We start from the raw sequence: 54,203 nt of genomic DNA, 5'->3' as shown, positions 1-54,203 counted from the left end.
GCGACTGGCGCGACCACCGCAGCTTCGCGGTCACCGTGGACGAGGTGCCGCAGGGCCTCCTCGCGCGCTGGCTCGACGCGCGGCGTGCCCCTGCCGGCCGGTAGGCTGGCCCGCATGGACGAGTGGAACACCCTGGTGGCGGAGCTCGACTCCGCCCTCGGCGTGTTCGCGGGCCTCAAGGTCAGCGCCTCCGTGGTCATGCTGGTCCTCGTGGCGGTCGGGGTGGGGCGGCTCGTGCACCGCCGCCGAGCCCGCGCCGCCGCCGCCCGCCCGAACCGCTGGAGGACCTTCATGACGACCCGTGTGCAGAGCTCTCCGGCGGCCCGTGCCCTGGCCCGGCGTCTCTCCGCCGCCCGCCTCGCCGAGGTCTCGCCCGAGCTCTCGCGCCTCCACGTGCGCCGGGACCGTGCCGCCGTCGCCCTGGTGGGAGCCCTCGCCCTCGTGGTCTTCCTCGTCACCGGCATGGGCGCGCTCTTCGGGGCCTCCAGCGCGGCCGCCGCCGGGTGGTCCCTGCTGATCGCCGCGGCCTCGCTGGGCGGCCTCCGGGCCCTCGCCCTGCGCGATCGCGCCGCGGATCGTCCCGCCGCCCCCGCCGACGACGCCCTCACCGGCGCCGCACCGGCCGAGGACGCGGACGCCACGGCTCCGCACGCCGATCCCGCGCGCGACCGCCGCACGCTCGAGACCGTCCTCGCCTTCGGCGCCCCCGCCGCCGCACCGGCCGCGGAGGAGACCGGGACGGCCGGCGTCGTCGACGGCCGGGAAGCTGAGGCCCGCGCGGTGCCGGAGGCGCCGCGGAGCGCCGCGCCCGCCGTCCCGTCCGGCCACGGCTCGGTGGTCATCCCCGCCGTGCCGCGCCCCACCTACCTGGACGCACCGGAGATGGAGCGCCCCGCGCCGGCGCCGCTCGAGGCCGCGCCGGTGCCCGCGACCTCCGGGCGCATCAAGGACTCCCTGAGCCCCGAGACCGCCCGCGCGGAGGACATCAGCCCCACCGCCGAGCGGGACATCGCCGCACTGGACCTGGACAACGTCCTGGCCCGCCGCCGCGCCTCCTGAGCCCTCTCCGGCCCCACGCATGACGGCGGTCCCCCTCGCAGTCCTGGCCGCCCTCGAGGCGTCGGGGCTGCGCCTGCTGCGCGCCGCTCCGCCCCGCCTGCACCTGAGGCTCGGCCGGCGGGTCGCCCATGAGATCGACCTCGTGGTGGTGGCCGGGGCGGTGGGTGCCGGCGAGGCGTTCGCCCGCACCCTCGTGCTCGACGGCCCGCCCGCCGCCGCGGCTGAACACCCCGCCGTCATCTCCGTGGCCGACGACGATCCCGCGAACGACGATCCCGTGGCCGACGATGATCCCGCCGACGGCCCACTCTCCGGGCACCTCCCCGACGGGACCACGTGGTGGTGGCTGCCCCACGACGCCGCCCTGCCGGGCCTGCCCCTCGCCGTCGACCGCGAGCACGTGGGCGGATGGCTCGGCGGACTGGGCGTGCTGCGCTCCCTCGAGCAGGTGGCCTACCGGCCCGGAGAGCGGGCCGTCCTCGCCACCGCATGGGAGCCCCGGGAGGACGAGGCCCGCCCGGACCGCACCGTGTTCCTCAAGGTGCTCCCACCGGAGGCCGTCCACCCGCTGCACCGCCGCCTGCGCGCGGCCCTGGAGGCCGGCGTCCCGGTCCCACCGCTCGTGGCCCCGCCCCACCTCGGCGTCCTCGCGCTCGGCCGGGTCCCCGGCGTCCCGTGGCGCGGACTCCTCACCGGCCCGCGGGCGGACGCGCTGGATCCCCGCGCGGTCGAGGACGTGCTGGACCGCCTCCCCGCCGCCCTGGCCGCCGAGGACCCCGACGACGTCGGCGCCTCCGGCACGGCCGGCCGGGTCCCCGCGCCCGACGCCGCGGCCGCGGGCACCGGGGCATGGCGCGAGCTGCTCGACCACGCGACGTGGGCCGCCGCCGTGCTGGACCCGGCGACGGGCGCGCAGACGGGGCGCGCCGCGGACGCCGCCCGGACGCTGCTGGACTCCGCCGATCCGGGGCCCGTGGTCCCCGTGCACGGAGACCTGCACCCCGGCAACCTCCACGTGGGCCCCGCCGGCACGCGCGTGACGGGACTCCTGGACGCCGACACCCTCGGACCCGGCCACCGCGTGGACGACTGGGCCGCCCTGATCGGCCACCTGCGTGCCGCGCGCGCCGACCTCGGCGCGGGCGGGACCGCCCTCGACGGCGTGATCGCACGCTTCAGCCGCCGGGCGGGGACGAGCGCGGACCCGGAGGCCCTCGCGGCGCGGACGGCCGCCACCCTGCTCGCGCTCGCGGCCCAGCCCGAGGCACCCCCGGCGGCACGCGAGGCACGTCGGGCGGCGGCGGCGGAGGTGCTGCACGGCCGGTGAGGGCCCTGGTCGGCCCGCGGTGCCCCCGGACAGCCCCCGTTGACCCCGGTCAGTCTCCGCTGACCCCGAGCCGCGCGCGGACGCTCTCGAGGTCGTCGCGCACGCGGGCCGCGCCCGCGTGGTCGCCCAGCGCGTCGAGGCACTGGTGCAGCCCCGTCAGCGCGCCGAGTCGCACGAGGTCCGATCCGGTGGAGTCCCCGACCAGCCGGAACAGGGTGGCGGCCTGCTCGGGGCGCCCGTCCTCGGCCACCACGTACGCGGCGAAGAGCTCGGCCTGCGCGGCGCCGTTCGGGTCTCCCGCGGCCGTGAATCGGTCGGCGGAGGTCAGCGCGGTGGACACGGCCTCCGGCCCGTTCTCCAGGGCCCACAGGGCGCGGGCCCGCGTGTCCAGGAAGTCGGCGGCCTGCCACGGCGCCGGGGCCTGCTCCGCGAGCGAGATCGCCTCGTCCAGCAGGGCCAGCCCCTCCGGGCGGCCGGACTCGCACAGCAGGTACCCCAGCGCGTGGAGCGCGGCGGGCAGCACGTCGCCGTCGTCCTCCTCGCCGGCCTCGTCCGCGGCGCGGCGGGCTGCCGTCGCCGCGCGCTCGAAGAGGTCGAGGGCGAGCGGGCGGGAGGCCGCGTCGCGCTCGCGGTTCACGAGGGCTCCGGCGGCCAGCAGCACGCGCGCGGCGTCCTCGGCCTGCCCGTGGGCCTCGAACAGGTCCGCGGCCTCGCGCCACAGCGGCAGGGCCTCGACGGAGCGGTCCTGGTCGTGGAGGGCGTGGCCGAGGTCCACGAGCGCGCGGGCCTGCTCCACGGCCTGCCCGCCCGCGGCGGCGCGGCGCACGAGCCCCTCGAGCACGGGCTCGGCCTCCTGCGGCCTGCCGGCCAGCACCAGCTGGTGGGCCCACCAGTAGGTCAGGACGGCCGCCTCCGGGGCTTCCGCCTTCTCGGCGTGGACGGCGGCCACCCGCCACGCGAGGACGGCGGCCTCCTGCCGGTCGCCGTCGTCGGCCGCCCGGGCCACGAGCGCAGCGGCCGAGGCGGCCCCGCGCCGGAGCCCGGCCTCGCCCATGCCCGCGGTCGCGTCGAGCGCGAACCGCAGGGCGTCGTCGGGCCGTCCCTGCTCGTGGGCGGCGATGGCGCGCACCAGCAGCGCGGAGGCCCGGACGGCGCGGGCCGCTGGAAGGGAGAGGACGGTCAGGGCCTCCACCTCCGCCTCCGCGTGCTCGCCCCGCCACAGGTGGAGGCGGGCGAGCACGAGGTGGGCGCTGGCCCACGTGCCGGAGGGGAGCACCGCGCCGGCGGCCCGCAGCTCGCGCAGCAGCGCGATCGCCTCGCGCAGGTGCACCAGCGCCCCGTCCAGGTCGGACTCGTGGATGCGCTGGACGGCCAGGCCGAGGAGTGCCTCCGGGAGCACGGTGTCCGCCGGGTCGCCGCCGGATCCCTGCGCGCGGCGCCGCCGCTCGTCCTCCACGACGCCGGCCAGCACCGCGGCCTCGAACCCGTCCGGCTCGCGCACGAGGGCCGCGCCGAGCTGCGTCTCCAGGGCCGCCTGATGTGGCCGCCCGAGGGCCCGCAGCACGTCGGCCCGCTCCTCCACGCGCCGGGCGAGGGCGTCCTCGTCATCGGCCTGATCGGCGGCGAGCGCGAGCTGGCGCAGCAGGGTCAGGCGCGTGCCGGGCTGATCCCCGCCGGGGGCGAGGAGACCGGACTCCGCGCACCGGACGACGTCGGCCGGCTCCTCCCGGAGGGCGGCCTCGAGGGCGAGGTCGGACCACCCGTGCGCGTCGAGCGTGGCGCCCTGCGGGCCGGTGACGCCGGCCGGGTCGTCGGTGCCGGTCAGGTCGAGGCCGCCGGGTGCGGCCTGGGCCCGGGCGAGCAGCGTGGTGAGGCGGCCGAGGGCGTCGTCGCCGGCGGCGGCCGGGTCCTCGGGGGCGGGAGCCGCGGGGGTCATGGGCGGACTCCTTCCTCGGGCGGCGGGTGGTCCACCCACCCTAGCCAGGGTGAGTGCGGGCCGAGCCCCTGTTCGCGGCGGGCGGTGCTCGTAGACTGGGCCCGCCGGTCCGCCCCACCCCCATCCCCGTCCGGCAGGAGCCCGCCCGTGACCACCCGCCCCGCCGCCCCCGCCGCCGCGCCCGAGCCCGGGCCGTTCCAGATGCGCGCGGGCGCCTACGCCCTGATCGTGTCCGAGGGCCGGATCCTGCTCTCCTCGTGGGAGGGCCCCGGCGAGGTGGTCTGGACGCTGCCCGGCGGCGGGCTGGAGCCGGGGGAGAGCCCCGAGGAGGCCTGCCGCCGCGAGGTGTGGGAGGAGACCGGCCACACGAGCGAGCTCACGGGCCTGCTGGGGGTCACCACGGGCCTCATCCCCGCCGAACGACGCCTGCGGGGCGAGGGCGTCCCTCTCCTCACCGTGCAGATCCTCTACACCGCGCGCCTCACGGGCGGAGTCCTCCGGCCCGAGGTGGGGGGATCCTCCACCGACGCCCGCTGGTTCGACCTGACCGCGCTCGACGAGGTCCGCACCGCCACGTGGGTGGCCCGCGCCCTGGAGCTCGCCGCGCAGCGCTCCGTCGGGGACGCCGCGTGAACGGCCGCCGCGTGAAGGACCGCCGCTCGCTCGTCCCCGCCGTCGCCCTCGGCCTGGCCGTGGCCCTCGGTGCGTGCTCGCCCGCCGGCCCTCCGGAGCCGTCGTCCGGCCCCACGGGGGCGCCCGTCACGGTGACCCACTCGAACGCCCCGCTCCAGACGGCCGTGGCCGCCGTCGTGGAGCGCAACCTGCGCCGCCGCGGCCACGCCGTCGCCCCCCAGCCCGAGGGTGCGCCCGTCCCGGCCCAGCCCTGGGACGCCGCGGGCGGCCGCACCGTGGCCGTCGTGGACACGCTCACCCTCGTCCTGACGGAGGACCCCGCCTCCCTGCTGCCCTCGGTGCCCGAGCCGAGTCCGCGCCCGACGACGGCCCCCACGGCGGCGGGCGCGGCGTCCACGAGCCTGCCCCCGCTCGACCCGGCGGCCCCGCCCCGCGTGCCCGCCGACCCCACGGCCGCGGCCTCGCCCACGCCCCTGCCGCGCGGGGAGTCGGCCCCGGACGCGGCCGCCACGCGGGGCATCGTGGAGGAGCTGCTGGCCGCCGGCGGCGCCGTGTCCTCCGGCGTCACGCCGGCCAGCGGCTCCTCCACCGCGGCAGCGGCCTCGGCCTTCCCGGGGGTGGCGCGCCCCCACGTGCTCTCCGCCTCCCGCGAGCCGCTGCGCCTGGCCGCCGTGGTCACGGCCACCACCGCGACGCGGCTCGAGCTCGACTCCCTGGACGACCTCAACGGCCGCTGCGAAGAGCTGCGCGCCGCCACCCCTGCGGTGCTGGGCGGCGCCGAGCCCGGCGTCGCCGCGGTCCTGCTGCGCGAGCGGCTCGACCGCCTCGCCGGCTGCCGGATCGGGGAGTGGCTGCCGCCCGCGCAGGAGGCGATCCCCGCCGTCGTGCAGGACGAGGCCCAGGTCGGCCTGGCCTACCGCTTCGACCCGGAGATCGAGGCGAGCGCGCTCGTGCCCCTGGGGGACGGGGAACGGGTCCTCCCGGAGGGCAGCATCGCGGTGCTGGGAGATCCGGACGCGCTCGACGACGACGCCGAGGCCGCGATCCGCGAGGTCATGGACGGCCTCGACGAGGAGGGGCTGCGCCAGCTGGCCCGCCTCACCACCGGGGACGACGCGCTGAGCCCGGAGGACGCCGCGCAGTACTGGCTCGTGACACGAGGGCTCGAGGAGGCGCCCGAGGACTGGTTCGTCCCGCGGGGCTCCTGGTTCTGACACGGTGTTCCGGCCTGGTCGGCCGAGTGCCATCATGGAGCGCATGGCTTCCTCCGGCGACCCGCGACAGATCCGTCAGTCCTCCAAGCTGCTCAACGTCCGCTACGACGTGCGCGGCCCCATCCTGGAGGAGGCGCAGCGCATGGAGGCCGCCGGGCACCGGATCATGAAGCTGAACATCGGCAATCCGGCGCCGTTCGGCTTCGAGGCCCCGGACACGATCCTGCAGGGCATGTACCAGCACCTGCCGCACGCGCAGGGCTACTCCGACTCCAAGGGCGTCTACTCGGCGCGCACCGCGGTGTCCCAGTACTACGAGTCCCGCGGCATCCGGGACATCGGCGTCGAGGACGTCTACATCGGCAACGGCGTGTCCGAGATGATCTCCATGGTCCTCCAGGCCCTCGTGGACGACGGCGACGAGATCCTCATCCCCTCGCCCGACTACCCGCTGTGGACGGGGGCGACGACCCTGGCCGGCGGCCGCGCGGTGCACTACCGCTGCATCGAGGAGCAGGGCTGGGAGCCGGACCTGGAGCACATCGAGTCGCTCATCACGGAGCGCACCAAGGGCATCGTGGTCATCAACCCCAACAACCCGACGGGCGCGGTCTACTCCCGCGCCGTGCTGAACGGGCTGATCGACGTGGCCCGCCGCCACCACCTCGTGCTCATGGCGGACGAGATCTACGAGAAGATCACCTATGACGGCGCCCGCCACATCAACGCGGCCGGCCTCTCCGACGACGTCCTCACCCTCACCTTCTCCGGCCTGTCCAAGGCGTACCGCGTGGCCGGGTTCCGCTCCGGCTGGGTGGCCGTCTCCGGGCCCAAGCACCGCGCCCGCGACTTCCTCGAGGGCCTGACGCTCCTGGCGAACATGCGCATGTGCGCCAACGTGCCGGCGCAGCACGCCATCCAGGTGGCGCTCGGCGGCTACCAGTCCATCAACGACCTCGTGCTGCCCGGCGGCCGCCTGCTGGAGCAGCGCAACCTCGCGCAGAAGCGGCTCAACGAGATCCCCGGCGTCTCGGTGCAGCCCGCGCACGGCGCGCTCTACCTGTTCCCGCGCCTGGACCCGGAGGTCTACCGGATCGACGACGACGAGAGGTTCGTCATCGAGCTGCTGCGGGCGAAGAAGATCCTCGTCTCCCACGGCGGCGCCTTCAACTACCCGCACACCGACCACTTCCGGCTCGTCACGCTCCCGAGCGTGGAGGACCTGGAGGTGGCCCTGGACCGCCTGGAGGACTTCCTCGAGGAGTGGAGGGAGAGCCATGCCTGATCACACCATCCTGAGCCCCTTCGCCGAGCCGCTGCGGCGTGCCCTGCGCGCCCGCGCCGCGGACGGGGCGGTGCCGCCCCCGGCCGACGTCGACCCCCACGCCACGCCCGGATTCGACGGGGACAAGGCGGACGGCAAGGCGGCGCTGGCCACCCGCTCCGAGGAGCTGACCCGGCTCCAGGAGCTCCTCTTCGCGCAGTCCACGCGCGCGGACGCGGCGGGGCCGGCGCCGTCCGTGCTGCTCGTGGTGCAGGCCATGGACACCGCGGGCAAGGGCGGCATCATGCGGCACGTCGTGGGCGCGATGGACCCGCAGGGCGTGGACGTCGCGGCCTTCAAGGCGCCCACGCAGGAGGAGCGCGCGCACGACTTCCTGTGGCGCATCCGCCCGCACCTGCCCGAGCCGGGCTTCCTCGCGGTCTTCGACCGCTCCCACTACGAGGACGTGCTGGTCCACCGCGTCCGCGGACTCTCACCCCTGGCGACGGTGGAGGAGCGCTACGGGCTCATCCGCGCGTTCGAGGAGGAGATCACGGCCGGCGGCACGCGGATCGTCAAGGTGATGCTGCACATCTCGAAGGAGGAGCAGCGCGAGCGGCTCGAGGCGCGCCTGGACGAGCCCGAGAAGCACTGGAAGTTCAACCCCGGGGACGTCGACGAGCGCGCGCACTGGGACGCCTACATGGACGCCTACCGCATCGCGATGGAGCGGACGGACACCGAGACGGCCCCGTGGTTCGTGGTGCCGGCGGACCGCAAGTGGTACGCCCGCCTCGCGGTGCAGGAGCTGCTCATCGAGACGCTCCAGGGCCTCGAGCTGACCTGGCCCGAGGCTGACTTCGACGTCGAGGAGCAGCGCCGCCGCCTCGCCGCAGGCTGACACCGCCCGCGGTCGGCTGATCCCCGCCCGCGGGGCGGCGCCCCTTGCCACCACCCCCGGGGAGCGTGCCTATGGTGGACCAGGCGCCATTCCGACGGCGCGCCACCGCAGAACGAAGGGATGCAGACCATGACGGACACCACCCAGCAGACCGAGACCACGGCGCCGCTCACCGGCAAGAAGGTCGCCTTCCTCGCCACCAAGGGCGTCGAGCAGGTCGAGCTCACCTCCCCGTGGGAGGCAGTGCTGGCCGCCGGCGGCACCCCCAGCCTCGTCTCGCTCGAGAAGGAGACGGTCACCGCGATGAAGCAGGACTGGGAGCACGGCGAGTCCTTCCCCGTGGACCTCCACGTCTCCGAGGCCAAGGCCGAGGACTTCGCCGGGCTCGTCATGCCCGGCGGCACCCTGAACGCCGACGCCCTGCGCGGCGACGAGGACGTGCTGGCGTTCGTGCGCGACTTCTTCGCCCAGCACAAGCCCGTGGCCGCCATCTGCCACGCGCCCTGGACGCTGATCGACGCCGGCGTCGTCGAGGGGCGCGAGCTGACCAGCTACGCCTCCCTCAAGACGGACCTGAAGAACGCCGGCGCCACGTGGGTGGACAAGGAGGTCGTGGTCGACTCCGGCCTGACCACCTCCCGCAACCCGGGCGACCTGGACGCCTTCAACGCCAAGCTCGTCGAGGAGCTCGCCGAGGGCAGGCACGAGGGCCAGTCCGTCTGAGCCCGCCCCGCTGAGCACACCGACGGCGCCCCGCACCCTCCCGGTGCGGGGCGCCGTCGTCCGTGGCCGGCTCAGTCCTGGGCGGCGTCCGCGGTGCCGCGCACCTGGTCGAGCCGCGCGCGGGCGCCGTCGAGCCAGGCCTGGCAGCGCGCGGCCAGGGCCTCGCCGCGCTCCCAGAGGGCGAGGGACTCCTCGAGCCCGGCGCCGCCGGCCTCGAGCCGGGACACGGTCTCCACGAGCTCGGCGCGGGCGCGCTCGTAGCTCATGGCGGCCACGTCCGAGGTGTCCGCTCCGGCGAAGCCCTCCACCGGGGCGGCGTGGGGGGTGCTGCTCTGCTCCGTCATGACTGCTCCTGGGGGGTGGGGGCGGGGCCTGCGGCAGGCGCCGCCGGTGTGGTGTGCGTGACCTCGGCGGCCATGCGGCCGGCGGCCACGAGGACGTCGAGGGTGTCTCCGGGGGCCACCTGTGCGGCGTCGCGCACCAGGTGGCCGGCGTGCTGGACCACGGCGTACCCGCGGTCCAGGGTCTGCTGCGGGGAGAGGGAGCGCACTCGGGCCACCAGGTGCGCCACGGCGTCCCGCTCCAGCGTGAGGCGGTGCCCGGTGGAGCGCCGGGCGCGCTCCCGCCACGTGTGCAGGTCCTCCTCGCGCCGGTCCACCATCACCCTGGGATCGGCGAGGACGGGACGGGAGCGCAGCTGCGCCAGGCCCTCGCCCTCCCGCACCACGCGGCGCTCGACGGCGGCGGCCAGCCGGTGCCGTGCGTCCGCCACGCCGGCCGACTCCACGGCCGCGTCCGGCACGATCCGCTTCGCGGCGTCCGTGGGCGTGGAGGCGCGCAGGTCTGCGACGTCGTCCAGCACCGGGCGGTCCGCCTCATGGCCGATCGCGGAGACCACCGGGGTGCGGGCCGCCGCGACGGCGCGCACGAGGGCCTCGTCCGAGAACGGCAGGATGACCTCCTCGAGGGCGCCGCCGCCGCGGGCGATCACGATGACGTCCACGTCCGGACGGGCGTCCAGCTCCGCCAGGGCCGCCGCCACCTGGCGGGGCGCCTCCGAGCCCTGGACCGCCACCTCGCGGACCTCGAACCGCGCGGCGGGCCAGCGCAGCTGGGTGTTGCGCAGCACGTCCTTCTTCGCGTCCGAGTCCCGGCCGGTGATGAGCCCGATGACGCCGGGCAGCAGGGGGAGGGCCCGCTTGCGGGAGGCGTCCAGCAGGCCCTCCTCGCCCAGGCGGCGGCGCAGCAGCTCCACGCGGGCCAGCAGGTCTCCCAGGCCGACCGGGCGCATCTCCTGCACCACCATGGAGAGCCGGCCGCCCTTCGTCCAGAAGCTCGGCTTCACCCGGGCGACGACGCGCGAGCCCTGCTGCACCGTGCCCTCGAACCCCATGGCCACCGTGCGCCACGCGGTGACCGGCAGGGAGTACTCCTCCTCGAGGTCCCGCATGGTCATGTACACGTTGCCGCGGTTGTTCTTGTACTCGATCAGCTGGCCCTCGATCCACGTGGCCGGGGCCCGCTCGATGTGGATCTTCAGGTTCTCCGAGAGACGGCGCAGCGGCCAGGGCCGCTCGGCGGAGGTCTCCGAGGCGAGCGCGGGCACGTCCACCGGGCCGGGCGCGCCGGACGCTGCGGTCAGGGCGGGGTCGGTCTCGGTGCGCTGGGGTTCCACGGGATCTCCTGTCTCGGGCCGCTGGGGTGCCGGCGCGGCGGGACGACGGCGGCGGACGCCTCGGGCGGGCGGGCCCGCCGGGGACACGTCCCGAGTGTGTCAGTACCCTCGGACACAGTAATGCCCGGCCCGTCCGTGCCGCCGCACGCCGCCGTCGGTCGTCCTCGCCCGCACCGGAAGGTCCCGCCCATGCGCTCGCTCCTCGCCCTCCTCCTGGCCCTCCTCGCCGGACTGTCCGCCGTGCTCGCCACCGCCGGTGCGCTCGTGGACGAGGCCGCCCACCGGCCCGAGCTGGTCCGGGGCGTCGCCGAGCAGGTGGCCTCGGACGAGCAGGTGCGCGCCGCGATCCCCGGCGCCGTCACCGGGGCGGTGGAGGACCTGGTGCCGGAGGAGGTCCCGGACCCGCTCACGCAGGCCGTGGAGGACCTGATCCGGCCCGTGGCGCAGAACGTGGCGCAGGATCCCAGCGTGGTGCAGGGCTGGTCCGACACCGCGGACGAGGCGCGGCGCGCATGGCTGCTGGACCTCAAGGACGCCCGGGGGACCGAGGGCTTCGTGCCCGGAGGGGACTTCACCGTCCCCTTCGGCCCGGTGGCGCAGTCCGGCGTCGCGGCGGCGCTCGGCGACATCGAGACGCGCCTGCGCCGCAACGAGCTCGACGTGCCCGGCCAGGGGATCCTCGAGGCCGTGACGGGCACGGACTTCGGGGACTGGGCCGCGGACACCGTGATCGCCCCCATGTACGACCGCGCCGCCGAGCTGAGGGACAGCACGGACCTCACCATGACCGTCACGGTGGACTCCCTGAAGGACGTGGACCGCTCCACCGTCGCGTGGTGGGCCGCCGCCTCCGCGCACTGGAGGTGGGCCGCGGTGGCGGCCGGGCTCCTCCTCCTCGCGGCCCTCGTGCTGGCCCGGCCGCGGTGGCGGGGCCCCTCGATCGCGCTCGCGGGCGCCGTGATGCTCGTCGGCGGGATGCTGCTGGGCAACGCGACCCGCTCCGACGCGTTCTCCGTGGTGGCGCCCGACGGCGTCGCCGACGGCGTCGCCCACCTCGCGGTGGAGGCCCAGCGTGCCCTGCGCCCGGCGATCGACACGGCCCTGACCCCCTACGCGGCGACCCTCACGACGGCGGCCTCGATCACGCTCGGGGTCGGCGTGGTGGTGTTCCTCCTCGAGCTGGCCCTCACGCGAGGTCGCCCCCGCCGGTGAGTCAGGACGGCCCTGAGCGGCCGCGGGGCGCGGTCCGGACGGCGTCGCCGCCTTCGCGCTGAGCGGACGCCCCGCCCACCCGGAGGGGCCGGGCCACGGGCCGATACCATGGGGGGCATGTCCGTCACCGCTGCCGCCACCCGCCCGTCCGCCGTCGGCCTCGGCATGCCTCAGGTGCCGCGCACGCGCCGCTCCCGCGCCGAGGTGGAGGCCGCCGCGCCCGTCACCGGCCCGAAGCGCGTGATGCTCGCCGCCCCGCGCGGCTACTGCGCCGGCGTGGACCGCGCCGTCGTCGCCGTGGAGAAGGCCCTGGAGCACCACGGCGCCCCCGTGTACGTGCGCAAGGAGATCGTGCACAACCGCCACGTGGTGGACACCCTGACCGAGCGCGGCGTGGTGTTCGTGGACGAGCTGGACCAGGTGCCGGACGGCGCCCTCACCGTGTTCTCCGCGCACGGCGTCTCCCCGGCCGTGGTGGCCGAGGCCGCCGAGCGGAACCTGGAGACCATCGACGCCACGTGCCCGCTGGTCACGAAGGTGCACCGCGAGGCGGTGCGCTTCGCCCGTCAGGACAAGCACATCCTGCTGATCGGCCACGAGGGCCACGAAGAGGTCGAGGGCACGTACGGCGAGGCACCCGAGCACACCACGGTGATCAACGACGTCGCGGAGGCCCGCACCGTCCAGGTGGACGACCCGGACAACCTCATCTGGCTCTCGCAGACCACGCTCTCCGTGGACGAGGCCCTCGAGATCGTCGCGGTGCTGCGCGAGCGCTTCCCGAACCTGCAGGACCCGCCCTCGGACGACATCTGCTACGCCACGTCCAACCGGCAGGCGGCGATCAAGCTGATCTCCCCGGAGTGCGACCTGGTGATCATCGTGGGATCGGCCAACTCCTCGAATTCGGTGCGCCTGAAGGAGGTCGCCTTCGAGTACGGGGCCACCCGCGCCGAGCGCGTGGACTTCGCCAGCCAGATCGACGAGGCGTGGTTCGAGGGAGTGGCGACGGTGGGGCTGTCCTCCGGCGCGTCCGTGCCCGAGGTGCTCGTGCAGGACGTGCTCGCGCTCCTCGCGGACTACGGCTACGCGCAGGTGGACGAGGTGGTCACGGCCGAGGAGGACATCATCTTCTCCCTGCCCAAGGAGCTGCGCGCGGAGCTGAAGAAGGCCGGGGACGAGTCCCGCTCCCTCGGTGGGCATCGCCGTGGGGATGCCTGAACCGCTCGCCGGGACGGCCGTGGTGGTCATGGGCGTCTCCGGCTCGGGGAAGACGGCCCTGGCGACGCGGCTCGCGCAGCGCCTGGGGGCCCCGTTCGGGGAGGCCGACGACCTGCATTCACCGGAGGCGAAGGCCCTCGTGGCCGCCGGGACGCCGCTGACGGACGCGGACCGGCACCCGTGGCCACGCGGATGCGCGGCCACTTCATGCCGGCCGCCCTGCTGGACGCGCAGATCGCCACCCTGGAGCCGCTCGGTCCGGACGAGGAGGGCGTGGTGCTGGCCAACGACGGCACGCTCGACCAGCTCACCGCCCGGGGCCTGACTGCCCTGCGAGCGCTGCTGGCGGCGGGGCCGGCGACGGGACGCTGACGGGGCACTGACGCGGCGCCGATTGCCCACGGGCCGAGGGGTCTGCCCGGCACGCTCCGACGCCTCACCCGGCGCGGCGGCCGCCGAATCCGTCGTCCTCGCTGAGCCCCTCCATGCCCAGCCCTTCCACCAGCTCCGGGGCGGAGAGCACCCGGGGCGCCGACTCGAGCGTGCGGATGCCTGCGGTGGGTGGCAGCCCCGGGTCGGCCTCCCGCAGCTTGCGCGCCGAGGGGAGGACCCGGGACTCGACCGTGCCGACGAGCTGGTTGTACCGGTCCACCGTGGTCTTCAGCGACCCGCCCATGCGGTCCAGGTGGGAGCCGAGGGTGCCGAGCCGGTCGTAGAGCTCGCGTGCGCTCGTGACGATGAACTGGGCGTTCTCCGCGAGCCGATCCTGCCGCCACGCGTACGCCACGGACTTCAGCGCGGTCAGCAGGGACACTGGCGCCACAAGCGCTACGTTCTTGGAGAAGGCGTGGTCCAGCAGGCCGCCGTCCGCGTCCAGGGCCGCGGCGAGCAAGGACTCGGCCGGCAGGAAGCACAGCACGAGCTCGGGTGAGTGGCTGAGACCGGACCAGTACGACTTCGCGGCCAGCTGGTCCACGTGCCGGCGCACGGCGGCGGCGTGCTGTGCGGCCAGTGCCCGGCGACGCTCGGCGGCCTCCTCTCCCGGCTCGTCCGCGAGGGCCTCGGCGGCGAGCGCGTCCCCGAGCGGGGCCTTGGCGTCCACGGCCAGGGACTTGCCTCCGGGCAGGGACACCACGAGGTCCGGCCGCAGCCGCTCGCCCTCGGTGCCGACGATGGTGGTCTGCTCGGAGAAGTCCACGTGGTGCAGCATGCCCGCCGCCTCCACCACGCGGCGCAGCTGCGCCTCTCCCCAGTGCCCGCGTGCCGAGGTGGACTTCAGCGTGGCCATGAGCGAGGTGGTCTGGTTGAGCAGGTCCCGGTCCGTGGCGGCGGCCACGCGCAGCTGCTCGCCGAGCTGGCCGAACTGCTCCACGCGGTCCCGCTCGAGCACGCTCACCTGCTTCTGCAGGGAGGCCAGCTGCTGGCCGAGCGGGGCGAGGGTGCTCAGCACGCGGGACTCGGCCTGGGCGCGTTCCGCGTCCTCACTGCGCTGGGCGGTGACGGCGCGGTTCTCCGCGCGCACGGCGGCCAGCTCCTCGCGTGCGCTCTGGTGCTCGGTGCGCAGCGCGTCCAGCTCTCGCCGCACGTGCGCCGCCTCGCCGGTGCCGCCGCTCAGACGGCGCCACACGAGCCATGCGCCCAGCAGGGCGCCCAGGACGAGGCCGAGCAGCAGGGCCAGCAGGAGACTCAGGTTTTCCATGCGGACCACTGTCCCAGCTGGAGCGGACACGGTAAGGCCGCCACGCGGCGCGGCGGCCCCAGATCCCTGCGGCAGGGCCCTCAGAACGCGCCGAACAGGGGGTTCGGGCCGTTGGCGGCCACTTCCGGATCGCCCTCGACCTGCGCGTCCAGACCCGCCGCGGGCACGCCGGGGAGGTAGCGGACGATCACGCGCACCGAGGTCAGCGACCCCGCCTCGAACGCCTCGACGGCGACGGCGGGCCGCGGCCCGTCCGGCGTCTCCACCTCGCCGTCGAACACGGCGACGGCGCGCTCGGGGCGCGGCACGAGCTCGGCCACGGCCTGCGCCGCCCCCTCAGGCGTGAGGTCCGGGTGGGTCCACATCCCCTGCATCCCCTCGGCCGTCACGGCCAGGATGGTGGGGTGGAAGACGGGCTGCGAGGAGAGCGTGTCGAAGACGTGCTCCACGCCCAGCGTGATGAGGGGCAGCATCGCCGCGGACGGCGGGGTGGGCGGGGCGGCGGCGGGGGACTGGTCGGCGGGGTTCTGATCGGCGGAGCTCACCGGCCCGAGGCTACCGGCCCTGTCCGGGGCTCGCCCAGGCCCCTACGGTGGCACGCATGAAGCTGGTCATCGCCCCCGGGGACATCACCGCCACCGCAGCCGACGCCGTCGTGAACGCGGCCAACTCCCGCCTCCTCGGCGGGGGCGGCGTGGACGGCGCCATCCACCGCCGGGGCGGCCCGGAGATCCTCGCCGAGTGCCGGGCGTTGCGGGAGACCACGCTGCCGGACGGCCTGCCCGCCGGGCAGGCCGTGGCGACGACGGCGGGGCGCCTGCCCGCACGCTGGGTCATCCACACGGTGGGTCCGGTGTGGGCCAAGACCAAGGACAAGTCTGACATCCTCGCCTCCTGCTACCGCGAGTCGCTGCGGGTGGCGAGGGAACTGGGGGCGGAGACCGTGGCGTTCCCCGCCATCTCCGCGGGCGTCTACGGCTGGCCGATGGACGACGCCGCGCGCATCGCCGTCGAGACCTCCGACGCCATGGCGGAGGAGGTGGGACACACCGTGCGCGAGGTGATCTTCGTGCCGTACGGCGAGAAGGCGGAGCAGGCCTTCCGCACGGCGCTCGCCGTGGTCCGCCCCTAGAGCCCGCCGCGGCCCCGCGCGACGACGGCCACCTGCCCGTGCGTCGTCGTCGCCGCCGCCAGGAGGTGGGCATGACGGATGTCATGGGTGCGCGGGAGCGGGGCGGCGCGGAGCGAGCCCGCGCCAGGAGACCGCCGCGAACGCCAGCCCGAGCGCACCGATCCCGACCAGCACCAGGCCCACCGCGGGCAGGCCGAGGGACGCGCCGAGGATCCCCGCGAGCGGATAGGTCAGCAGGAAGCACGCGTGGGAGAGGGAGAACTGCGCGGCGAAGACGGCGGGGCGGTCCTGCTCCGTGCTGCCTCGGCGCAGCAGTCGGGCGGACGGGGTGAGCACGGCCGAGGTGGCCGCGCCCAGCAGGGCCCAGACCGTGAGCAGCGCGGCCCACCGTGCCGTGCCCTCCATCCCCACGAGCGCACCGACGCCGGCCAGCAAGAGCAGGGGCAGGGCCGCGGCGCCGGCGAGCATGACACGGCGGTCGGGAACACGGTCGAGCCAGGACGGCAAGGTCAGGGCCACGAGCATGGAGCCGACGCCGTGCGCGGTCAGCAGCAGCGCGACGTCCTCCTGCGGCCGGCCCAGCTCGGCCTGCACGAGGACGACGGTGTTGACGATGACCATGGCCGTCGTCGTGGCGACCACGAGGTTGAGGCCGAGCAGCCCCCGCAGCTCTGGGGAGGCCAGGAAGAGGCGCGTGCCCCGGGTGAGCCGGTCCAGGAAGGGCGCGGGGGCGGGGGCCTGCACCGCGGGGAAGCGGGCTGAGGCCACGAGCGCCGCTGAGGCGAGGAAGCCGACCACGGTGCCCACGAAGAGGCTGTGGTAGCTCATCGCTGTCAGGAGGGCGGCGGCGAGCAGGGGGCTGACGAGGGACTCGACGTCGTAGGCGAGGCGGGAGAGGGAGAGCGCGCGGGTGTACTCCCGCTCCTCGGGGAGCACGGTGGGGATCACGGCCTGGAACGTGGGGGTGAACGTGGCCGAGGCGGACTGCAGCAGGAACACCAGCGCGTACGTCTGCCACGCCTCGGTGACGAACGGCAGGGAGAGCGCGACGGCGGCCCGCACCAAGTCCGCGCCGATCAGGACGGGGCGCGCAGGCAGGCGGGCGACGAGCGCCGTGGTGACAGGGGAGATGAGCACATACGCGATCATCTTGACGGCCATGACGGTGCCCATCACGACGCCGGCGGCCGCGCCCGCGATGTCGTAGGCGAGCAGGCCCAGCGCCACGGTGAGCAGGCCGGTTCCGAGCAGCGCGATGACCTGCGCGCCGAACAGCCGCGCGTAGGTGGGCTGGCGCAGGACGCTGAGCATGGGAGGGACCTCTCCGGCGGCGGGGCGGGTACGCCGTCAGGGTAGAGCGTGGGTGCGGCGTGAGGACCTGAGCGAAAGTGACTCAGGTTCGCGGAATACCCGCGGGGGGACGAGCGTTGCACCGGGCGGACGCCGCTCACCGGGAGCGGCCGCACCACACTGACGAGGAGTGAATGATGGCTCGTACTGTTGATCCCTTCCGTGAGATGGACCGCTTCATGAACGGCATCGCGCGCGTGGCCGGCCAGGGCTCGATGCCCATGAACCTCTACCGGGAGGGCGACCGGTTCGTCGCCGAGGTGGAGCTGCCGGGCGTGGACCCGAGCTCCATCGACGTGGACGTGGAGGAGCGCACGCTCACCATCCGCGCCGAGCGCAAGGAGAAGTCCGACGGCGAGGGTCGCCAGTGGCTGACCCGCGAGCGTTCCGCCGGCGCCTTCGCCCGCCAGCTGACCTTGGGCCGTGGCCTCGCCCTGGACAAGGTGGAGGCGGACTACGCCGACGGCGTGCTGACGCTGACCATTCCGGTGGCCGAGCAGGCCAAGCCGCGCAAGATCGACGTGAAGCACTCCGGTGCCGCCACCCAGATCTCCGGGGAGACCGTGGAGAACGAGCCCGGCGCGGGGGAGCAGGAGACCTCCGGCGAGTGACGCACCGGCGGCGGTGAACCGCCCGCGCGAGGCGACACGACGGCGTCGTGCCGCGCGACCACGTGGACGGGGCCGTTCCCTTCGGGGAGCGGCCCCGTTGCCATGCCGATGGGAGACGGAGCCGCCGGTAGACTCGATGCGTGGCTTTGACTATCGGATTCGTGGGACTGCCCAACGTGGGCAAGTCGACCCTGTTCAACGCGCTGACGCGCCAGACCGTGCTCGCGGCGAACTACCCGTTCGCGACGATCGAGCCGAACGTGGGCGTGGTGAACCTGCCGGACGAGCGCCTGCCGCAGCTGGCCGAGATCTTCGGCTCCGAGCGCATCCTGCCGGCCACGGTGTCCTTTGTTGACATCGCCGGCATCGTGAAGGGTGCCTCCGAGGGGGAGGGCCTGGGCAACCAGTTCCTGGCGAACATCCGTGAGGCCCACGCGATCGCCCAGGTGGTGCGCGCGTTCGACGACGGCGACGTCGTCCATGTGGACGGCAAGGTGGACCCGGCCTCGGACATGGAGACCATCAACACCGAGCTGATCATCGCGGACATGCAGACCGTGGAGAAGGCGATCCCGCGCGTCGAGAAGGAGGTCAAGGGCAAGAAGAAGGAGCCCGCCGACCTCGAGGCGCTGCAGACCGCGCTCGCGGTGCTGGAGCGGGGTGAGACGATCTTCGCGGCGAAGGACAAGGACAAGCTGGACATGGACCGGTTGCGCGAGCTGAGCCTGCTCACCGCCAAGCCGTTCATCTACGTGTTCAACTCGGACGAGGGTGTGCTGGGGGACGAGGCCAAGCAGCAGGAGCTGCGTGATCTGGTGGCCCCCGCCGATGCCGTGTTCCTGGACGCCAAGCTCGAGTCCGACCTCGTGGAGCTCTCCGACGAGGAGGCCGCCGAGATGCTGGAGATGGCCGGGCAGGACGAGTCCGGGCTGGACCAGCTGGCCCGCGTGGGCTTCTCCACCCTCGGCCTGCAGACCTACCTGACGGCGGGGCCGAAGGAGACGCGCGCCTGGACGATTCCGGTGGGGGCGACGGCGCCCGAGGCCGCCGGCGTGATCCACACCGACTTCCAGCGCGGCTTCATCAAGGCGGAGATCGTGAGTTTCGACGATCTGATCGCTGCCGGGTCCATGGCCGACGCCAAGGCCGCCGGCAAGGTGCGCATGGAGGGCAAGGACTACGTGATGAAGGATGGGGACGTAGTTGAATTCAGGTTCAATGTCTAAAGAGGGCGTCTGACCAGGGGTTTTGCCTTCGCAGCTTCTGATCTGGCCCGTCAGTCGAGTTCCGATCTACCATCAGTTGCTAAGCGCTTGCCCCGCTGACCTGGGATTTTGATCGACCTCCGCGGAACTTCCGCAGAGGCCGATGGGACTGACGCACGTGTAGGTGACATACGATCTGTGGTGCTCCCACACCGCAGGGATGGATGTGCACCATGCCCGCCCCATACCCCAAAGAGTTCCGTGATGACGTCGTCCGCGTCGCACTGAACCGCGAACCTGGCGCCCGGTTGAACCAGATCGCGAAGGCCTTCGGCATCAGCGAGTCCTGCCTGACGCCTCAGGCCCGTCAGAAGAGCGGCCAGGGCACGGCCGGCGTCAGCCCGCTCGGGGCAGGGAAGATCCCGTCGTCGACCAACTGGGCACAGCGTTCGGCAAGGGCTTCGCGTTCCTCGGCACTCAGCAGCTCCGCCAGCCGCTCACCCGGCTCCCCGTCAATTGCCTCCAGAACGCGCCCCACGTCGTCGCGCTCCTCCTCGCTCAGCTCCTCACCGATCCATCCCCACAGCACCGTGCGCAGCTTGTCCGCCACATGGAACGTGAGCCCATGGTCCACCCCGTAACGGTGCCCGCCGGGCATGGCGAGGATGTGGGCGCCCTTGCGGTCGGCGTTGTTGACCACCACGTCGAACACCACCATCCGGCGCAGGGCCGCTGAGTCCTCGTGGGCCAGGACCAGCCGATTCCCACCGTCGTCCTCACCCTCCAGGATCGTGAGCCACCCCGAGGCCGGCACCTCGTCCGCCGGAAACAGGTCCACCGCATCCTGGGCCGGATCCTGCTCCTGCCAGAGCTGCACCATGCCCTCGCCGAACGGCCCGTCCCGCAGCCACGTGCGCGGCACGATGTCCCACCCCAGCGCCTCTGACACCAGGTACGCCGCCACCTCCCGGCGGGCCAGGGTCCCGGCGGGGAAGTCCCAGAGCGGCGCTTCGCCCGCCACAGGCTTGTAGACCACCACCGTGTCACCGATGGCGCCCAGAAACGTGGCATTGGACGCCGTCGTGATGCGGCCGGTGAGCGTCAGCTCGCCGGTCATCAGCTCTTCGCCCACCCCATCCTCGGCGCTCATCAGGCCTCGGGGCCGCCGCAGACGTGACCGTCCGGGTCCATGGGGTGGCCGCAGTCCGAGCACATCGGGCGTCCGGCGTCCACGGCCTCCCGGGTGCGCCGCGTGAACGCGCGGGCGGCGCCGACCGGCATCCGCACCAACACCGCCTCGGACTCCGCCCCGAGGAGCTGGTCGGACTCGTCCTCGACGAGCGGGTGCACCTCTACGACAACCTGTGCCGTCGAGGGATCCCAGCCGAGGCCGATGGCGCCGACGCGGAACCGCTCCTGCACCGGCTCCAGCGGATCGTTGTCCACGAGCTCTGCGGGCGTGCTCGCCGGGACGCTGTGCGGGTTGCCCTCCAGGGCCATGAGCTCGTCGAGGATCTCGTCGATCTTCGCCGCCATGATGGCGGACTGCTGCTTCTCCAGCGCGACGCTCATCAGCCGCGCCCCGGCGCGCACCTGCAGGTAGAACGTCCGGGCACCGGGACGCCCGACGGTCCCGATCACCACCCGATCCGGCCAGTCGAACTCATGGACATGGGCAGGCGTCTCGGTCATGCGCCGATCCTAGGCGTCGGCTGCTCGCCCGCCGAGCCGGTGCCCGCGCCAGCGGTCGTGTCCGCCGCCGTCGTCGGTGCGCCCGCGCCGCCGCCCACCGGGGCCTCGTCGGACGGGCCGAGCTTCGCAAGCCAGGAGAGGTCCCCGGCGTCGGTGTTCATCGCCCAGACCCGCGGGCGGCTCGGGCCGTAGCTCACGACGGACACGGATGCGGGGCCCACCTCGATCCGCTGGAACAGGTCCAGGTGCAGGCCGAGCGCGTCGGCCAGGATCGACTTGACGACGTCCCCGTGGCTCACCGCCACCCACACCGCCCCGGGCCCGTGCTCGGCCTCGACGGCGGCGTCGTGCCGGCGGATCGCCGCCACCGCCCGGGCCTGCATCCCCGCCATGGACTCGCCGCCCGGGAAGACGACGGCGGACGGCTGGGTCTGCACGCTCGCCCACAGGGGCTCGGTGGCCAGGTCGCTGAGCATGCGCCCCTGCCACTGGCCGTAGTCGCATTCGGTGAGGCCATCGTCGACCAGCGAGGGCACCGCGTCCGGCTGCCGTTCGAGGATGGCGTGCGCGGTCTGCGCGCACCGCTGCAGGGGGCTGGCCACCACCGCGGCCACGGGCACGGCCGCGATCCGCTCCCCGGTGCGTGCCGCCTGCTCCCGCCCGTGCTCGTCCAGGCTGACCCCGGGGGTCCGGCCTGCCAGCAGTCCCGTCGCGTTGGCCGTGGTGCGGCCGTGCCGCACGAGGAGAACCGTCGCCATGGCCTCAGCGTAGCGAGGGGATGCCCGCCTCTCGCGGACAAAGCCTCGCGGCCATGACGCAAAGTGTCAGTGACGCAACGCGAGCGCGCCTATGCCCGGCAAGGCTGACGCCCGTCTGCGGGCCTCGAACGCCCGGAGCAGGCCCTCGAGGCCTAGGACGGCGCCCTGCTGCTGGTCACCCACGACCGCCGCATGCTCGAGGCCGTCCGCCTCGACCGCCGCTGATACCCTCCCCCGGTGGTCAACCTCCTGCTCTCGGTGACGTTCGCGTGCGGCGTAGCGATCGCCGGGCTCCACGTGGTGAACCGGCGGTTCATCGCGCTGGTGTACGACGTCGTCCTCAACCAGGCCGCGTTCCTCGCCGCCGTCGCCTCCTCCGTGCTCCTGGGGCACGTGCTGCCTGCGGTGTTCGCCGCGCTGGCCGTGCTCGCCTGGCTGATCCTGGCCGTCCGCACGGTGCGCGCCCGCCGCGCGGGGCACGAGCCCGCCGGCCAGCGCCCCGCCGGCGCCCGCCTCTAGGCTGGCGCCATGTCCTTCCTGATCCCTTCCGTCCCCGTCTCCTGCGGCTGCCTCCTCTTCGACGAGGCCGGCCGCCTGCTCGTGCTCAAGCCCACCTACAAGAAGGGGTGGACCATCCCCGGCGGGATCATGGAGGATGACGGCGAGTCCCCCTGGGACGGCTGCCGCCGCGAGGTCCGGGAGGAGACGGGGCTGGAGGTGACCGCCGGGCGGCTCGTCGCCGTCGACACGCGGCCCAGCAAAGCCGACGGCCGGATCGGCCTGCGCTTCCTCTTTCGCGCCGTCCACCCGCTCACTGCCGCGGACGTCGCCGCCATCGGCCTGCAGGAGGACGAGGCCTCCGAGCATCGCTTCGTGACGCGCCAGGAGGCCCGGAAGCTCCTGCGCCCGGCGATCGCCCGCCGCGTCGACGCCGCCTGGGACGCCGCGCACTGCGTCTACCTGGAGGACGGACGTCCCGCCGCGGGGGTGGATCAGCCGGCGGGCTGAGGCCCGGCCCCCGGCCGGACGAGCGGTGCCCGGCGGCGTCCCCGTCCTGGATGAGGGCCGCCGCCTGATCTGCGGAGGTGATCGTGGCGGCCCGGCCAGGAGAGTGGACGCGGGACGAGACGGTGCGCCCAGGCAACGGCGGGACGGTCCCACGGACGGCGCTGCCGTGGCAGCGGAAGAGGTCGAGGACCCTCCGGGGAGGATGCCCCGGCTCGGGTACCGTAGCGAAAGGATCCCACCCCCCAGACCTTCTGACAGGACCACCATGAACGACTCCCCGCTCGTCTCCAAGCTCTCCGCCGAGCTCCTCGGCACCTTCGTGCTCGTCTTCGGCGGCGCCGGTGCGGCCGTGTTCTCCGCCTCCGTGATCGACGACGCCACAGGCGTCAACATGGGCATCGGCTTCCTCGGCGTCGCCCTCGCCTTCGGCCTGACCGTGGTGGCCATGGCCTACGCCGTGGGCCACGTCTCCGGCGGTCACTTCAACCCGGCCGTCACGCTGGGTGCGGCGCTCGCGGGTCGTCTGCCGTGGAAGCTCACTGTGCCGTACTGGATCGCCCAGCTCGTGGGCGGCGTGGCGGCCGGCGGCGTGCTGCTGGCGATCGCCTCCGGTCGTCCGGGCTACTCGCTTGCGGAGAACGGCCTGGCCACCAACGGCTATGGCGAACTCTCGCCCGCGGGCTACTCGATGGGCGCGGTGTTCCTGACCGAGGTGCTGCTGACCGCCGTGTTCCTCTACGTCATCCTCGGCGCCACGGACCGCCGTGCTCCGTCCGGCTTCGCGCCGCTGGCCATCGGCCTGACCCTCACGCTGATCCACCTGATCTCCATCCCCGTGTCGAACACCTCCGTGAACCCCGCTCGCTCCTTCGGCGTGGCCCTCTTCGCGGGCGGGGACGCCCTCGGCCAGGTCTGGCTGTTCTTCGTGGCCCCGTTGTTGGGCGCCGCGGTCGCCGGTCTCAGCTACCGCTTCGTCTTCCCCAACACCTCCCGGGTGACCGAGGAGCTGCCCGAGCCCGCCGCCGACGGGACGCGTGACGCCGTCTGATCCCTGTCATTCGGGCCCTGCCCTCACCGCCCCGTCTCTTCCCGCACCTCCTTGGAACGCAGCAGGCGCGGCGCCGTCGTCAGCGCCAACCCGCCGAGGATGTTCAGGGGGATCACCCACCACACCCAGCTGAGCCACTCGAGCCAGCCCACGCCGTGCGCTCCGGACAGGATGGCTCCGATGATGAGGATCGAGTCCATCACCGAATGGAAGAGCGAACCGCCGGCGAGGACGATGGCTCCGGCGACGGACGCGACGATCATCGCCGTCGGGCTGTCCGTCCCGGCCTGCATCCGCGTCACGAGGGTGATCGCCACCCCGGCCAGGACCGCCAGGGCGGCGCCCTGCCAGCTGAAGCCGATGTCCAGGAAGTGGTGGGCGCTCTCGGCCAGGGTGCCGTGCAGGTCGGGGAACCCCGCCACCACGAGGGCGATCATCACGGTGCCGCCGAGGAGGTTCATCACGAGGGTCACCGCCCACAGACGCAGCAGCTCCACCCACGTGCCCCGGCCGGCGGCGATCGCGGTGATCGGGTAGTAGAACCCCTCCGTGAAGAGTTCGGAGTGGGCGAGGAACAGGCTGACCAGGCCAATGGAGAACGCGAGTCCGGCCAGCAGGTGGCTGCCCGTCTCGTGGAGCGTGAGCAGGTACGCGAGCAGGCCGATCGTGATCTCGACGCCGCCCAGGAACCCGGTGGTAGTCAGGACGGTGAGGGACCGATGCAGGCGTTCCGCGCCCTCGTCTGCCGCCTCCTCATGGGTCCGCCTCACCGGATCCTCGGTGCCGTCCTCGTCGCTCTGGTGCTGGTGATCCACGCCTGTCATGCCGGAGATCCTGCCACGGCACCGCGGACGTCCCGTACGGCGCGCCCCACCCCCCCGCTCACAGGCGCCGTCCTGGTTCCCGATCGACGAGGACCTCGTGGTGCTCGCCGCCCTGTGGGCCGCCGGCCTGCCGGAGACGGACTGACCGGCATCGCTCCCTTCACGGTCACGTCCGTGGCACGCTGGGCCCATGATGCATGACGAACGGCCCACGGGTCGGCTGGGCCTCGCCCTGGGCGGCGGAGGAGCGCGCGGGCTGTGCCACATCGGGGTCTGGCGGGTGCTCGAGGAGCTCGACATCCGCCCGGACGTGCTCGCGGGAACGAGCATGGGCGGCCTCCTTGGCGCGCTCATGGCTGCCGGTCACGACGCCGCCTCACTCGAGAAGATCGCGCGGAGCGTGGACTGGCCGCGGCTCATCAACTGGGGCCTGACCGGCGGCATCCTCTCCGGCGAGCGGCTGCGGGCCTGGCTCCGCGAGCTGCTCCCGGACACCTTCGAGGAGCTGCAGATCCCCCTGGTGCTCACCGCGGCCGACGTCGTCGAGGGCCAGACCCGCTACCTGCACACCGGGGACCTCATCACCGCGATCCAGGCGACCACCGCCTACCCCGGCGCGCTGGAGCCGGTGACCGTGGGGGACTCCGTGCTGGTGGACGGCGGCATCCTCAACCAGATCCCGGTGGACGGGGCGCGCTTCCTGGGCGCGCAGCGGGTGATCGCCGTCGATGCCACCACGCTCGAGCCCCTGGAGCGGCCGGAGGCCGGGGCGCGCACCCGCACCCGCCGTTCGCCCGCCACGTCGCTGCGCCAGGCCATCCGGGCCATCGACGTCATGCAGGCCCAGCTCACCACCGTCCGGCTCTCGCTCTACCGGCCGGACGTGCTCATCAGCCCGCCGATCGAGGGGATGACGGTCGCGGACTTCCGCAGCTCCGGCGTCGCCATCGCGGCGGGAGAGGAGGCGACGCGCGCCCGGGCCGAGAAGCTCGTGGAGCTCAGTCGCGGCAGAATGGCCTGACGCCCGCCGCACTTCCGTCAGGAGCACCATGACCGCCACCCTTGTCGCCTCCGGCCTCGCCGGCGGCCACGGCCACCGCACGCTCTTCGAGGATCTGGACCTCACGGTCGCGCCCGGGGACGTCGTCGGCGTCGTGGGGGCCAACGGCGCGGGCAAGTCCACCCTGCTGCGCATCCTCGGCGGGGACCTCGCGCCGCAGGCCGGCACGGTCAGCCTGGCCCCGGCCGACGCGTTCGTGGGCTGGCTGCCGCAGGAGCACGAGCGGGTGCCGGGGGAGACGGTCGCCGGGTACATCGCCCGCCGCACCGGGTGCGCCGCCGCGCAGACCGAGATGGACGAGGCCGCCGAGGCCCTGGCGGACCCGGACGTCACCGACGCCGCCGCGGACCGCTACAACTCGGCCCTCTCCCGCTGGCTCGCCTCCGGGGCCGCGGACCTGGAGGAGCGCCTCCCCGCCGTCCTGGCCGACCTCGGCCTGGACCTCTCCGCCTCCCCGGAACAGGTCCTCATGACCTCCCTCTCCGGTGGGCAGGCCGCCCGCGTCGGCCTCGCCGCGCTGCTGCTCTCCCGCTTCGACGTCGTGCTCCTGGACGAGCCCACCAACGACCTGGACCTCGACGGTCTGACCCGCCTGGAGGCCTTCGTGCAGGAGCTGCGCGGCGGCGTCGTGCTGGTGAGCCACGACCGCGAGTTCCTGGCCCGCTGCGTCACCCGCGTCCTGGAGCTCGACCTCGCCCAGCGCACCAACCGCGTCTACGGCGGCGGCTACGAGGCCTACCTCGAGGAGCGGGCCACCCTGCGCCGCCAGGCCCGGGAGAAGTACGAGGAGTTCGCCGAGCAGAAGCAGGACCTCGTCTCCCGCGCCCGCATCCAGCGGGAGTGGTCCAGCCAGGGCGTGCGCAACGCGATGAAGAAGTCCCCGGACAACGACAAGCTGCGCCGCAAGGCCAATAGTGAGTCGAGCGAGAAGCAGGCCCAGAAGGTCCGGCAGATGGAGAGCCGCATCGCGCGCCTGGAGGAGGTGGAGGAGCCGCGCAAGGAGTGGAGGCTGGAGTTCACCATCGGTGCGGCGCCGCGCTCCAGCTCGGTGGTCGCCACCCTCAACGACGCCGTCTTCCGGCAGGGCGGCTTCACGCTCGGCCCGGTGTCCCTCCAGGTGAACGCGGGGGAGCGGATCGGCATCACCGGGCCCAACGGGGCCGGCAAGTCCACCCTGCTGCGCGGGCTGCTGGGCCGCCAGGCCCCGGACGAGGGCACGGCCGCCCTGGGGTCCAGCGTGCAGATCGGGGAGATCGACCAGGCGCGCTCGCTGCTGGCCGGGACCGTCCCGCTCGCCGCGGCCGTCGAGGCGCTCGTGCCCGAGATGGCCTCCGGGGAGGTGCGCACCCTGCTGGCCAAGTTCGGCCTCAGGGCCGACCACGTGAACCGCCCCGTGGACGAGCTCTCGCCCGGCGAGCGCACCCGGGCATCCCTGGCCCTGCTCCAGGCCCGCGGGGTGAACGTCCTGGTGCTCGACGAGCCCACCAACCACCTGGACCTGGAGGCCATCGAGCAGCTCGAACAGGCCCTCGAGACCTATGAGGGCGCCCTGCTGCTCGTCACCCACGACCGCCGCATGCTGGACACCGTCCGCACCGACCGCCGCTGGCAGGTCCAGGACGGGCGGGTGACGGAGCGCTGACGACCCGGGCACCGTCACCCTTGCCCGAGATTCGGTTGTGTACGACCATGAGAGTTCAGTCCCCACCAACGAAAGGGCTCCCGACATGTCCCGCATCCTGATGATCCTCACCTCGCACGACCAGCTGGGCGACACCGGCCGCAAGACCGGGTTCTGGCTCGAGGAGTTCGCCTCGCCCTACTACGTCTTCACGGACGCCGGCCACGAGGTCACCCTCGCCTCGCCCCGCGGCGGCCAGCCGCCCATCGACCCGACGAGCTCGAAGCCGGAGATGCAGACCGAGGCCACCCGCCGGTTCGACCAGGACGAGGAGGCCAAGGCCGCCCTGGCCCACACCACGCCTCTGGCCCAGGTGGACGTGGACGGGTTCGACGCCGTCTTCTACCCGGGCGGTCACGGCCCGCTGTGGGACCTGGTGTCCGACGCCGACTCCACGCGGATCATCCTCGACAGCGACGCGGCCGGGCGCCCGCTCGGCCTCGTCTGCCACGCGCCCGGGATCCTGCACCCGATCACCGCCGCCGACGGCACCCCGTTCGTGCGCGGCCGTCAGGTCGCCGGGTTCACCAACGGCGAGGAGGAGGCCGCCCAGCTGACGGACGTGGTCCCGTTCCTCGTCGAGGACTCCCTGATCGCCGCCGGCGCGGACTACCGCAAGGGCCCGGATCAGGAGAGCTTCGTGGTCACGGACGGCACCCTGGTGACCGGCCAGAACCCGGCCTCCTCCGCCGACGCCGCCCGCCGCCTCCTGGACCTGCTCGCGCGCTGACCCCCCGCCGAGCCCGCCGCTTCGACCCCGAGGAGACCACCATGAGCACCCCCACCCACACGCGCGAGATCCACCTCGCCTCCCGCCCCCACGGCGCCCCGACGCCGGAGAACTTCCGCCTCACGGAGGTCGAGCTCCCCGAGCTCGCCGAGGGCCAGGTCCTCGTGCGCAACACCGTGATGTCCGTGGACCCGTACATGCGCGGCCGCATGAACGACGTCGAGTCCTACGTGCCTCCGTTCCAGCTCGACGCCCCGCTCGACGGCGGCGCGGTGGGCACCGTGATCGCCTCGCGTCACGCGGACGTGCCGGAGGGCACGTCCGTGCTCCACGGCCTCGGCTGGCGCGAGCACGCCGTCCTCGACGGCGACACCGTCCAGGCCGTGGACACCTCCCAGTTCTCGGACAGCACCTACCTGGGCGTGCTGGGCATGACGGGTCTGACCGCCTACACCGGCCTCGTGCACGTGGCCGAGATGCAGGAGGGCGACGCCGTCTTCATCTCGGGCGCCGCGGGGGCCGTCGGCTCGGTCGCCGGCCAGATCGCCCGCCTGCTGGGCGCCTCGCGCGTGGTCGGCTCGGCGGGCACGCCCGAGAAGGTGGCGCGGGTGAAGGAGCTGGGCTTCGACGCCGCGTTCGACTACCACGACGGCTCGCCCACCGATCTGCTGGCCGAGGCGGCGCCGGAGGGAATCGACGTCTACTTCGACAACGTGGGCGGCGACCACCTCGAGGCCGCCATCGCCGCGATGCGGGTCGACGGCCGCGTGGCGATGTGCGGCGCGATCGCCCAGTACAACTCGACGGAGCCGCCGGCCGCCCCGCGCAACCTCGCCCTGGCGATCGGCAAGCGGCTGACCCTGCGCGGCTTCGTCCTGCAGAAGTACGCAGCGCAGGTCCGCCCCGAGTTCCTGGAGCGCGTGGGCCCGTGGGTCGCCGCCGGGAAGATCCAGTGGGATGAGACCGTCCGGGAGGGTCTGGAGAACGCACCCCAGGCGTTCATCGACCTGCTCGAGGGCGCCAACACGGGGAAGATGCTCGTCCGGCTGTGACGAGCGACGGCGCACTCGGGGGCGGCATGGACACCTTCCGGCATCAGGGCCTGACCTTCGACGTCCGGGACGGCGGGCCGGCCGAGGGGGAGGTGGTGCTGCTGCTGCACGGCTTCCCCCAGGACGCCACGTCCTGGAGGCACGTCGAGCCGCTGCTGCACGCCGCGGGGCTGCGCACCCTCGCCCCGGACCAGCGCGGCTACTCCCCGGGGGCCGCTCCGCGGGCGACGGCGGCCTACCGCCTCCCGGCGCTCGTGGGGGACGCCGTCGCGCTGGCGGACGCGGCGGGGGCGCGGCGCGTCCACGTCGTCGGCCATGACTGGGGCGGCGCCGTCGCCTGGGCGCTGGCCACCGCCCACCCCGAGCGCGTCGCGTCCCTGACGGTCCTGTCCACGCCGCATCCGGCCGCCCTGGCCCGCGCCCTGCGTGGCCCGGACCAGCTGCGCCGCAGCTGGTACATCGCCGCCTTCCAGGCACCGGCCCTCCCCGAACGGATCCTCGCGCGACGGCTGGGTTCCCTGCTGCAGCGGGGGCAGGTCCCCGGGGCGGAGCACTACGCCCGCCGGTTCTCCACCCCGCAGAGCCTGCGCGGCCCGGTGAACTGGTATCGGGCGAACCCGGATCTGGTGACCACCACGCGCAACGCGCCCGTGTCGGTCCCCACCACGTATGTGTGGGGCACTCGGGATGCGGCCTTGGGCCCGCGGGCCGCCGAGCTCACGGCGGGGCAGGTGGCGGGGGAGTACCGGTTCGTGGCGCTCGACGCGGACCACTGGCTGCCTGAGCGCGAGGCGGACGCCGTCGCCCGGGCGATCCTGGACCGGGTGCGCTGACCCGCGCTCGGCGCGCGGGCCGCTCCCGCCGGCTCAGCGCGGCCCGACGGCCTCGGTGATCCGGTTCAGCAGGTCCATGAGGACCTGGCGCTCGGTGGCGTCGAGGGGGATCCGGGTGAGTGCGTCCACCGGGACCGTCCGGGCGGACTCCCGCAGCGCTCGTCCCTCGTCCGTCAGCCGGACCAGCACGCGTCGCTCGTCGTGGACGTCGCGCTCCCGCGTGACGAGCCCCATGCCGGCGAGGCGCCGCACCAGGGGTGTGATCGTCCCGTTGTCCATGCCGAGCCGGTCCCGCAGCGCGCCGACCCCCAGTGCGCCGGCGGCGTCCGACGTCGACGCCTCCGTCTCAGCCGAGGCGTCACTCCCCACCTGCCACAGGGTGAGCATCACGAGGTACTGCGGGTAGGTGAGGCCGAGGCGGGAGAGCAGGGGGCCGTAGCCGCGCGTGACGGCGCGCGTCGCCCGGTGCAGGGCGAAGCAGAGCTGGTCCTCGAGGGCGAGGCTGGGGGTCGGCGCGGCATCCATGGGAGCATTCTAGTGGTCGCTGGGGAACAACTTGGTTGCGCGCGACCTGACCGGGTGGCAGGCTGGAGCCGACTCGTCCCGCACGGGGCGGGCGGATGAAAGGACCTCTCATGGAGACCATCTACACCGCCGAGGCGCTCAGCACCGGCGCCGGCCGCGACGGCCATGTCCGCACCACCGACGGGCGGGTCGACCTCGACCTCGCCGTGCCCACCGAGATGGGCGGCTCCGGCCAGGGCACCAACCCCGAGCAGCTGTTCGCCGCCGGCTACGCCGCGTGCTTCCACTCGGCCCTGCAGATGGTCGCCCGCGCCTCCCGTGCCGACATCACCGACTCCTCCGTCGGCGCGCGCGTGGGCATCGGCCGCCAGGGTGAGGGCTTCGGCCTGGAGGTCACCCTCGAGGTCGTGCTGCCCAACGTCCCCGCGGACCAGGCCCGCGCCCTCATGGAGCAGGCGCATCAGGTGTGCCCCTATTCGAACGCCACCCGGGGCAACATCGACGTCGTCCTCGAGCTCGGGGAGGCGTGATGACGAAGCGCCGGCAGTCCGCCCCCCTCTCCCAGACCGCCGCCCGCCTCGGCCTCGGCGGGTTCATGACCGCCGCGGGGCTGTCCCACCTCACCGTGGCGCGCCGTGAGTTCCGCGCCCAGGTGCCCTCGTGGGTCCCGCTCCCGGCGGACCTCGTGGTGCTCGGATCCGGCGTGGCTGAGATCGGCCTTGGGGCCGCTCTGCTGGCGCTCCCCGGGCAGCGCCGCCTGACCGGCACCGCCCTGGCGGCCTTCTACACGGCGATCTACCCCGGGAACATCGGGCAGTACGCCGAGCGCAAGGACGGCTTCGGGCTGGACACGGACGGCCGCCGCCTGGCGCGGCTGTTCGGCCAGCCCGCCCTCATCGCGGCCGCCCTGTGGGCCGCGGGAATCCCCGAGCGGGAGCAGGGCGGGCGCCGCTGACGCCGTCGTCGGCCCTGCGGTCCCACGCCGGCTCCGGGCACGTGCCCGGAGCCGGCGTGATCTCACCCCGCCGCGAGGCGCGGCCCGTTCCGCAGGTGTCCCGCAGGTGTCCGGTCCGGCGGGCCGTCAGCCGTGACGCATCGTCCCGGTCTCGAGGAAGCGCTGGTGCCAGGACAGGGCCTCGCCCAACAGGTGCGGGGTGTGCAGACCCTCCGACTCACGCATCGCGCGGTCGAAGTAGTCCCGCAGCTGCTCGCGGTAGTCCGGGTGGGCGCACTTGTCGATGACCACCCGGGCGCGCTGCTTGGGGGAGAGGCCGCGCAGGTCGGCCAGGCCCTGCTCGGTGACGAGCACGTGCACGTCGTGCTCGGTGTGGTCCACGTGGGAGACCATCGGCACGATGCAGGAGATCGCCCCGTTCTTCGCGACGGACGGCGTGAGGAAGAACGAGGTGAACGCGTTGCGGGCGAAGTCGCCGGAGCCGCCGAGGCCGTTCATCATCTTCGTGCCCATGAGGTGCGTGGAGTTCACGTTGCCGTAGAGGTCGGCCTCGAGCATGCCGTTCATCGCCAGGATGCCGAGGCGGCGCACGAGCTCCGGGTGGTTGGAGATCTCCTGGGTGCGGATGATGAGCTTGTCCCGGTACTGGTTCACGTGGGAGTTGAAGCGCTCGGCGGCCTCCGTGGAGAGCGAGAACGCCGTGCACGAGGCCATGGAGAGGGTTCCCGAGTCCAGCGCGTCGAGCATGCCGTCCTGCACCACCTCGGTGAAGGCGGTCAGCCCGTGGAAGCGGGACTTCACGAGTTCGGCCATCACGGCGTTCGCCACGTTGCCCACGCCCGACTGCAACGGCAGCAGGCGCTCGTCGTACCGGCCCTGGGCCACCTCGTGCTCGAAGAACTCCACGAGGTGCTGGGCGATGGCCACCGAGTCGGCGTCGGCGGGCTTGAACGCCGAGTTGCGGTCCGGCGCATGGGTCTCGACGACGGCCACCACCTTGGCCGGATCCACGCCGAAGTCCGTGACGCCGATGCGATCCGCCGGGTGGGTGACCCCGACCGGCTTGCGGTGCGGCGGCAGGGCGGTCTCGTAGTAGACGTCGTGCAGGCCGTCCAGGTCCTCGCTCTGCCACGAGTTCACCTCGAGGATCACCTGGTCTGCGAGGTCCAGCCAGGACTTGTTGTTGCCCACGGACGAGCTCGGCACGAGCCGGCCGTTCTCCCGGATCGCGGACACCTCGACCACGGCGGTGTGCATCGGGCCGTAGAAGCCCTCCCACACGGTCTGGGCCAGGTGGGAGAGGTGCGTGTCGACGTACTCGGTCTCGCCCGCGTTGATCCTCGCGCGCATCGTGGGGTCCGTGTTGAACGGGGTGCGCAGCGCGACGCCGTCGGCCTCGGCGAGCGCGCCGTCCATCTCCGTGGACGTGGAGGCGCCGGTGTGGAGGTTGATGCGGAAGTCCTCGCCGCGGGCGTGCGCGGCCTTGATGCGCTCGGCGAGAGCCATGGGCACGGCCTTCGGGTAGCCCGATCCGGTGAAGCCGCTCATGCCCACCGTGGTCCCCGGCTGGATGAACGCCGCCGCCTCCGCCGCGGACATCACCTTGGCCTTCAGTCCGGGATGATGGATGCGAGACGACATGGAGCCTCCAGGGGCGTGATGCGGACGAGGACGGGCAAGGGCCAGGGTACCTGTGCCAGGGTGTCGGCATGCGCTTCACCCAGGCCGAGCTCCAGGAGTTCCGCGACCGCACCGTGCCGGACCTGCTCCCGGACCCGCTGCGCCTGCTGTTCGTGGGCATCAACCCGAGCCTGTGGAGCGCCGCCACGGGCGCGCACTTCGGCCGACCCGGCAACCGCTTCTACCCGGCCCTGCACCGGGCCCGCATCACCTCGCACCTCATCGACGCCTCCGGCGGCTATCCCGACGTCGGCCTGGCCGAGCTCCGGGCCAAGGGCATCGGCATCTCCAACCTGGTCCCGCGCGCCACGGCCCGCGCCGACGAGCTCGTGCGGGCCGAGCTCGAGGCCGCCCCCGCCCGGCTGGACGCCCTCGTCACCGCGCACGCGCCCGCCGCCGTCGCGGTGCTGGGGGTGACCTCCTACCGGACGGCGTTCGGCGTGCCGAAGGCGCGCCTGGGGGAGCAGGACTCGCCGTGGCCGAGCACCCGCCTGTTCGTGGCGCCGAATCCGAGCGGGCTCAATGCCCACGCGACGCTGGACTCGCTCGCCGCGGACTACCGGGCGATCGCGAGCGCGGCGGGGACCCTGTAGACGAGGTCAGCTGCGCGCCCGAGTCTGGGCGAAGGACGGAGACCCCCGCCATCCGTGGCAGCAGGCAGACGCATCGGCGCCTCACCGCTCCGGCGTCGGAACGTCGGTCCCGTCGTGGTCAGCGAGATCCGGCAGACGCTCGCGCCGCGGATGGCCCGGTGAGCCGAGACGGCACGGGAGGGGCCGCTAGCCTGGTCCCGACGCCGCCGCCCCGCGAGGAGAGCCATGCTCCAGCCCCACCAGCACGCGCCGCAGTTCCTCCGCACCATGGCGGACGGCACGATCAAGCAGGTCAACCCGTTCAGCGGCACCGAGGTGTGGACCGTCCCGGGGCGGGCCAACCGCCCGCTGGGGCTCGCGCGGCCGGAGCCGCGCCCCCTCGATCCGGCTGAGCACGACCGTCACTGCGCGTTCTGCGCGGGGCGATACCTGGAGACCCCGCCGGAGAAGGCCCGCGTCGTCCGCGGCGCGGGAGGGTCCTTCGAGACCCTCGCCGGCCTCGGTGCTGAGCACCTCTTCGACACCGTCGCCGCGTTCCGCCGGGTCCCCAACCTCTTCGAGATCCTCAGCTACGACTACTGGCGCGCCAACTACGGCTACGAGCTCACGACGGCGGCGCGGCGCCACCGCGATGACTACCTCGCCTCGGAGGCCGGCCGGGCCCACGTGCGCGCCGTCGTCGGGACGAAGCTGCGGGCCGCGGGGAGGAGCCCCGACGAGATCGACGCGATGTCCGAGGGCGAGACGATCGATGCGGCCTCGGGGTTCTTCGGCGGCGGGCACGACGTGATCATCGCCCGGCGCCACTACGTGGACGGCGCCGCGGACGACCACCGGCTGGCCAGCGCCGGCACGCTGACCCTGGACGAGCACCACGCGTTCATCGCCTTCACCGCGGAGGCCGCCCGCGCGCTGTACGAGGCCAACCGCGACGTCCGCTACGTCTCGGTGTTCCAGAACTGGCTCAAGCCCGCCGGCGCCTCCTTCGACCACCTGCACAAGCAGCTGGTGGCCATCGACGAGCGTGGAGCGCAGAACGAGGCGGTGCTCGCGCGGCTGCGCGCCGACCCGAACGTCTTCAACGAGGACGCCGTCAACTACGCGGCCCGCCACAGCCTGGTGATCGCGGAGAACGAGCACGCCGTCATGTTCGCCGGCTTCGGGCACCGCTACCCGACCCTCGAGGTGTACTCCAAGAGCGCGGAGTCGGATCCGTGGGCCCAGGCGCCCGAGGAGCTGCGCGGCATGTCCGACCTGCTCCACGCCGCCCACGCCGCGACCGGCGCGGACGTGCCCTGCAACGAGGAGTGGCACACCCGCCCGGCCGACGTCGAGGCCGGCATGCCGTGGCGGGTGTGCCTCAAATGGCGTGTCTCCACGCTGGCCGGCTTCGAGGGCGCGACGAAGATCAACGTCAACGCGATCAGCCCGTACGGCGTGCGAGACCGCGTGGTGGACCGGCTCTTCTCCCTCCGGGCCGAGGGGGCGGTGGCGCCGGACATGCTGATCGCCGCCGAGGCGCCGTGCCGGCCGAACATGCTGCGCTACGCCAGGCGGTAGGGGCGGGCCGTCCCCTCGCGTAGCGTGGACCCCATGGCCCGCCAGCTCCAGCGCTACCGTGAGATCGCCCACGTCATGTCCCGGAACGGCCTCTACGCGACGGCCGTGCAGGCCGGGCTCGGCCGCTGGCTGCCGGCCACGGACCGGCAGGCTCACCTGGGAGGCGTCGACGCCGCCGCCCGCCCCGAGCTCGTGGTGCGCACCTTCGAGGAGCTCGGGACCACGTTCGTGAAGCTGGGCCAGCTGATCTCGACCCGGCCCGACCTCTTCCCGGAGAGCTACTGCCGTGCGTTCGCCCGGTTGACGGACAGCACCACCCCCATCCCGTTCGAGGCGCTCGCCGAGACCGTGCGCGAGGACTTCGGGGCCTCCGTGGACGAGATCTTCGCGTGGTTCGACACGACGCCGCTGGCGACCGCCTCGATTGGCCAGGCGCACCTGGGGCGGCTGCGGGACGGGCGCGACGTCGTCGTGAAGATCCGCAAGCCCGGCGTGGTGGAGGAGGTCCAGACCGACCTGGAGATCCTGCGGACGCTGGCCGGGCGCCTCTCCCGCGCCTTCCAGACGCTGCAGGACATGGACATCGTGGGGATGGTGGAGCAGTTCGACCGCTCCCTGCGGGCCGAGCTGGACTACCTGGTGGAGGCGCGGGCGTGCGAGGAGATCGCGGCCAACTTCGCGGGCACTCCGGGCGTGCGCTTCCCGTGGATCGACTGGGAGACCACGTCCTCGCGCGTGCTGACCATGCAGCGCCTCTCCGGCCTGCGGGTGGACGACGTCGACGCCCTGGACGCCGCCGGCGTGGACCGCGAGGACCTCGCCTACCGCGCCGCCGACGTCCTGCTGCGCATGGTGTTCGAGCACGGGGTGTTCCACGCGGACCCTCACGCGGGCAACCTGTTCATCGAGTCCGACGGCACGATCGGGTTCATCGACTTCGGCTCCGTCGGCCGGATCAGCCCCGCTGTCCGACGCCAGTTCGCCCGCATGGCGATGGCGTTCGCGAGCCAGGACACCGACGGGCTCGTGCGGGGGCTCCTGGAGATCGCGCCTCCGCGCGGCACCGTGGACCGGCGCCGCCTGCGCTGGGAGGTCTTCCGCATCACCTCCCGCCTCGACGGCGCCGAGCTCGCGGAGATCCGCGTGGACCAGATCGTCTCCCAGGTCTTCGCGATCGTGCGGCACCACCGGCTGGCGCTGCCGCCGGAGCTCGTGCAGCTGTGCCGGATGCTGATCATCGTGGACGGCGTCGGCGTGCGGCTCCACCCGGGCTTCGACTACTCCTTCGTCCTCACCCCGTTCGCCGCGCGCATGGCCGGGGAGCATCTGAACCCCCGGCGCCTCGCCGCACGCGTGGCCGGCGCAGCCGCGGCCGCGGCCGAGCTCGGCTTCGACCTGCCCGGGTACGCGCGCAAGTTCCTCGAGCGCCTCGACGACGGCGGCGTGGACGTGAACCTCAAGACCGGCGAGCTCGAGCCCCTCGTCGCCCGCGTCGAGCGCACGGGGGACCGGATCGTGGCCGCGATGGTGGTGGCCGCGATGATCTCCGGCGGCACCAACGTGCTCGTGGCCTACAAGGACCAGCTCGGCCGGTACGCGGCGCCCGTGGTCGCCGCCGGAGGAGCCGCGCTCACCGGCGGCAGCGTCTACCTGGCGTGGACCGGGCGTCCGCGGCGCAAGCCCCGACGCTGAGGGCGGTGTCGCGCCGAGCGGAGGAGGCGGACGCGCTGGGCCGTCGTCGTCTTGCCCACCGAGGTGCTCTCGAAGGCGAGGGTGCGCCGGTCGACACCGGCGGTGCCCTCCAGCGCCTCGGCCCGGTCGTAGGCTGGGTGACCATGGTCACCCGCACGCTGCCGCAGCTCACCCCCGCCCGCCTCCGCGAGATCGCCCCCTACCTCTCCCGATGGCTCGCCACGCAGGTGGAGACCCGCCAGGTCCCGGGCGCTCAGGTCGCCGTCCGGATCGGGGACGAGCTGGTCCTCTCCGAGGCGTTCGGCGTCGCGGACGAGTCCTCGGGCGATCCCCTCACCACGGACCACCTCTTCCGGGTGGCCAGCCACTCCAAGACGTTCACCGCCGTCGCCGTGATGCGCCTCGTCGAGGCCGGCCGCCTGCGGCTGGACGACACCGTGGCCGACCTCCTCCCGCGCTGCGCGGACACCCCCCTCGCAGGCGCCACCGTCCGCGAGCTGCTCAGCCATACCTCCGGCGCGATCCGCGACGGCGTGGACGCCGACTTCTGGGTGCTCGACAAGGACTTCCTCGACCCGGATGCCCTCCTCGCGGTCGTCCGGGAGCACGGCGCCGCCTATGCCCCGCAGGAGCACTTCAAGTACTCGAACATCGGCTACGGGGTCCTCGGCGCGATCATCGAGCAGGTCACGGGCCGGGACTACGCCGAGCACGTGGCGGACGACGTCGTCGCGCGCCTGGGCCTGACGGACACCCACCCCGAGCTCACGGACGAGCTCGACCGCCGTGCCGCCGTCGGCCACACCCGCGCGCACGGCACGGGCCGCGACCGCCGGCGCGTGACCATCGACCAGGCCACCACCGGCGCGCTCGCGGCCGCCACCGGCTTCGTCTCCCGCGCCGAGGAGCTCAGCAGGTTCTTCGGCGCCCTCGCGCTGGGGCGCAGGGAGCTCCTCACCGACCGCACCCTGCGCCTCATGCACCGCGCCGAGGCCAGGTTCGAGCGCGGCACCGGCACGGGCACCTACGGACTCGGCCTCATCGGAACGACGGTGGGGGAGCGGCGGATGGTCGGCCACTCGGGCGGGTTCCCCGGGCAGATCACCCGCACGCTCGTGGACCCGACGGACGGGCTCGCGGTCTGCGTCCTCACCAACGCGGTGGACGGGCCGGCCGAGGCGCTCGCCGTGGGGCTCGTCCAGCTCGTGGACCTGCTCACGGCGCCCGCCGCGGACTGGCAGGCCCTGCCCGACGGCGTCGCACCCGCCGATCTGGACCGCCTCACCGGCCGCTACGTCTCGCTGTGGGGGGAGATGGACATCGTGCGCGGCGGTGACCGGCTCGTCCGCCTCGACCCCACCACCCCCGGCCCCCTCGACGCGAAGGAGGAGCTGCGCGCCCTGGACGCCACCACGCTGCGCGTGGAGGACACGGACGGCTTCGTCGCCGCGGGGGAGCGCATCCCCTTCGAGCTCGACGACGACGGGCGTGTCACCCGGGTGCGCGTCACCGGCGTCAGCAGCTGGCCCGAGGAGGCGTTCCTGGCCCGGCGCGGCGAGCACTGGGCGCGGGGGGACGCCGGGTCCGCCCAGGAGTGAGGCGCGCCGACCGACCGCGAGCTCCATGAGTGACGGATCTCGCGCGGCCGGCACGGCCCTCCGCGCGGGGAATTCGGGCCGGAAGGGAGCAGACTTCTGCCCATGAGTCACACCGGCCTCGAGGAAGCACCCAGGACGACGTCGCAGGACGGAGGCGGCGAGGGCCTGCTGACCGTCCTCATCGCCCTCGGCGTGAACGCGGCGATCGCGATCGTGAAGTCGGTGGTCGGCGCGATCACCGGATCGGCGGCCATGGTCGCGGAGGCCGCGCACTCGTGGGCGGACGCCGGCAACGAGGTCTTCCTGCTCCTCGCAGAGAAGCGGGCGGTCAAGGCCGCGGACGAGCGGCACCCCCTCGGCTACGGCCGCGCCGCCTACGTGTGGTCCATGGTCGCGGCGTTCGGCCTGTTCGCCGTCGGCGCCGCCGTCTCCGTGTGGCACGGCATCTCGGTGTGGGGCGTGGACGAGGGGGAGTCGGACTACACGCTCGCGTACATCGTGCTCGCCGTCGCCTTCGTGCTCGAGGGCTACTCCTTCCTCAACGCGCATCGCCGCGTGAACCGGGACGCCGAGGAACGGCGCATCAGCCGCTTCCAGTTCCTCCAGCGCACCTCCGACCCCACGCTCCGTGCGGTGTGGGTGGAGGACGCCTCGGCCCTCACGGGCCTCGTGATCGCCGCGGCGGCCATGTTCCTGCACCAGGTCACGGGCGACGCCCGTTGGGACGCCGTCGGCTCCATCCTCGTGGGCGTCCTGCTCGGCGTCGTGGCGGTCTTCCTGCTCGCCCGCAACATGGCGTTCCTCGTCGGCGAGGTGGGTGACCCGGCCGTGCGCGCCCGCGCGCTGCGCTGGCTCCAGGAGCGGCCCGAGGTCGTCTCGGTCAGCTACCTGCACCTCGAGTACGTCGGGCCGGAGCGCATGCTCCTCGTGGGGGCGGTGGACCTGGCCGGGGACGAGCGTGAGAGCGAGGCCGCGGTGATGCTGCAGCGCGTCGAGGACACCCTGCTCGAGCACCCGAACGTCGCCGCGGTCGTGCTCTCGCTCTCCAACCCGGGCCACGCCCCGCTGGCCCTGGACGAGGGCTGAGGGTCTCCGCGCGTCAGCGCTCAGTGCGCCTCAGGACGTCGGCGCGCCTGCTTGACCTCGCCGCGCTGCCGCTTCGCCTCGAGGCGGCGGCGCTGGGACCCGCGCGTGGGCTTCGTGGGCCGGCGGGGCACCGGCGGAGCGATCGCGTCCCGGACCAGACCGGCGAGGCGCTCGCGGGCGGCCGCGCGGTTGCGCCGCTGGGAGCGGTGCTCGTGAGCCTCGACGGTCAGGACCGTTCCGTGCAGCCTCGTGGCCAGGCGATCCAGGACCCGCGCGCGCTGGGCCTCGTCGAGCGCTGTGGTCGTGGCGAGGTCGAGGCTGAGCTGGACGCGGGAGTCCGCGGTGTTCACGCCCTGCCCGCCCGGCCCCGACGCGTGGGAGAACCGCTCCGTCAGCTCGTCGGCGGGCACCCGGAGCCCGCGCGGTGCGCCGGGGCCGGGGCGGACGCGCAGCTCATCCACGGCGCTGCCCGGAATCGGCTCGCCGGGCCCAGGCGGGGGCGGGGCGCCGTCGGCGCGGGGTCAGGGGGTGCATCCACCCAGGATCCCACCGGCCCTCTCCGGGCGCCACGACGGCGCGGGCTCTCTGGTCCGCGAACCTGCCGACGGGGGCCGTGCGGCGCACCGGGGAGGCGGCCTCGCCTGTTAGCGTTCATGCTGGGCGGGCCGTGAGCGGACGGCCCGCCGTCGGCCACGCACGAGGGGACAGGACCGTCATGAGGAAGACCACCACGATCGCCGCACTGGGACTGGCGGGGGCGCTCACGCTCTCCGGCTGCGGGATGTTCGAGCCGAAGCCGGACGAGGTCCTGCGCTCCGCCTTCGAGGACGTCGACGCACAGAAGCAGCGCCGCACCGAGATCCGCACCACGGCGAGCGAAGAGCAGCTGCGCCACGCGATGGAGTCCGCCGACGAAGCGATGTCCCCCGAGGACCGCGAGTCGCTCGACCGTGTGATCACCACGCTCCGGGACACCACGGTCGTCATGGACGTGCGCAGCACCACGGACCAGACGCTCGGCACCCTCGCCCGGCCGGAGGACATGGACTGGGGCATGGACGTGAAGGTGAAGGACTCCATGGTCCTCCAGGCGCTCGAGACCGGGGACATGGACCTGTTCGTCCGGGCGGACCTGCCGGCGCTCATGCGGCTGAGCGGCAGCGCAGAGGCCCCGACGCTCGCGGAGATGCAGAGCCAGCTCGACTCGATCCCCTCCGGCATGGAGTGGATGCGCACCCTGGTCACCGGCGGATGGCTCGGTCTCGACAGCACCCTGGCCGAGCAGGTCACCCAGGGCCTCGAGGAGCAGGCCGGCGTGGACACGGAGGGCCTCACGGGGGAGGAGCGGCAGCAGCTGCAGGACGCCCTCCTGGACCACAGCGACACGGAGAAGGTGGAGGACGGCCGCTACCGCATGCGCCTGCGCGTGAAGGAGTACGTCGAGGCGAACAAGGACCTCGTGGGCAAGCACCTCGCCGCGCAGAGCGGCGAGGAGACCCCGGACGTGCACGAGCTGCTCGCCCGGCTCAACGACGGCACCCTGGACATGGTCTACACCGTGGAGGACACCGTGATGCGTCGGGTCGAGACGGACCCGATGCAGTTCGCCGACCTGATGGAGCCGGCGGCGGACGCCACGGAGGAGGAGCGGCAGCAGCTCCAGCGCATGCGCGACTCCGAGATGCCCATCGCCCTGGACCTCTCCGAGGACGTGCGGGACTTCGCGGTGCCGGACGGCGCCGTGCGCCTCACGCAGCAGGACCTCATGATGCTCTCGCTCATGACGAGCGGCGCCCTGCCGTCCTGACGGCCCTCGCACCGGCGCCCTCCTGACGTGCCCCATGTGCGGCCACGAACGGTCCGCCGAGGAGGGCGACGCGCCCGCGGAGGCCGAGGCCGCCGTCGTGACCCGGGACGCGGTGGGCAATCCGCTGGCCGACGGGGACGACGTGACGATCGCGAAGGACCTCAAGGTCAAGGGCGGCGCCGGGATCAAGGCGGGCACAAAGGTGCGCGGCATCCGCCTGCTGGAGTCGCCCGTGGACGGCCACGACATCGCGGCGAAGGTGCCGGGCGCGGGCCAGATGTACCTGAAGTCCTCGGTGGTGAAGAAGGCGTGAGCGGCCCCGCCGGCGCCGCGCGCGTCGTGGGTAGGTCCCGTCACTTCGCCTCGGCGTAGGACCCCATGCTCGCCACGGTGAGCGGGAAGTCCACGGGTGCCTGCCCGAACAGCAGGCGCCCCGCCGCCGTCGCCGCGTCCGCCACGAGGGCGCGCACCGCCTCGGCCTCCTCCGCGGGTCCGTGGAGGACCACCTCGTCGTGCACGAAGAACACCAGCTGCGTGGCCATCCCCGCGGCCCGCAGCCGCCGGCGGATCTCGCCCATCCAGCACAGCGCCCACTCGGCCGCGGTGCCCTGCACCACGAAGTTGCGCGTGAAGCGCCCGGCCGAGCGCCGCCGACGTCGGGCCGAGGACTCGGCCGCCTGCGTGGACACGTCCGCCACCGACGCGAGCCATTCCTCATCCGGTGCCGGCGACCAGCGGCCCAGCCACGTGGAGACCTGACCCCCGGCCTCGCCCACCGCGGCCGCGCGCTCGAGCAGGCCGATCGCGGCCGGGTAGAGGCGGCGCAGGTGCGGCATGAGCGCGGCGGAGTCGCCCGTCGTCGCCCCGTACATCGCCCCGAGCAGCGCCACCTTGGCGCGGGCGCGGTCGGCCAGCGCGGTGCCCGCGGCGCGTCCCTGCTCGGCGACCTCGCGGTACAGGTCCGGGGTGGTGCCGGCCCGGGCAAGCGCTTCGTCGCGGGCCATCGCCGCGAGGATCCGCGGCTCCACCTGGGACGCGTCGGCCACCGTGAGGGTCCAGCCGGGATCCGCGCGCACGGCGTCGCGCACTCCGGAGGGCACCTGCATGGCGCCGCCCCCGTGGGCCGCCCAGCGGCCGGTGACGACGCCGCCCACCAGGTAGGTGGCGTGGAAGCGGCCGTCCTGGCCCACCCACTGGTCCAGCCAGTGCCAGCCGTTGGCGGTCCAGAGGCGGGCGAGCGCCTTGTACTCCATCACGGGCGCCAGGAGCGCGGCCCGCTCCTGGCGCGCCGCCCCGCCCTGCTCGATCCACCGGTTCAGCTCCCACTGCCGCGTGGACTCCACGGTGACTCCGGCCGTCTGCAGGGCCCGCAGGAGCGTGGGCTGCGAGTCCGGATTCATGCCGGGGGCCCCGAGGGCCGCGCCGATCCGCTCGGCGAGCGCCTGCAGCCGCGCAGGGCGCTCCCCCTCGGGCGGGCGGGGCCCCAGCTGCTCCGCCAGCAGGGCCTCGTGCACGGGCCGGCTCCACGGCAGGCCGGCGGCGCGGATCTCCGCGGCCACGAGGGCTCCCTGGGACTCGGCGGCCACGAGCAGGCGCAGCCGGTGGGGGTGCGCCGAGTGCTCGACCGCCGCGCGCTGGGCTCTCAGCTCCGCGGCAAGCATGAGCGCGTCCGGCCCGGTCTGCGCCGCGCCGGGCAGGTCGAAGAACGCGTCCTGGGCGGGATCGTGGCGGGGGTGGGCGGCGGGGTCCTCGGGCTCGAGGACGGGGATCTCGCACACGGGCCGGTAGCCCGCGCCGCCCGGGCCGCCGGTCGGCCCCACCCCGCTGCCGGGGGCGGACGCGGCACGCGTCAGGATCCGCTGCACGAGCCCGAGGTCCCAGCAGCGGTCCACGTGCACGCCCGCGGCGATCCACGGCGCGTACGCCTCGGCCACTGAGGCCAGCACCCAGCGCACCTGCGCCGCCTCCGCGCCGAGGCGGGCCGGCAGGCCCCGGACGACGTCGGGCGCCTGGGCGCGGCGGAAGCGCACCGCGGGCTCGGGGGCGCCCTCGCCGTCCGGGACGACGACGGCGGACCACTCGTCCGGCGGCGCGGCCGCGCCGCCGGAGGCGGGGGAGGGGCCGAGGACGATGAGCATGCGCCCCATTGTCCTCGGCCACGACGCGCAGGGGCGTCAGCCTCGCGGACTCAGTCGGCGGGCGTGAGGCCGGTGGGCTCCGTGGGGCCTGCGCCGCCCGTCGCCGCGGTGATGCGGTCGCCGGCGACACGGTCGACGATGAGCGCGATCGCGCCGTCGCCCGTCACGTTCGTGGCCGTGCCGAACGAGTCGATGGCGAGGTAGGTCGCCACCATGAGCGCGACCTGCGGCTCCGTGAAGCCGAGCATCGAGGCCAGCAGCCCCGACGCCGCCACGATCGCCCCGCCCGGCACGCCCGGCGCGGCCACCATCGTGATGCCCAGCATGAAGATGAAGCCGATCATCACGGGGACGTCCACGGCCTGGCCCGAGAGGACGAGCACGGCCAGGGAGAAGGAGACGATCTTGACCGTGGACCCGGCCAGGTGGATGGTCGCGGCGAGGGGCACCACGAAGGAGGCCACCGGACGGCGGACGCCGAGCGTGCCCACCTGGCGCAGGGTCACGGGGATGGTCGCGGCCGAGGACGAGGTGCCCAGCGCGGTGGCGTAGGCCGGGAGCATGGCCCGCAGAGCCGTGAACGGGTTCCGGCGCGCGACCGCGCCGGCCACGGCGAACTGCACGAGCAGCAGGACGAGCGTGAGGACGAAGACGAGGGCGATGACGCCCAGGAACGTGAGGACGACCTCGACGACGCCTCCGGCGGCGGCCATCGTCAGGAACGTCGCGAAGACGTAGAACGGCAGCAGGGGCACGATCACGCCGCTGATCACCTTCTCGACGATGCTCCGCAGCTCCTCGAAGCCGTGCTGCAGGGTGCCCCGCGGGATCAGCGTCATGCCGATGCCCATCACGAATGCGAGCACGAGCGCGGTCATGACGCCGAACGGCGGCGCCATCTCCACCGTGAAGAAGGCCTCGGCCTGCCCCGCGGTGGGGTCGGTCACCGGGGAGATGGAGCCGGGCGTGAGGAGGTGCGGGAACACCGCGAGCCCGGCCGCCAGCCCGAGGAATCCGCCGAACACGGTGGAGGCGTAGGCGATCGCCGCGGTGAGCCCGAGCCACCGCCCGGCGCCGCGGCCCAGCTCGGCGATCGCCGGCGCCACGAGCGCGAGGATCAGGACCGGGACGATGAAGCCCAGGAACCCGCTGAAGAGCCCGGCGAAGGTGGCCGCGGTGCGGGCGAGCCAGTCGGGGGCGATCAGGCCGAGGACGATGCCCAGGACGATGCCGGTCAGGACGCGCGCGAGCAGGCCGAAGCGGGGGCGCCGAGCGGGGGCGGCGTCGGCCGTGGCGGGGGTGTCGAGGCGCGCGGCGTCCTCGGAGGGCGAGGGGGACATGGGCGAGACGCTAGCGCGAACCAGGCCGGGCGATGGGCGAACTCTCGTTCATTGCGGCCGGCGGCCACCCGCGTCACGGCGGGCGGCCTCGGCTCGCGGTCCTGCGTCCCCGCCGCCTCCTCCCGGCACGCGCCGACGGCGACGCCTCCCCGCCCGGGGCGCGTCGCCGTCGTCGTGGGGGAGCCGGGCCGGAGCCCGGCACCGGGGTCAGCGCGCGGTGAGCGTGCGCGAGTAGACCGTGGTGCCCTGCGCGTTGATCAGGCGGACGCGGAACGCGCGGCCGTCCTCGGGGATCTCCACGTGCCCGAAGTACTGGTGCTCGCCCGTGCGCGGGGAGCCCATGACGGGGCCGTGCGCCTCGAAGTCCAGGCGCGGGCCGAACGTGCCGTCCAGGGCGTTGGGCCCGAAGGAGCCGGCGTTGATGGGCCCGGCCACGAACTCCCAGAAGGGCTCGAAGTCGGTGAACGCCGCGCGCTCGGGGGAGTAGTGATGGGCCGCGCAGTAGTGCACGTCTCCGGTCAGGAACACGACGTTCTTCACGCCGTGGTCCTTGATCGCCTTGAGGAGGCGGGCCAGCTCGAGCTCGCGGCCCAGCGGGGCGCCGTGCTCCGCGTTGGAGATCGACTCTTGGCCCTTGCCGTCCGGGACGACGAGGCCCAGCGGGAGGTCGTTGGCGATCACCTTCCACGTGGCGGTGGAGGCGCGCAGCTCGCGGATGAGCCACTGCAGCTGCTCCTCGCCGAGGATCGGCGTCTCGGTCTGCTCGAGACCGGGGGTGTTCTCGCCCTTGAACGTGCGCATGTCGAGGGCGAAGACGTCGAGTGAGGGGCCGCGGGAGATCTTGCGGTGGATGCGGGCCGGCTCGAAGCCGTCACCGCCGCGCAGGGCGCGCCCGTCGGCGATCGGCATGTACTCCTGCCACGCGCGGCGGGCGCGGGCGGCGAGCGTGTCCACGTCCCGCACCTGCGTGTAGCGGGGGTCCTCGAGGACCTCGCCGGGCCACCAGTTGTTGGTGGTCTCGTGGTCGTCCCACTGGGCGATCACGGGGACGTCCGCGTACATCTCGCGGAGGTTGACGTCCATCATGTTGTAGCGGTGACGGCCGCGGAACTCGTTCAGCGTCTCGGCCACCTTGGACGTCTCCTCGGTGGTGATGTTGCGCCACGTGGGCTCGCCCTTGACCTCCACGGTCTCGGGGATCGGGTTGTCGGCGTAGATCGTGTCCCCCGAATGGAGGAAGAAGTCCGGCTTGGTGGCGTGCATGGCCGCGTAGCCGCGCATGCCTCCGATCTCGGGGTTGATGCCGTACCCCTGGCCCGCGGTGTCCGCGGTCCACACGAAGGACTGCGCGGCGGTGGTCTTCTTCCCGAAGCGCGTGCCGGGGGCCGTGGTGAAGTGGGCGACGGCGGACTCGCCGAGGCGGCCCAGCTCGTCCTCGAACGCGTAGGTGACCTCGAAGCGGGTGCCGGAGGGCAGCCTGCCCGCGACGATCTTGGCGGTGTGGTCGGTCTGACCGGAGACCCAGCCCGAGCGCAAGGTCACGCCGTGCTCGAAGCGCCCGCGCAGCACCTGCCCGGACTCGTCCACGGCGCGGAGCACGGCGCGCAGGCGGGAGGTGCCCGAGCTGCGGGCCCACAGGACGGCGGAGTTCGAGGACACGTCGCCCGTGGCCACGCCGGAGGGCAGCGTGAGGCGGGAGGAGACGAGCCCGGAGTGCCGCGAGGCGGCCCTGCCGGAGCGGCCGGGGGCGGCCCCGGCGGATGCGGGGAGCAGGAGGACGGCCGAGGCGGCGGCGCCGGTGGCCAGGACGGTGCGGCGGGCGGTGGACTGGGGACGCGGTGTCTCGCTCATGGATCCCATGGTCCGCCCCGCAGATGCGGGGACGGTGACCTGCTGGTGAACGGCCGGCGACGGGCCGCCGTCGGGAACTCGGCAGGATGCGGTTGCGCGGGGGCGCATCCGGACGGGACACTGTGCGTCTCCGGGGGCGGCGTCCGGCTCCACCGAAGACAGGAAGCGGCCCACCATGGCAGAGCAGCACGCCCCCGCGGGGCAGGTCACCTCGCGACTCAACGCCAGGGTGGTGGGCATCAGCCTCGCCGCCGCCCTCGGCGGGTTCATGTTCGGATTCGACACGTCGGTGATCAACGGTGCGGTGGACGCCCTCGCGGCGGACTTCGCGCTCGGCCCCGCCCTCACCGGCTTCGCGGTCTCCTCCGCGCTGATCGGCTGCGCGGTGGGCGCCTGGTTCGCCGGACCGCTGGCCAACCGCCGCGGCCGCATCCCCGTCATGGTGATCGCGGCCGTGCTCTTCCTCGTCTCGGCGATCGGCTCAGGCTTCGCCTTCGGGGTCGTGGACCTGATCCTGTGGCGTCTGGTCGGCGGACTCGGCGTCGGCGCCGCCTCGGTGATCGCACCGGCGTACATCGCGGAGGTCAGCCCGGCCCGGGTCCGCGGCCGGCTGGGATCGCTGCAGCAGCTGGCGATCGTTCTCGGCATCTTCGTGGCGCTCCTCTCGGACGCGCTGTTCGCCAACGTCGCCGGCGGCGCCGCCGAGACGCTGTGGTTCGGCATGCCGGCGTGGCGCTGGATGTTCCTCGCGGCGGCCGTGCCCGCGGTTCTCTACGGCGTCTGCTCCCTGCGCCTGCCCGAGTCACCGCGCTACCTCGTGGCCCGGGGCCGGCTCGACGACGCCGCCCACGTGCTGCGCGACTTCACCGGCGTCGCCGACCCGGCCCCCATGATCGAGGACATCCGCCGCTCGCTGAACTCCGAGCAGCGGGAGAGCCTGCGCGACCTGCGCGGGGACGCCCTTGGCCTCAAGCCCATCGTGTGGGTCGGCATCCTGCTCTCCGTGTTCCAGCAGGCCGTGGGGATCAACGTGATCTTCTACTACTCCACCACGCTGTGGCGCTCGGTCGGCTTCGGCGAGTCCGACGCCCTGACGATCACGGTGATCACCTCCGTCACGAACATCGTGGTGACGCTGGTGGCCCTCGCCCTCGTGGACCGGGTGGGGCGCCGTCCGATGCTGCTGGTCGGCTCCGCGGGCATGGCCGTGAGCCTCGGCGCGATGGCCTACGCCTTCTCCACGGCCACGGCCGTCACCGCGGCCGACGGCTCCTCCTCGGTGGTGCTCGCCGCTCCCATGTCCACCGTCGCGCTGATCGCCGCGAACGCGTTCGTGGTGTTCTTCGGCGTCTCGTGGGGCCCCATCACGTGGGTCCTGCTCGGCGAGATGTTCCCCAACCGCATCCGCGCCGGGGCGCTCGCGGTGGCTGCGTCCGCCCAGTGGGTGGCCAACTTCGCGATCTCCACGACGTTCCCGGCGCTGGCGGACCTCGGCCTGATGTTTGCCTACGGCCTGTACGCGGTGATGGCAGCCCTCTCGTTCCTCTTCGTCGCCACGATGATCCCGGAGACCAAGGGGCGCGAGCTCGAGGACATGTCCGACGCGGCGCACACCCGGGCGCCCCGCGTGACCGGCTGAGGCCGGCGGGGGCCGGTGCCGGGTGCCCTCGCGGACGCGCCCCGTGTCCTCGAGTGCGCCGGAGGCGAGGAGGCCGCGCCCCTCGGCCCGCGCGGCACTACCCTGGAGCCCGTGCCGACCACCGACTCCTCCTCCTCCCCGCTCACCGACGCCGAGCCCCTCGCCTCCACGACGGTGGGATCGGGCCCGCACCGCGTCGCGTTCCTCCACGGCCTCATGGGCCGCGGCCGCAACTTCACGGGCGTGGCGAACGCGCTCGCCGACGACTTCACGCTCGAGCTCGTGGACCTCCCGGACCACGGCCAGTCGCCGTGGACCGACGCGGTGGACTACCCCGGGATGGCCGACCGCGTGGCCGAGCACCTGCGCGCCGGGCTCGCCGCGGACGGGCCCGTGCACCTGCTCGGCCACTCGATGGGCGGCAAGGTGGCCATGGTCCTCGCGCTGCGCCACCCTGATCTCGTGGAGCGGCTCGTGGTGGTGGACATCTCCCCGCGCATGTCCCCCTCGGCCACGGACGAGTTCGTGCACCTGCTCGGCACCATGCTGGAGATGGACCTCGGTGCCTACTCCACGCGCGCCGAGGCGGACGCGGCGATGGCCGAGCACGTCCACGACGAACGTGTGCGCGGCTTCCTCCTCCAGAACCTGCGCCGCGAGGGCGGGCACTTCTCATGGCAGCCCAACGTGCGGATGCTCTTCGAGCACCTCGAGGAGGTCGGGCGGTTCCCGGACCCGGTCGTCCCCGAGGACCCGGACCGCGTGTTCGACCACCCCGTGCTGTGGCTCGGCGGCGAGAAGTCGGACTACATCCTCGACGAGGACGTCCCGGAGATGAAGGCGCTCTTCCCGCGCGTCGTGCGCGTCACGGTCCGCGACGCCTCGCACTGGGTGCACGCCGACCAGCCGGAGGCGTTCGTCTCCGCCGTGCGCACCTTCCTCACGGCGGACTGACCCGCCCCCCCAGACGCCGAGGGCGCTGTCGGAGAGGATCCGACGGCGCCCTTCCTGCGTCCGACGCGCGGTCAGTGCTGCAGGGTCTCCTTCTTGCCCCGCAGGCGGCCGACCACGGCCATGACGGCCACGGCGACCGAGCCCCAGATCAGGCCCCACAGGGCGGAGCTCAGGGTCTCCACGAGCCAGCCGAGCACGGAGCCGGCGGCCTGGGTGACGGGCTCTACGAGGTGGTGCTGGGCGTCGTACAGCCACGGCAGGCCGAGCGCCGAGAGCTCCATCAGCACGATGTGGCCGCCCACCCACAGCATCGCGACGGTGCCGATCACGGTGATCACGGTCATCACGATGGGCATGGCCTTCACCAGGCCGTGGCCGAACGAGCGGGCACCGGAGGTGCGGGCGTTCTGGTTCATGTGCAGGCCGACGTCGTCCATCTTCACGATGGCCGCCACCGCACCGTAGACGGCGAGCGTGATGAAGACCGCCACCACGGCGAGGATCCCGGCCTTGAGCCAGAAGCCCTGGTCCGCCACCTCGTTCATGGAGATCACCATGATCTCGAGGGAGAGGATGAAGTCGGTGGTCACTGCGCCGCGCACCACCTTGTCCTCGGCCTCCGGGCCCTGCTCGACGGCGGGGGCGTCCGTCTCCTCATGGTGGCCGGTCAGCTTGCCCCAGACCTTGTGGGCGCCCTCGTAGGAGAGGTAGGTGCCGCCGGCGAGGAGCAGCCAGGGCAGGGCCCACGGGGCGATCCAGTCCAAGATCAGCAGGCCGGGGAGGATGAAGACCAGCTTGTTGCGCAGCGAGCCCTTCACGATCCTCCAGATCATGGGCAGCTCGCGGTTCGCCGCCGCACCGGCCATGTACTGCGGCGTCACGGCCGCGTCGTCGATGACCACGCCGGCGGCCTTGACCGAGGCGCGTCCGGCGCCGGCGGCGACGTCGTCCACGCTGGCGGCGGCGAGGCGTGCCAGGGCTGCGACGTCATCGAGCAGAGCGACGAGACCGCTCATAGTTCCTCCTGGGGTGCGGGGGGACGCACGGGGCGCCGACGCGCGGAAGCGCGCGAGTCGAGCATAACGACCCGCGCGCCTCCGGTCGGCGCCGGCCCGTTCGGACCGGGGGAGGGGTCAGGCGCTCTCGGTGGTCTCCACCGGGCGCTGGCCGAGGCGGGCGTCGATGCGCAGCAGGCCCGAGCCGTCGTCGCCCACGAGCCTCAACTGGCCCACGATCTCGGAGACGGTGGACTCCTCCTCGACCTGCTCGTCCAGGAACCAGTTGAGCAGCGGGCGGGAGTTGAGGTCACCGGCGGCCTCGGTGGCGCGGTAGAGGTCGCGGATGGACTCGGACACCTTCTGCTCGTGGGCGAGGGCCGCCTTGTAGATCTGCAGGGCGGTCATGCCCTTCGCCTCGGGCGGGGCGGCGATCGCGCCGATGCGGGCGAAGCCGTCGCGGTCCGTGACGTGGTCGATGAACGTGTTGGCGTGGACGATCTCCTCGTCCGCCTGATGGCGCAGCCACGCGGCCATGCCGGAGAGCTCGAGGTCGTCGGCGGCGGAAGTCGCTAGGGTGAGCCGCGATGCCCACCGATCCCGTCCTCTCCCCGTCCTCTCCCCGCGGCCCCGGCGGCCGCCGCGCCCTCGTGGCCCGCCGGGTCTTCCGCACGCCGCTGCAGCGCCGCGTCGTGTACGCCGTGGTCTTCGAGGCGCTGGCCATCCTCTTCACCACGGGGATCCTGGCGGCGCTGGGCAAGCCCGGAGGGTCCTCGCTCGCGGTCGCCGTGGTGTCCTCGACCGTGGCGCTGATCTGGAACGTGGTCTACAACTCCCTCTTCGAGCGGTGGGAGCGCACCGCGGGCATCGCCGGCCGCCCCTGGTGGGTGCGCGCCCTGCACGCGGTGGGGTTCGAGGGGGGTCTCATCCTCTTCCTCGTCCCCGCTGTGGCGCTCATCCTCGGTGTGAGCCTGTGGGAGGCGTTCCTCATCGAGGCGGGCCTGCTGGTGTTCTTCCTCGTCTATGCGGCCGTGTACGCGTTCGTGTTCGACTCGGTGTTCGGGCTGCCCGACTCGGCCGGCGGCGCCGGGTGAGCCCTCAGAGCCCCAGGAACTCCCGGATCGCGGGCATCTCGCGGCGCGCCTGCTCCAGCCCGAGCGCGTGGGCCGCCGCCAGCTTCGCCACGGAGCGCTCGCCGTTGGAGACCGGCATGGTCTCCGGGACGAACAGGTAGGCGTCGCCGGAGCGCTCCATCTCGAAGAGGCGCTCGCGCGTGGCGTTGTAGCGCCGCCACCGCGTGAGGAGGGCCTCGGCCACGGCCGGGTAGCGGCGGAAGGTCCGCTGGTAGAAGGCGGGGAAGCGCTCGGGTCGCTTCACGTACCCGCGCTCGCGGGTCATCACGACGAGCAGCTTCGTGAACCCCGCCCGATCCGCGGCCGTGACGGGCACGCCGCCGTCCACGCCGAGGGCGCCGTCCACGAAGACCGTGCCCTCCGCGTGCACGGGGGGCATGAGCACCGGCATCGTGGAGGAGGCGCGCACGCGCACCATCAGGTCGCCGAGCGAGGTCATGTCGGAGCGGTCCCACCAGCGGGTCTCGCCGGTGCGGGCGTCGAAGCCGGCCAGCACGAGGCGGGCCGGGTTGGCCTCGAACGTGGCGAAGTCGAAGGGCAGGTCCGCCTCCGGCAGCCCGGCGTGCTCATAGATGTACTCGGCGTTGAACAGGCCCTTGCCGCGCACCCACGTGCGCCAGTTCCCGAACCTCGGGTCGTCCGCGAAGTCCACGAACGCGGCGCGGGCCCGCTCGGCGTCCCGCGCCAGGTAGTTCACCGAGTTGGAGGAGCCGGCCGAGATCCCGGCCACGAAGTCCACGTGGATCCGCTCGCGCAGCAGCTCGGCCACCACGGCGGAGGTGTAGGAGGCGCGCATGCCGCCCCCCTCGAACAGCAGCGCGACGTCGGTGACGTTCGAGGTCAGGGGTTCATGCACGGCGGCTCTCTCCTGTTCGCCCACCGCCGACTCCGGGCGCGGACGCGCCGCGGCGGCTCGCGCTCATCCTAGGCTGTCCACCATGGCGACCACCCACTTCCGCGGCACCCCCGTCCACACCGTCGGCGAGCTCCCCTCGCCCGGTGAGCAGGCTCCGGCGTTCACGCTCGTCGGCCAGGACCTCGCTCCCGTGTCCCTCGCGGACCTGACGGGACGCACGGTGGTGCTCAACGTCTTCCCCTCCCTGGACACGGGGGTGTGCGCCGCCTCGGTGCGGACCTTCAACGAGCGCGCGGCGGACCTGGAGGACACCACGGTCCTCGCCGTCTCCGCCGACCTGCCGTTCGCCGCCGCTCGCTTCTGCTCCGCCGAGGGCATCGAGAACGTGCGCCCGGCCTCCGTGTTCCGCTCCGACTTCGGGGCCGTCTACGGCGTCGAGCTGGCGGACGGCCCCATGGCCGGGCTGCTGGCGCGCGCCGTCGTCGTGGTGGACCCGGAGGGCCGCGTGGTGCACACCGAGCTGGTCCCCGAGATCACCGCGGAGCCGGACTACGAGGCGGCGCTGGCCGCCGTGCGCGCCTGAGCACGGCCATGCCTCCATCGGGCGGGCCGCCCGCCGGATGGCCTCCCCGCGGCGCCCGACGACGCCGCTCCCCGCTGGCGACGCTCGTCTCCGTCCTGGGCGTGCTCGGCGCGATCGTCCTCGCGGTGGGCGTCACCCTCCTCGCGACCGGTGAGATCCGGGACCTGGCCGCGGCCGACCGCCCGTCCGCGTCCTCCGCGGGGCGGTCCGACGCCGGCGCGGGCGGCGCCGCCCCGCCCACCGCGGACGCGAGCGAGCTGACCGCAGCGCTCGAGGGCGTCCACGACGGGATCGCCGTCGACTGGTCCGCCCCCGGGGGGAGCGGCGAGGGCCTCGACGCGGGCGTGGAGGTCACCGACGCGCCCGGGGTGCTGCTGGTGGACACGGTGCTGGGCTCGATGATGGGCACGGGCACCGGGATCGTGCTCTCCGCGGACGGGCTCGCGGTGACCAACTACCACGTGGTGGAGGACTCCTCCCGTGTCTTCGTGACCGTGGCGGACACCGGGGAGCGCCACGCAGCCACCGTGCTCGGCCGGGACGCCCAGCACGACATCGCGGTGCTGGACGTCGACGGCGTGGACGACCTGGAGGTCGCGAGCGTGTCCACGGGCCCGCTCCGCCGCGGCGCCGAGGTGGCGGCCGTGGGCAACGGCAGCGGGCAGGGGTTCCTCACCGCGGTGCGGGGCGAGGTGCTCGGCACCGGCCGCTCGATCATGGCCGCCACCGAGGGCACGGACGACTACGCGCGCCTCACCGGTCTGGTGCAGACGGACGCCGACGTGGTGCCGGGCTACTCCGGCGGCCCCCTCGTGGACGCGGACGGCCAGGTGGTGGCCGTGACCGTGGCTGCGAGCGACGGCACCACCGCGCAGGACGTGGACGGGTACGCGATCCCGTTGCCCGTGGCGCTCTCCGTCGTGGAGCAGGTGCTCTCCGGCGAGGAGACGGACACGGTGAGCATCGGCGCGGACGGCGCGCTGGGCATCGTCGTCGCCTCGGCGCCCGAGGGCGTCAGCGTCCTGGAGGTCGCCCCGGACTCCGCGGGGGACGGGATCGGCCTGGTGCCGGGCGACCTCATCTTGGCGATCGACGGCCAGGACGTGGGCGGGGACGCCAGCGCGATGTCCCGCCTGGTGAACGACCACAACGTGGGGGCCCGCATCACCGTGACGTGGCAGACCGCGGGCGGCGAGGAACGCGAGGCCGAGGCCGTGCTGCAGGAGGCGCTCGTCCACTGAGCCGTGCGACGCAGGGTCGGGTCAGCCGAGCAGTGCGAGAGACAGAGCCATCACCGCGGCGCCGCTCAGCGCGCCTGCCCCGGCGGTGGGAAGGCCTCCGGCCGCGCGCGCCGCGGGCAGCAGGGCGGC

54 protein-coding genes and 3 pseudogenes (2 of these 57 only partly in view) are annotated in these 54,203 nt (G+C 73.8%); 37 read left to right on the top strand and 20 right to left on the bottom strand.

Going from position 1 to position 54,203, the window contains the following annotated elements; genetic code table 11:
* The 3 genes in view from AAG742_RS08320 to AAG742_RS08310 are tightly spaced (at most 19 nt apart) and all read left to right on the top strand, a layout consistent with a single transcriptional unit that may run on beyond the window.
* Nucleotides 1–104 carry the 3' portion of a GNAT family protein gene (locus AAG742_RS08320; protein WP_248118284.1) on the top strand. The gene continues 526 nt to the left of window position 1, outside the view, so the window shows 104 of its 630 coding nt (coding positions 527–630); the start codon falls outside the window, past its left edge; it ends in the stop codon at nucleotides 102–104.
* Nucleotides 105–114: 10 nt separating this feature from the next.
* Nucleotides 115–1,059 carry a hypothetical protein gene (locus AAG742_RS08315; RefSeq protein WP_343282031.1) on the top strand — a complete coding sequence of 315 codons (945 nt, stop codon included), beginning with the start codon at nucleotides 115–117 and terminating at the stop codon, nucleotides 1,057–1,059.
* Nucleotides 1,060–1,078: 19 nt separating this feature from the next.
* A complete protein-coding gene (locus AAG742_RS08310; protein WP_343282030.1) occupies nucleotides 1,079–2,386 on the top strand; it encodes a hypothetical protein in 1,308 nt (435 codons plus the stop codon).
* A gap of 49 nt (nucleotides 2,387–2,435) precedes the next feature.
* Here the strand turns inward: AAG742_RS08310 and AAG742_RS08305 are convergent, their stop codons facing one another.
* On the bottom strand, nucleotides 2,436–4,322 hold the full coding sequence (locus tag AAG742_RS08305; RefSeq protein ID WP_343282029.1) for a hypothetical protein: 1,887 nt from the start codon (nucleotides 4,320–4,322) through the stop codon (nucleotides 2,436–2,438).
* A 147-nt stretch (nucleotides 4,323–4,469) separates the two neighbouring features.
* Here AAG742_RS08305 and AAG742_RS08300 point away from each other — a divergent pair, with 147 nt between their 5' ends.
* The 5 genes from AAG742_RS08300 to AAG742_RS08280 all read left to right on the top strand — a co-directional run bounded on the left by AAG742_RS08300 (nucleotide 4,470) and on the right by AAG742_RS08280 (nucleotide 9,057).
* Entirely contained in the window at nucleotides 4,470–4,955 is a 486-nt protein-coding gene (locus tag AAG742_RS08300) for an NUDIX domain-containing protein (RefSeq protein ID WP_343282028.1), read from the top strand.
* Nucleotides 4,952–6,169: a glycine betaine ABC transporter substrate-binding protein gene (locus tag AAG742_RS08295; RefSeq protein ID WP_343282027.1), complete on the top strand. Its 1,218-nt coding sequence runs from the start codon at nucleotides 4,952–4,954 to the stop codon at nucleotides 6,167–6,169. Before AAG742_RS08300 ends, AAG742_RS08295 begins: the two co-directional genes overlap by 4 nt.
* Nucleotides 6,170–6,212: 43 nt before the next feature.
* Nucleotides 6,213–7,454, top strand: coding sequence for a pyridoxal phosphate-dependent aminotransferase (locus tag AAG742_RS08290; RefSeq protein WP_298987937.1), 1,242 nt, complete (start codon nucleotides 6,213–6,215; stop codon nucleotides 7,452–7,454).
* Complete coding sequence (locus AAG742_RS08285; RefSeq protein WP_343282026.1) at nucleotides 7,447–8,334, top strand: PPK2 family polyphosphate kinase; 888 nt, start codon at nucleotides 7,447–7,449, stop codon at nucleotides 8,332–8,334. Before AAG742_RS08290 ends, AAG742_RS08285 begins: the two co-directional genes overlap by 8 nt.
* Nucleotides 8,335–8,463: 129 nt before the next feature.
* On the top strand, nucleotides 8,464–9,057 hold the full coding sequence (locus AAG742_RS08280; RefSeq protein WP_298711574.1) for a type 1 glutamine amidotransferase domain-containing protein: 594 nt from the start codon (nucleotides 8,464–8,466) through the stop codon (nucleotides 9,055–9,057).
* A gap of 71 nt (nucleotides 9,058–9,128) precedes the next feature.
* Here AAG742_RS08280 and AAG742_RS08275 read toward each other — a convergent pair whose 3' ends face one another.
* Both AAG742_RS08275 and xseA read right to left on the bottom strand, forming a co-directional pair.
* Complete coding sequence (locus tag AAG742_RS08275) at nucleotides 9,129–9,401, bottom strand: exodeoxyribonuclease VII small subunit (RefSeq protein ID WP_248118301.1); 273 nt, start codon at nucleotides 9,399–9,401, stop codon at nucleotides 9,129–9,131.
* Nucleotides 9,398–10,699, bottom strand: a complete 1,302-nt coding sequence (gene xseA / locus AAG742_RS08270; RefSeq protein ID WP_298987964.1) for an exodeoxyribonuclease VII large subunit — start codon at nucleotides 10,697–10,699, stop codon at nucleotides 9,398–9,400. The genes AAG742_RS08275 and xseA overlap by 4 nt, the downstream gene beginning before the upstream one ends.
* Nucleotides 10,700–10,921: 222 nt before the next feature.
* Here xseA and AAG742_RS08265 point away from each other — a divergent pair, with 222 nt between their 5' ends.
* The 3 genes and pseudogenes from AAG742_RS08265 to AAG742_RS08255 all read left to right on the top strand — a co-directional run bounded on the left by AAG742_RS08265 (nucleotide 10,922) and on the right by AAG742_RS08255 (nucleotide 13,537).
* Nucleotides 10,922–11,944, top strand: coding sequence for a hypothetical protein (locus tag AAG742_RS08265; RefSeq protein ID WP_298711571.1), 1,023 nt, complete (start codon nucleotides 10,922–10,924; stop codon nucleotides 11,942–11,944).
* A gap of 117 nt (nucleotides 11,945–12,061) precedes the next feature.
* Nucleotides 12,062–13,165: a 4-hydroxy-3-methylbut-2-enyl diphosphate reductase gene (locus tag AAG742_RS08260; RefSeq protein WP_298987944.1), complete on the top strand. Its 1,104-nt coding sequence runs from the start codon at nucleotides 12,062–12,064 to the stop codon at nucleotides 13,163–13,165.
* Nucleotides 13,158–13,537 (top strand): annotated as a pseudogene (locus tag AAG742_RS08255) (hypothetical protein). The gene AAG742_RS08260 and the pseudogene AAG742_RS08255 overlap by 8 nt, the downstream one beginning before the upstream one ends.
* Nucleotides 13,538–13,601: 64 nt before the next feature.
* Here the strand turns inward: AAG742_RS08255 and rmuC are convergent.
* Together rmuC and AAG742_RS08245 are read right to left on the bottom strand one after the other, a co-directional pair.
* Entirely contained in the window at nucleotides 13,602–14,864 is a 1,263-nt protein-coding gene (rmuC, locus tag AAG742_RS08250) for a DNA recombination protein RmuC (protein WP_319074133.1), read from the bottom strand.
* Between the two features lie 80 nt (nucleotides 14,865–14,944).
* A complete protein-coding gene (locus AAG742_RS08245) occupies nucleotides 14,945–15,409 on the bottom strand; it encodes a hypothetical protein (RefSeq protein ID WP_343282025.1) in 465 nt (154 codons plus the stop codon).
* Nucleotides 15,410–15,465: 56 nt separating this feature from the next.
* On the opposite strand from AAG742_RS08245, the gene AAG742_RS08240 reads away from it, so the two are divergent.
* Nucleotides 15,466–15,996 (top strand): O-acetyl-ADP-ribose deacetylase, encoded by a 531-nt coding sequence (locus AAG742_RS08240; protein WP_343282024.1) that lies wholly within the window; start codon nucleotides 15,466–15,468, stop codon nucleotides 15,994–15,996.
* A gap of 81 nt (nucleotides 15,997–16,077) precedes the next feature.
* Here the strand turns inward: AAG742_RS08240 and AAG742_RS08235 are convergent, their stop codons facing one another.
* Nucleotides 16,078–17,307, bottom strand: coding sequence for an MFS transporter (locus AAG742_RS08235; RefSeq protein ID WP_343282023.1), 1,230 nt, complete (start codon nucleotides 17,305–17,307; stop codon nucleotides 16,078–16,080).
* 176 nt (nucleotides 17,308–17,483) lie between these two features.
* Here AAG742_RS08235 and AAG742_RS08230 point away from each other — a divergent pair, with 176 nt between their 5' ends.
* Entirely contained in the window at nucleotides 17,484–17,957 is a 474-nt protein-coding gene (locus tag AAG742_RS08230; RefSeq protein ID WP_298711555.1) for an Hsp20/alpha crystallin family protein, read from the top strand.
* A gap of 140 nt (nucleotides 17,958–18,097) precedes the next feature.
* Nucleotides 18,098–19,183: a redox-regulated ATPase YchF gene (ychF, locus tag AAG742_RS08225; protein WP_343282022.1), complete on the top strand. Its 1,086-nt coding sequence runs from the start codon at nucleotides 18,098–18,100 to the stop codon at nucleotides 19,181–19,183.
* Nucleotides 19,184–19,529: 346 nt separating this feature from the next.
* On the opposite strand, the gene AAG742_RS08220 is transcribed toward ychF, so the two are convergent.
* The 3 genes from AAG742_RS08220 to AAG742_RS08210 are packed head-to-tail and all read right to left on the bottom strand — an operon-like array spanning nucleotide 19,530 to nucleotide 21,612.
* Complete coding sequence (locus AAG742_RS08220; RefSeq protein WP_343282021.1) at nucleotides 19,530–20,312, bottom strand: SCO1664 family protein; 783 nt, start codon at nucleotides 20,310–20,312, stop codon at nucleotides 19,530–19,532.
* Entirely contained in the window at nucleotides 20,312–20,854 is a 543-nt protein-coding gene (locus AAG742_RS08215; RefSeq protein ID WP_343282020.1) for a DUF3090 domain-containing protein, read from the bottom strand. Before AAG742_RS08215 ends, AAG742_RS08220 begins: the two co-directional genes overlap by 1 nt.
* Nucleotides 20,851–21,612: a histidine phosphatase family protein gene (locus AAG742_RS08210; RefSeq protein ID WP_298711898.1), complete on the bottom strand. Its 762-nt coding sequence runs from the start codon at nucleotides 21,610–21,612 to the stop codon at nucleotides 20,851–20,853. The genes AAG742_RS08215 and AAG742_RS08210 overlap by 4 nt, the downstream gene beginning before the upstream one ends.
* Nucleotides 21,613–21,849: 237 nt before the next feature.
* Between AAG742_RS08210 and AAG742_RS08205 the strand changes: the two genes are divergently transcribed.
* The 3 genes from AAG742_RS08205 to aqpZ all read left to right on the top strand — a co-directional run bounded on the left by AAG742_RS08205 (nucleotide 21,850) and on the right by aqpZ (nucleotide 23,668).
* Nucleotides 21,850–22,131, top strand: a complete 282-nt coding sequence (locus tag AAG742_RS08205; protein WP_343282019.1) for a hypothetical protein — start codon at nucleotides 21,850–21,852, stop codon at nucleotides 22,129–22,131.
* A 9-nt stretch (nucleotides 22,132–22,140) separates the two neighbouring features.
* A complete protein-coding gene (locus tag AAG742_RS08200) occupies nucleotides 22,141–22,620 on the top strand; it encodes an NUDIX hydrolase (RefSeq protein WP_343282018.1) in 480 nt (159 codons plus the stop codon).
* A gap of 265 nt (nucleotides 22,621–22,885) precedes the next feature.
* Nucleotides 22,886–23,668, top strand: coding sequence for an aquaporin Z (aqpZ, locus tag AAG742_RS08195; RefSeq protein ID WP_298711908.1), 783 nt, complete (start codon nucleotides 22,886–22,888; stop codon nucleotides 23,666–23,668).
* Nucleotides 23,669–23,691: 23 nt separating this feature from the next.
* On the opposite strand, the gene AAG742_RS08190 is transcribed toward aqpZ, so the two are convergent.
* Nucleotides 23,692–24,492 carry a formate/nitrite transporter family protein gene (locus AAG742_RS08190; RefSeq protein WP_298711912.1) on the bottom strand — a complete coding sequence of 267 codons (801 nt, stop codon included), beginning with the start codon at nucleotides 24,490–24,492 and terminating at the stop codon, nucleotides 23,692–23,694.
* Between AAG742_RS08190 and AAG742_RS08185 the strand changes: the two genes are divergently transcribed.
* The 6 genes from AAG742_RS08185 to AAG742_RS08160 all read left to right on the top strand — a co-directional run bounded on the left by AAG742_RS08185 (nucleotide 24,491) and on the right by AAG742_RS08160 (nucleotide 29,848).
* Nucleotides 24,491–24,637 (top strand): hypothetical protein, encoded by a 147-nt coding sequence (locus AAG742_RS08185; protein WP_343282017.1) that lies wholly within the window; start codon nucleotides 24,491–24,493, stop codon nucleotides 24,635–24,637. The genes AAG742_RS08190 and AAG742_RS08185 overlap by 2 nt on opposite strands.
* A gap of 45 nt (nucleotides 24,638–24,682) precedes the next feature.
* Nucleotides 24,683–25,513, top strand: a complete 831-nt coding sequence (locus AAG742_RS08180; protein WP_298711914.1) for a patatin-like phospholipase family protein — start codon at nucleotides 24,683–24,685, stop codon at nucleotides 25,511–25,513.
* A gap of 28 nt (nucleotides 25,514–25,541) precedes the next feature.
* Nucleotides 25,542–27,194: a ribosomal protection-like ABC-F family protein gene (gene abc-f / locus AAG742_RS08175; RefSeq protein WP_298711916.1), complete on the top strand. Its 1,653-nt coding sequence runs from the start codon at nucleotides 25,542–25,544 to the stop codon at nucleotides 27,192–27,194.
* Nucleotides 27,195–27,279: 85 nt separating this feature from the next.
* Nucleotides 27,280–27,963, top strand: coding sequence for a type 1 glutamine amidotransferase domain-containing protein (locus tag AAG742_RS08170; RefSeq protein WP_158491460.1), 684 nt, complete (start codon nucleotides 27,280–27,282; stop codon nucleotides 27,961–27,963).
* Nucleotides 27,964–28,004: 41 nt separating this feature from the next.
* Complete coding sequence (locus tag AAG742_RS08165) at nucleotides 28,005–29,015, top strand: NADP-dependent oxidoreductase (RefSeq protein ID WP_298711919.1); 1,011 nt, start codon at nucleotides 28,005–28,007, stop codon at nucleotides 29,013–29,015.
* A gap of 26 nt (nucleotides 29,016–29,041) precedes the next feature.
* Nucleotides 29,042–29,848 (top strand): alpha/beta fold hydrolase, encoded by an 807-nt coding sequence (locus AAG742_RS08160; protein WP_298711922.1) that lies wholly within the window; start codon nucleotides 29,042–29,044, stop codon nucleotides 29,846–29,848.
* 33 nt (nucleotides 29,849–29,881) lie between these two features.
* On the opposite strand, the gene AAG742_RS08155 is transcribed toward AAG742_RS08160, so the two are convergent.
* Nucleotides 29,882–30,373, bottom strand: a complete 492-nt coding sequence (locus AAG742_RS08155; RefSeq protein WP_298711925.1) for a MarR family transcriptional regulator — start codon at nucleotides 30,371–30,373, stop codon at nucleotides 29,882–29,884.
* Nucleotides 30,374–30,483: 110 nt separating this feature from the next.
* On the opposite strand from AAG742_RS08155, the gene AAG742_RS08150 reads away from it, so the two are divergent.
* Nucleotides 30,484–30,903 carry an organic hydroperoxide resistance protein gene (locus AAG742_RS08150; RefSeq protein ID WP_002855232.1) on the top strand — a complete coding sequence of 140 codons (420 nt, stop codon included), beginning with the start codon at nucleotides 30,484–30,486 and terminating at the stop codon, nucleotides 30,901–30,903.
* Complete coding sequence (locus AAG742_RS08145) at nucleotides 30,903–31,328, top strand: hypothetical protein (protein ID WP_002855230.1); 426 nt, start codon at nucleotides 30,903–30,905, stop codon at nucleotides 31,326–31,328. Before AAG742_RS08150 ends, AAG742_RS08145 begins: the two co-directional genes overlap by 1 nt.
* A gap of 126 nt (nucleotides 31,329–31,454) precedes the next feature.
* On the opposite strand, the gene AAG742_RS08140 is transcribed toward AAG742_RS08145, so the two are convergent.
* A complete protein-coding gene (locus AAG742_RS08140) occupies nucleotides 31,455–32,969 on the bottom strand; it encodes an acetyl-CoA hydrolase/transferase family protein (RefSeq protein ID WP_298711928.1) in 1,515 nt (504 codons plus the stop codon).
* Between the two features lie 68 nt (nucleotides 32,970–33,037).
* Here AAG742_RS08140 and AAG742_RS08135 point away from each other — a divergent pair, with 68 nt between their 5' ends.
* The 5 genes from AAG742_RS08135 (at nucleotide 33,038) to AAG742_RS08115 (ending at nucleotide 39,537) form a co-directional block, all read left to right on the top strand.
* A complete protein-coding gene (locus AAG742_RS08135) occupies nucleotides 33,038–33,601 on the top strand; it encodes a mismatch-specific DNA-glycosylase (RefSeq protein WP_298711931.1) in 564 nt (187 codons plus the stop codon).
* A 225-nt stretch (nucleotides 33,602–33,826) separates the two neighbouring features.
* A complete protein-coding gene (locus AAG742_RS08130; protein WP_298711933.1) occupies nucleotides 33,827–35,161 on the top strand; it encodes a DUF4921 family protein in 1,335 nt (444 codons plus the stop codon).
* A gap of 33 nt (nucleotides 35,162–35,194) precedes the next feature.
* Nucleotides 35,195–36,853 carry an AarF/UbiB family protein gene (locus tag AAG742_RS08125; protein ID WP_298711936.1) on the top strand — a complete coding sequence of 553 codons (1,659 nt, stop codon included), beginning with the start codon at nucleotides 35,195–35,197 and terminating at the stop codon, nucleotides 36,851–36,853.
* A gap of 143 nt (nucleotides 36,854–36,996) precedes the next feature.
* The gene (locus AAG742_RS08120) at nucleotides 36,997–38,451 is read left to right on the top strand and encodes a serine hydrolase domain-containing protein (RefSeq protein ID WP_343282016.1); all 1,455 of its coding nucleotides are present in this window, start codon (nucleotides 36,997–36,999) and stop codon (nucleotides 38,449–38,451) included.
* A gap of 102 nt (nucleotides 38,452–38,553) precedes the next feature.
* Nucleotides 38,554–39,537 (top strand): cation diffusion facilitator family transporter, encoded by a 984-nt coding sequence (locus tag AAG742_RS08115; protein ID WP_298987577.1) that lies wholly within the window; start codon nucleotides 38,554–38,556, stop codon nucleotides 39,535–39,537.
* Between the two features lie 20 nt (nucleotides 39,538–39,557).
* Here AAG742_RS08115 and arfB read toward each other — a convergent pair whose 3' ends face one another.
* Nucleotides 39,558–39,998, bottom strand: coding sequence for an alternative ribosome rescue aminoacyl-tRNA hydrolase ArfB (gene arfB / locus AAG742_RS08110; protein WP_298711942.1), 441 nt, complete (start codon nucleotides 39,996–39,998; stop codon nucleotides 39,558–39,560).
* Nucleotides 39,999–40,252: 254 nt separating this feature from the next.
* Here arfB and AAG742_RS08105 point away from each other — a divergent pair, with 254 nt between their 5' ends.
* Both AAG742_RS08105 and AAG742_RS08100 read left to right on the top strand, forming a co-directional pair.
* Complete coding sequence (locus tag AAG742_RS08105) at nucleotides 40,253–41,344, top strand: hypothetical protein (protein WP_343282015.1); 1,092 nt, start codon at nucleotides 40,253–40,255, stop codon at nucleotides 41,342–41,344.
* A 28-nt stretch (nucleotides 41,345–41,372) separates the two neighbouring features.
* Nucleotides 41,373–41,657: pseudogene (locus AAG742_RS08100) on the top strand (alkylphosphonate utilization protein); the annotation flags it as partial.
* 40 nt (nucleotides 41,658–41,697) lie between these two features.
* On the opposite strand, the gene AAG742_RS08095 reads toward AAG742_RS08100, so the two are convergent.
* From AAG742_RS08095 to AAG742_RS08085, 3 genes are all read right to left on the bottom strand, one after another.
* Complete coding sequence (locus AAG742_RS08095; RefSeq protein WP_343282014.1) at nucleotides 41,698–43,482, bottom strand: bifunctional 3'-5' exonuclease/DNA polymerase; 1,785 nt, start codon at nucleotides 43,480–43,482, stop codon at nucleotides 41,698–41,700.
* Between the two features lie 50 nt (nucleotides 43,483–43,532).
* Nucleotides 43,533–44,822, bottom strand: a complete 1,290-nt coding sequence (locus AAG742_RS08090) for a dicarboxylate/amino acid:cation symporter (protein WP_343282013.1) — start codon at nucleotides 44,820–44,822, stop codon at nucleotides 43,533–43,535.
* 207 nt (nucleotides 44,823–45,029) lie between these two features.
* Nucleotides 45,030–46,673 carry an alkaline phosphatase D family protein gene (locus AAG742_RS08085; protein WP_298711953.1) on the bottom strand — a complete coding sequence of 548 codons (1,644 nt, stop codon included), beginning with the start codon at nucleotides 46,671–46,673 and terminating at the stop codon, nucleotides 45,030–45,032.
* A gap of 175 nt (nucleotides 46,674–46,848) precedes the next feature.
* On the opposite strand from AAG742_RS08085, the gene AAG742_RS08080 reads away from it, so the two are divergent.
* Both AAG742_RS08080 and AAG742_RS08075 read left to right on the top strand, forming a co-directional pair.
* Nucleotides 46,849–48,312, top strand: coding sequence for a sugar porter family MFS transporter (locus AAG742_RS08080; RefSeq protein ID WP_298711956.1), 1,464 nt, complete (start codon nucleotides 46,849–46,851; stop codon nucleotides 48,310–48,312).
* A gap of 111 nt (nucleotides 48,313–48,423) precedes the next feature.
* A complete protein-coding gene (locus AAG742_RS08075) occupies nucleotides 48,424–49,266 on the top strand; it encodes an alpha/beta fold hydrolase (RefSeq protein ID WP_298711959.1) in 843 nt (280 codons plus the stop codon).
* Between the two features lie 71 nt (nucleotides 49,267–49,337).
* Here the strand turns inward: AAG742_RS08075 and AAG742_RS08070 are convergent, their stop codons facing one another.
* Nucleotides 49,338–50,282, bottom strand: a complete 945-nt coding sequence (locus AAG742_RS08070) for a DUF808 domain-containing protein (RefSeq protein ID WP_298711962.1) — start codon at nucleotides 50,280–50,282, stop codon at nucleotides 49,338–49,340.
* Nucleotides 50,283–50,399: 117 nt separating this feature from the next.
* Nucleotides 50,400–50,825 (bottom strand): annotated as a pseudogene (locus tag AAG742_RS08065) (ferritin); the annotation flags it as partial.
* A gap of 23 nt (nucleotides 50,826–50,848) precedes the next feature.
* On the opposite strand from AAG742_RS08065, the gene AAG742_RS08060 reads away from it, so the two are divergent.
* Nucleotides 50,849–51,355 carry a PACE efflux transporter gene (locus tag AAG742_RS08060; RefSeq protein ID WP_248117528.1) on the top strand — a complete coding sequence of 169 codons (507 nt, stop codon included), beginning with the start codon at nucleotides 50,849–50,851 and terminating at the stop codon, nucleotides 51,353–51,355.
* 4 nt (nucleotides 51,356–51,359) lie between these two features.
* On the opposite strand, the gene AAG742_RS08055 is transcribed toward AAG742_RS08060, so the two are convergent.
* Nucleotides 51,360–52,250, bottom strand: coding sequence for a patatin family protein (locus tag AAG742_RS08055; RefSeq protein WP_298711965.1), 891 nt, complete (start codon nucleotides 52,248–52,250; stop codon nucleotides 51,360–51,362).
* Between the two features lie 82 nt (nucleotides 52,251–52,332).
* On the opposite strand from AAG742_RS08055, the gene tpx reads away from it, so the two are divergent.
* A complete protein-coding gene (gene tpx / locus AAG742_RS08050) occupies nucleotides 52,333–52,833 on the top strand; it encodes a thiol peroxidase (RefSeq protein ID WP_248117532.1) in 501 nt (166 codons plus the stop codon).
* A gap of 8 nt (nucleotides 52,834–52,841) precedes the next feature.
* Complete coding sequence (locus tag AAG742_RS08045; protein ID WP_298711971.1) at nucleotides 52,842–54,074, top strand: S1C family serine protease; 1,233 nt, start codon at nucleotides 52,842–52,844, stop codon at nucleotides 54,072–54,074.
* A gap of 21 nt (nucleotides 54,075–54,095) precedes the next feature.
* Here AAG742_RS08045 and AAG742_RS08040 read toward each other — a convergent pair whose 3' ends face one another.
* Nucleotides 54,096–54,203: the 3' end of a ZIP family metal transporter gene (locus tag AAG742_RS08040; RefSeq protein WP_298711974.1), read on the bottom strand. It continues 690 nt past the right edge of the window; the window shows 108 of its 798 coding nt (coding positions 691–798); the start codon falls outside the window, past its right edge; the stop codon is at nucleotides 54,096–54,098.

Source organism: Micrococcus sp. 2A, assembly GCF_039519235.1.
Lineage (GTDB): Bacteria > Actinomycetota > Actinomycetes > Actinomycetales > Micrococcaceae > Micrococcus.
The sequence above is the reverse complement of the archived record's forward strand: the minus strand, read 5'-3'. Positions and strand labels throughout refer to the sequence as shown.

Bases quoted from the DNA above. Each gene is read 5' to 3' on its own strand.
- AAG742_RS08150 (WP_002855232.1), top strand. From the start codon at position 30,484: ATGGAGACCATCTACACCGCCGAGGCGCTCAGCACCGGCGCCGGCCGC.
- AAG742_RS08140 (WP_298711928.1), bottom strand. From the start codon at position 32,969: ATGTCGTCTCGCATCCATCATCCCGGACTGAAGGCCAAGGTGATGTCC.
- AAG742_RS08235 (WP_343282023.1), bottom strand. From the start codon at position 17,307: ATGCTCAGCGTCCTGCGCCAGCCCACCTACGCGCGGCTGTTCGGCGCG.
- AAG742_RS08090 (WP_343282013.1), bottom strand. From the start codon at position 44,822: ATGTCCCCCTCGCCCTCCGAGGACGCCGCGCGCCTCGACACCCCCGCC.
- AAG742_RS08265 (WP_298711571.1), top strand. From the start codon at position 10,922: ATGCGCTCGCTCCTCGCCCTCCTCCTGGCCCTCCTCGCCGGACTGTCC.
- AAG742_RS08290 (WP_298987937.1), top strand. From the start codon at position 6,213: ATGGCTTCCTCCGGCGACCCGCGACAGATCCGTCAGTCCTCCAAGCTG.
- AAG742_RS08125 (WP_298711936.1), top strand. From the start codon at position 35,195: ATGGCCCGCCAGCTCCAGCGCTACCGTGAGATCGCCCACGTCATGTCC.
- AAG742_RS08095 (WP_343282014.1), bottom strand. From the start codon at position 43,482: ATGCTCATCGTCCTCGGCCCCTCCCCCGCCTCCGGCGGCGCGGCCGCG.
- AAG742_RS08135 (WP_298711931.1), top strand. From the start codon at position 33,038: ATGCGCTTCACCCAGGCCGAGCTCCAGGAGTTCCGCGACCGCACCGTG.
- AAG742_RS08060 (WP_248117528.1), top strand. From the start codon at position 50,849: ATGCCCACCGATCCCGTCCTCTCCCCGTCCTCTCCCCGCGGCCCCGGC.
- AAG742_RS08185 (WP_343282017.1), top strand. From the start codon at position 24,491: ATGCCGGAGATCCTGCCACGGCACCGCGGACGTCCCGTACGGCGCGCC.
- AAG742_RS08200 (WP_343282018.1), top strand. From the start codon at position 22,141: ATGTCCTTCCTGATCCCTTCCGTCCCCGTCTCCTGCGGCTGCCTCCTC.
- AAG742_RS08045 (WP_298711971.1), top strand. From the start codon at position 52,842: ATGCCTCCATCGGGCGGGCCGCCCGCCGGATGGCCTCCCCGCGGCGCC.
- AAG742_RS08155 (WP_298711925.1), bottom strand. From the start codon at position 30,373: ATGGATGCCGCGCCGACCCCCAGCCTCGCCCTCGAGGACCAGCTCTGC.
- AAG742_RS08285 (WP_343282026.1), top strand. From the start codon at position 7,447: ATGCCTGATCACACCATCCTGAGCCCCTTCGCCGAGCCGCTGCGGCGT.
- AAG742_RS08280 (WP_298711574.1), top strand. From the start codon at position 8,464: ATGACGGACACCACCCAGCAGACCGAGACCACGGCGCCGCTCACCGGC.
- AAG742_RS08070 (WP_298711962.1), bottom strand. From the start codon at position 50,282: ATGAGCGGTCTCGTCGCTCTGCTCGATGACGTCGCAGCCCTGGCACGC.
- AAG742_RS08160 (WP_298711922.1), top strand. From the start codon at position 29,042: ATGGACACCTTCCGGCATCAGGGCCTGACCTTCGACGTCCGGGACGGC.
- AAG742_RS08085 (WP_298711953.1), bottom strand. From the start codon at position 46,673: ATGAGCGAGACACCGCGTCCCCAGTCCACCGCCCGCCGCACCGTCCTG.
- AAG742_RS08210 (WP_298711898.1), bottom strand. From the start codon at position 21,612: ATGGCGACGGTTCTCCTCGTGCGGCACGGCCGCACCACGGCCAACGCG.
- AAG742_RS08220 (WP_343282021.1), bottom strand. From the start codon at position 20,312: ATGAGCGCCGAGGATGGGGTGGGCGAAGAGCTGATGACCGGCGAGCTG.
- rmuC (WP_319074133.1), bottom strand. From the start codon at position 14,864: ATGGAAAACCTGAGTCTCCTGCTGGCCCTGCTGCTCGGCCTCGTCCTG.
- AAG742_RS08115 (WP_298987577.1), top strand. From the start codon at position 38,554: ATGAGTCACACCGGCCTCGAGGAAGCACCCAGGACGACGTCGCAGGAC.
- AAG742_RS08275 (WP_248118301.1), bottom strand. From the start codon at position 9,401: ATGACGGAGCAGAGCAGCACCCCCCACGCCGCCCCGGTGGAGGGCTTC.
- AAG742_RS08120 (WP_343282016.1), top strand. From the start codon at position 36,997: ATGGTCACCCGCACGCTGCCGCAGCTCACCCCCGCCCGCCTCCGCGAG.
- AAG742_RS08190 (WP_298711912.1), bottom strand. From the start codon at position 24,492: ATGACAGGCGTGGATCACCAGCACCAGAGCGACGAGGACGGCACCGAG.
- AAG742_RS08145 (WP_002855230.1), top strand. From the start codon at position 30,903: ATGACGAAGCGCCGGCAGTCCGCCCCCCTCTCCCAGACCGCCGCCCGC.
- AAG742_RS08260 (WP_298987944.1), top strand. From the start codon at position 12,062: ATGTCCGTCACCGCTGCCGCCACCCGCCCGTCCGCCGTCGGCCTCGGC.
- AAG742_RS08305 (WP_343282029.1), bottom strand. From the start codon at position 4,322: ATGACCCCCGCGGCTCCCGCCCCCGAGGACCCGGCCGCCGCCGGCGAC.
- tpx (WP_248117532.1), top strand. From the start codon at position 52,333: ATGGCGACCACCCACTTCCGCGGCACCCCCGTCCACACCGTCGGCGAG.
- AAG742_RS08130 (WP_298711933.1), top strand. From the start codon at position 33,827: ATGCTCCAGCCCCACCAGCACGCGCCGCAGTTCCTCCGCACCATGGCG.
- AAG742_RS08080 (WP_298711956.1), top strand. From the start codon at position 46,849: ATGGCAGAGCAGCACGCCCCCGCGGGGCAGGTCACCTCGCGACTCAAC.
- AAG742_RS08230 (WP_298711555.1), top strand. From the start codon at position 17,484: ATGGCTCGTACTGTTGATCCCTTCCGTGAGATGGACCGCTTCATGAAC.
- AAG742_RS08215 (WP_343282020.1), bottom strand. From the start codon at position 20,854: ATGACCGAGACGCCTGCCCATGTCCATGAGTTCGACTGGCCGGATCGG.
- AAG742_RS08315 (WP_343282031.1), top strand. From the start codon at position 115: ATGGACGAGTGGAACACCCTGGTGGCGGAGCTCGACTCCGCCCTCGGC.
- abc-f (WP_298711916.1), top strand. From the start codon at position 25,542: ATGACCGCCACCCTTGTCGCCTCCGGCCTCGCCGGCGGCCACGGCCAC.
- AAG742_RS08170 (WP_158491460.1), top strand. From the start codon at position 27,280: ATGTCCCGCATCCTGATGATCCTCACCTCGCACGACCAGCTGGGCGAC.
- AAG742_RS08310 (WP_343282030.1), top strand. From the start codon at position 1,079: ATGACGGCGGTCCCCCTCGCAGTCCTGGCCGCCCTCGAGGCGTCGGGG.
- AAG742_RS08180 (WP_298711914.1), top strand. From the start codon at position 24,683: ATGATGCATGACGAACGGCCCACGGGTCGGCTGGGCCTCGCCCTGGGC.
- AAG742_RS08165 (WP_298711919.1), top strand. From the start codon at position 28,005: ATGAGCACCCCCACCCACACGCGCGAGATCCACCTCGCCTCCCGCCCC.
- aqpZ (WP_298711908.1), top strand. From the start codon at position 22,886: ATGAACGACTCCCCGCTCGTCTCCAAGCTCTCCGCCGAGCTCCTCGGC.
- AAG742_RS08240 (WP_343282024.1), top strand. From the start codon at position 15,466: ATGAAGCTGGTCATCGCCCCCGGGGACATCACCGCCACCGCAGCCGAC.
- AAG742_RS08105 (WP_343282015.1), top strand. From the start codon at position 40,253: ATGAGGAAGACCACCACGATCGCCGCACTGGGACTGGCGGGGGCGCTC.